At 28.7% G+C, this 57,671-nt stretch carries 47 protein-coding genes, 1 tRNA gene and 1 other annotated feature (1 of these 49 only partly in view); of the genes, 4 read left to right on the top strand and 44 right to left on the bottom strand.

Translation table 11 applies throughout. The annotated features are described in order from the left end of the window. The 10 genes from EJJ37_RS01055 to EJJ37_RS01100 form a co-directional block, all read right to left on the bottom strand. Window positions 1-345: the 5' end (the start) of a glycoside hydrolase family 130 protein gene (locus tag EJJ37_RS01055; RefSeq protein WP_133013739.1), read on the bottom strand. 834 nt of this gene lie to the left of the window's left edge; the window shows 345 of its 1,179 coding nt (coding positions 1-345); it begins with the start codon at window positions 343-345; its stop codon lies beyond the left edge, outside the window. Window positions 346-348: 3 nt separating this feature from the next. After that, window positions 349-1,521, bottom strand: coding sequence for an AGE family epimerase/isomerase (locus EJJ37_RS01060; protein ID WP_133013740.1), 1,173 nt, complete (start codon window positions 1,519-1,521; stop codon window positions 349-351). A 204-nt stretch (window positions 1,522-1,725) separates the two neighbouring features. After that, window positions 1,726-2,331: a hypothetical protein gene (locus EJJ37_RS01065; protein ID WP_133013741.1), complete on the bottom strand. Its 606-nt coding sequence runs from the start codon at window positions 2,329-2,331 to the stop codon at window positions 1,726-1,728. Between the two features lie 9 nt (window positions 2,332-2,340). Beyond that, window positions 2,341-3,231, bottom strand: coding sequence for a carbohydrate ABC transporter permease (locus EJJ37_RS01070; protein ID WP_243124819.1), 891 nt, complete (start codon window positions 3,229-3,231; stop codon window positions 2,341-2,343). Continuing rightward, window positions 3,221-4,105 (bottom strand): carbohydrate ABC transporter permease, encoded by an 885-nt coding sequence (locus tag EJJ37_RS01075; RefSeq protein ID WP_133013742.1) that lies wholly within the window; start codon window positions 4,103-4,105, stop codon window positions 3,221-3,223. Before EJJ37_RS01075 ends, EJJ37_RS01070 begins: the two co-directional genes overlap by 11 nt. A 139-nt stretch (window positions 4,106-4,244) precedes the next feature. Next, window positions 4,245-5,546 carry an ABC transporter substrate-binding protein gene (locus EJJ37_RS01080; protein ID WP_166484633.1) on the bottom strand — a complete coding sequence of 434 codons (1,302 nt, stop codon included), beginning with the start codon at window positions 5,544-5,546 and terminating at the stop codon, window positions 4,245-4,247. A gap of 232 nt (window positions 5,547-5,778) precedes the next feature. Further along, entirely contained in the window at window positions 5,779-7,176 is a 1,398-nt protein-coding gene (locus tag EJJ37_RS01085) for a glycoside hydrolase family 1 protein (RefSeq protein ID WP_133013744.1), read from the bottom strand. A gap of 202 nt (window positions 7,177-7,378) precedes the next feature. Next, entirely contained in the window at window positions 7,379-8,296 is a 918-nt protein-coding gene (locus EJJ37_RS01090) for an ROK family protein (RefSeq protein ID WP_133013745.1), read from the bottom strand. 111 nt (window positions 8,297-8,407) lie between these two features. After that, window positions 8,408-9,694, bottom strand: coding sequence for an ABC transporter substrate-binding protein (locus EJJ37_RS01095; RefSeq protein ID WP_133013746.1), 1,287 nt, complete (start codon window positions 9,692-9,694; stop codon window positions 8,408-8,410). A 24-nt stretch (window positions 9,695-9,718) separates the two neighbouring features. Continuing rightward, window positions 9,719-10,975, bottom strand: coding sequence for a response regulator transcription factor (locus tag EJJ37_RS01100; RefSeq protein ID WP_133013747.1), 1,257 nt, complete (start codon window positions 10,973-10,975; stop codon window positions 9,719-9,721). A 100-nt stretch (window positions 10,976-11,075) separates the two neighbouring features. Between EJJ37_RS01100 and EJJ37_RS01105 the strand changes: the two genes are divergently transcribed. Continuing rightward, complete coding sequence (locus EJJ37_RS01105; protein ID WP_133013748.1) at window positions 11,076-12,842, top strand: sensor histidine kinase; 1,767 nt, start codon at window positions 11,076-11,078, stop codon at window positions 12,840-12,842. Window positions 12,843-12,913: 71 nt separating this feature from the next. Here the strand turns inward: EJJ37_RS01105 and EJJ37_RS01110 are convergent, their stop codons facing one another. The 21 genes from EJJ37_RS01110 to EJJ37_RS01210 form a co-directional block, all read right to left on the bottom strand. Further along, window positions 12,914-16,354 carry a CIA30 family protein gene (locus tag EJJ37_RS01110; protein WP_133013749.1) on the bottom strand — a complete coding sequence of 1,147 codons (3,441 nt, stop codon included), beginning with the start codon at window positions 16,352-16,354 and terminating at the stop codon, window positions 12,914-12,916. Between the two features lie 220 nt (window positions 16,355-16,574). After that, window positions 16,575-18,761, bottom strand: coding sequence for an alpha-galactosidase (locus tag EJJ37_RS01115; RefSeq protein ID WP_133013750.1), 2,187 nt, complete (start codon window positions 18,759-18,761; stop codon window positions 16,575-16,577). A gap of 248 nt (window positions 18,762-19,009) precedes the next feature. Beyond that, window positions 19,010-19,876, bottom strand: a complete 867-nt coding sequence (locus tag EJJ37_RS01120; protein ID WP_133013751.1) for a DegV family protein — start codon at window positions 19,874-19,876, stop codon at window positions 19,010-19,012. A 166-nt stretch (window positions 19,877-20,042) separates the two neighbouring features. Then, window positions 20,043-21,575, bottom strand: a complete 1,533-nt coding sequence (gene gpmI, locus EJJ37_RS01125) for a 2,3-bisphosphoglycerate-independent phosphoglycerate mutase (protein WP_133013752.1) — start codon at window positions 21,573-21,575, stop codon at window positions 20,043-20,045. A 358-nt stretch (window positions 21,576-21,933) separates the two neighbouring features. After that, window positions 21,934-22,680 carry a triose-phosphate isomerase gene (gene tpiA, locus EJJ37_RS01130; protein WP_133013753.1) on the bottom strand — a complete coding sequence of 249 codons (747 nt, stop codon included), beginning with the start codon at window positions 22,678-22,680 and terminating at the stop codon, window positions 21,934-21,936. A 179-nt stretch (window positions 22,681-22,859) separates the two neighbouring features. Next, window positions 22,860-24,038 carry a phosphoglycerate kinase gene (locus EJJ37_RS01135; protein WP_133013754.1) on the bottom strand — a complete coding sequence of 393 codons (1,179 nt, stop codon included), beginning with the start codon at window positions 24,036-24,038 and terminating at the stop codon, window positions 22,860-22,862. 152 nt (window positions 24,039-24,190) lie between these two features. Continuing rightward, a complete protein-coding gene (gap, locus tag EJJ37_RS01140) occupies window positions 24,191-25,204 on the bottom strand; it encodes a type I glyceraldehyde-3-phosphate dehydrogenase (RefSeq protein ID WP_133013755.1) in 1,014 nt (337 codons plus the stop codon). Window positions 25,205-25,289: 85 nt separating this feature from the next. Then, window positions 25,290-26,318, bottom strand: a complete 1,029-nt coding sequence (locus EJJ37_RS01145) for a sugar-binding transcriptional regulator (protein ID WP_133013756.1) — start codon at window positions 26,316-26,318, stop codon at window positions 25,290-25,292. Between the two features lie 368 nt (window positions 26,319-26,686). After that, complete coding sequence (locus EJJ37_RS01150) at window positions 26,687-27,523, bottom strand: DegV family protein (protein ID WP_133013757.1); 837 nt, start codon at window positions 27,521-27,523, stop codon at window positions 26,687-26,689. Window positions 27,524-27,543: 20 nt separating this feature from the next. Further along, window positions 27,544-28,005 carry a tRNA (cytidine(34)-2'-O)-methyltransferase gene (locus EJJ37_RS01155; RefSeq protein ID WP_133013758.1) on the bottom strand — a complete coding sequence of 154 codons (462 nt, stop codon included), beginning with the start codon at window positions 28,003-28,005 and terminating at the stop codon, window positions 27,544-27,546. A 113-nt stretch (window positions 28,006-28,118) separates the two neighbouring features. Continuing rightward, on the bottom strand, window positions 28,119-29,594 hold the full coding sequence (locus EJJ37_RS01160; protein ID WP_243124820.1) for a VanW family protein: 1,476 nt from the start codon (window positions 29,592-29,594) through the stop codon (window positions 28,119-28,121). Window positions 29,595-29,798: 204 nt separating this feature from the next. Continuing rightward, window positions 29,799-30,740 carry a glycoside hydrolase family 25 protein gene (locus EJJ37_RS01165; RefSeq protein WP_133013759.1) on the bottom strand — a complete coding sequence of 314 codons (942 nt, stop codon included), beginning with the start codon at window positions 30,738-30,740 and terminating at the stop codon, window positions 29,799-29,801. 203 nt (window positions 30,741-30,943) lie between these two features. Then, on the bottom strand, window positions 30,944-31,855 hold the full coding sequence (locus EJJ37_RS01170; RefSeq protein ID WP_133013760.1) for a D-alanine--D-alanine ligase: 912 nt from the start codon (window positions 31,853-31,855) through the stop codon (window positions 30,944-30,946). Window positions 31,856-31,963: 108 nt separating this feature from the next. Next, window positions 31,964-32,605, bottom strand: coding sequence for an endonuclease III (gene nth / locus EJJ37_RS01175; RefSeq protein WP_133013761.1), 642 nt, complete (start codon window positions 32,603-32,605; stop codon window positions 31,964-31,966). Window positions 32,606-32,671: 66 nt separating this feature from the next. Beyond that, window positions 32,672-33,376: a lysophospholipid acyltransferase family protein gene (locus EJJ37_RS01180; protein ID WP_133013762.1), complete on the bottom strand. Its 705-nt coding sequence runs from the start codon at window positions 33,374-33,376 to the stop codon at window positions 32,672-32,674. 70 nt (window positions 33,377-33,446) lie between these two features. Next, entirely contained in the window at window positions 33,447-34,421 is a 975-nt protein-coding gene (gene queG / locus EJJ37_RS01185; RefSeq protein ID WP_133013763.1) for a tRNA epoxyqueuosine(34) reductase QueG, read from the bottom strand. Between the two features lie 3 nt (window positions 34,422-34,424). Beyond that, window positions 34,425-35,018, bottom strand: a complete 594-nt coding sequence (epsC, locus tag EJJ37_RS01190; protein WP_133013764.1) for a serine O-acetyltransferase EpsC — start codon at window positions 35,016-35,018, stop codon at window positions 34,425-34,427. Between the two features lie 689 nt (window positions 35,019-35,707). After that, window positions 35,708-36,616 carry a cysteine synthase A gene (cysK, locus tag EJJ37_RS01195; RefSeq protein WP_133013765.1) on the bottom strand — a complete coding sequence of 303 codons (909 nt, stop codon included), beginning with the start codon at window positions 36,614-36,616 and terminating at the stop codon, window positions 35,708-35,710. A gap of 58 nt (window positions 36,617-36,674) precedes the next feature. Further along, window positions 36,675-36,917, bottom strand: a binding site (T-box leader). Between the two features lie 76 nt (window positions 36,918-36,993). Continuing rightward, the gene (locus tag EJJ37_RS01200) at window positions 36,994-38,247 is read right to left on the bottom strand and encodes a magnesium transporter MgtE N-terminal domain-containing protein (RefSeq protein ID WP_133013766.1); all 1,254 of its coding nucleotides are present in this window, start codon (window positions 38,245-38,247) and stop codon (window positions 36,994-36,996) included. Window positions 38,248-38,503: 256 nt separating this feature from the next. Beyond that, complete coding sequence (locus EJJ37_RS01205; RefSeq protein WP_133013767.1) at window positions 38,504-39,013, bottom strand: hypothetical protein; 510 nt, start codon at window positions 39,011-39,013, stop codon at window positions 38,504-38,506. A 212-nt stretch (window positions 39,014-39,225) separates the two neighbouring features. Further along, window positions 39,226-40,107 (bottom strand): YegS/Rv2252/BmrU family lipid kinase, encoded by an 882-nt coding sequence (locus EJJ37_RS01210; RefSeq protein WP_133013768.1) that lies wholly within the window; start codon window positions 40,105-40,107, stop codon window positions 39,226-39,228. 227 nt (window positions 40,108-40,334) lie between these two features. On the opposite strand from EJJ37_RS01210, the gene pssA reads away from it, so the two are divergent. Then, window positions 40,335-40,856: a CDP-diacylglycerol--serine O-phosphatidyltransferase gene (gene pssA / locus EJJ37_RS01215; RefSeq protein WP_133013769.1), complete on the top strand. Its 522-nt coding sequence runs from the start codon at window positions 40,335-40,337 to the stop codon at window positions 40,854-40,856. Window positions 40,857-40,909: 53 nt separating this feature from the next. Here pssA and EJJ37_RS01220 read toward each other — a convergent pair whose 3' ends face one another. The 7 genes from EJJ37_RS01220 to recQ all read right to left on the bottom strand — a co-directional run bounded on the left by EJJ37_RS01220 (window position 40,910) and on the right by recQ (window position 48,943). After that, window positions 40,910-41,308 carry a hypothetical protein gene (locus tag EJJ37_RS01220; RefSeq protein WP_133013770.1) on the bottom strand — a complete coding sequence of 133 codons (399 nt, stop codon included), beginning with the start codon at window positions 41,306-41,308 and terminating at the stop codon, window positions 40,910-40,912. A 35-nt stretch (window positions 41,309-41,343) separates the two neighbouring features. After that, complete coding sequence (locus tag EJJ37_RS01225; protein WP_133013771.1) at window positions 41,344-41,796, bottom strand: hypothetical protein; 453 nt, start codon at window positions 41,794-41,796, stop codon at window positions 41,344-41,346. A 13-nt stretch (window positions 41,797-41,809) separates the two neighbouring features. Next, window positions 41,810-42,352 carry a rubrerythrin family protein gene (locus EJJ37_RS01230; RefSeq protein WP_133013772.1) on the bottom strand — a complete coding sequence of 181 codons (543 nt, stop codon included), beginning with the start codon at window positions 42,350-42,352 and terminating at the stop codon, window positions 41,810-41,812. Between the two features lie 119 nt (window positions 42,353-42,471). Further along, window positions 42,472-43,842 (bottom strand): SpoVR family protein, encoded by a 1,371-nt coding sequence (locus EJJ37_RS01235; protein WP_133013773.1) that lies wholly within the window; start codon window positions 43,840-43,842, stop codon window positions 42,472-42,474. Continuing rightward, window positions 43,842-45,017 carry a sporulation protein YhbH gene (gene yhbH, locus EJJ37_RS01240; RefSeq protein ID WP_133013774.1) on the bottom strand — a complete coding sequence of 392 codons (1,176 nt, stop codon included), beginning with the start codon at window positions 45,015-45,017 and terminating at the stop codon, window positions 43,842-43,844. The genes EJJ37_RS01235 and yhbH overlap by 1 nt, the downstream gene beginning before the upstream one ends. A 5-nt stretch (window positions 45,018-45,022) precedes the next feature. Continuing rightward, entirely contained in the window at window positions 45,023-46,945 is a 1,923-nt protein-coding gene (locus tag EJJ37_RS01245) for a PrkA family serine protein kinase (protein WP_133013775.1), read from the bottom strand. A 243-nt stretch (window positions 46,946-47,188) separates the two neighbouring features. Then, a complete protein-coding gene (recQ, locus tag EJJ37_RS01250) occupies window positions 47,189-48,943 on the bottom strand; it encodes a DNA helicase RecQ (RefSeq protein WP_133013776.1) in 1,755 nt (584 codons plus the stop codon). Window positions 48,944-49,075: 132 nt separating this feature from the next. Here recQ and EJJ37_RS01255 point away from each other — a divergent pair. Next, a tRNA-Leu gene (locus EJJ37_RS01255) sits at window positions 49,076-49,162 on the top strand. A gap of 52 nt (window positions 49,163-49,214) precedes the next feature. Here EJJ37_RS01255 and EJJ37_RS01260 read toward each other — a convergent pair. Both EJJ37_RS01260 and EJJ37_RS01265 read right to left on the bottom strand, forming a co-directional pair. Beyond that, on the bottom strand, window positions 49,215-51,167 hold the full coding sequence (locus EJJ37_RS01260; protein ID WP_133013777.1) for a sensor histidine kinase: 1,953 nt from the start codon (window positions 51,165-51,167) through the stop codon (window positions 49,215-49,217). Window positions 51,168-51,319: 152 nt separating this feature from the next. After that, window positions 51,320-52,156 (bottom strand): PHP domain-containing protein, encoded by an 837-nt coding sequence (locus EJJ37_RS01265; protein WP_133013778.1) that lies wholly within the window; start codon window positions 52,154-52,156, stop codon window positions 51,320-51,322. A gap of 327 nt (window positions 52,157-52,483) precedes the next feature. Between EJJ37_RS01265 and fba the strand changes: the two genes are divergently transcribed. Further along, window positions 52,484-53,347 (top strand): class II fructose-1,6-bisphosphate aldolase, encoded by an 864-nt coding sequence (gene fba / locus EJJ37_RS01270; RefSeq protein WP_133013779.1) that lies wholly within the window; start codon window positions 52,484-52,486, stop codon window positions 53,345-53,347. A 43-nt stretch (window positions 53,348-53,390) separates the two neighbouring features. On the opposite strand, the gene EJJ37_RS01275 is transcribed toward fba, so the two are convergent. From EJJ37_RS01275 to EJJ37_RS01290, 4 genes are all read right to left on the bottom strand, one after another. Next, window positions 53,391-54,218, bottom strand: a complete 828-nt coding sequence (locus EJJ37_RS01275) for a carbohydrate kinase family protein (protein ID WP_133013780.1) — start codon at window positions 54,216-54,218, stop codon at window positions 53,391-53,393. An 86-nt stretch (window positions 54,219-54,304) separates the two neighbouring features. Beyond that, the gene (gene sdaAA, locus EJJ37_RS01280) at window positions 54,305-55,183 is read right to left on the bottom strand and encodes an L-serine ammonia-lyase, iron-sulfur-dependent, subunit alpha (protein WP_133013781.1); all 879 of its coding nucleotides are present in this window, start codon (window positions 55,181-55,183) and stop codon (window positions 54,305-54,307) included. Window position 55,184: 1 nt separating this feature from the next. After that, window positions 55,185-55,862 (bottom strand): L-serine ammonia-lyase, iron-sulfur-dependent subunit beta, encoded by a 678-nt coding sequence (gene sdaAB, locus EJJ37_RS01285; protein WP_133013782.1) that lies wholly within the window; start codon window positions 55,860-55,862, stop codon window positions 55,185-55,187. 246 nt (window positions 55,863-56,108) lie between these two features. After that, window positions 56,109-57,605: a nucleoside kinase gene (locus EJJ37_RS01290; RefSeq protein ID WP_133013783.1), complete on the bottom strand. Its 1,497-nt coding sequence runs from the start codon at window positions 57,603-57,605 to the stop codon at window positions 56,109-56,111. Between the last annotated feature and the right edge of the window lie 66 nt (window positions 57,606-57,671).

Consider the following 57,671-nt stretch of genomic DNA (forward strand, 5'->3'; position numbering starts at 1 on the left):
TATTAAAGATTCAAATCTAAAATTATCAATTCCATTTTCACTTGATGCTAAAGCAAAAATTGATTTTCTATCTAATCCTTCTGTTCTTACAACTAAATAGTATTTACCATTTAAATAAATAGCTCCAGCATTTAACGTTGCATTAATACCTAGTCTTTCCATAAAATATGGATTAGTTTCTTTATTTAAATCAAATCTCCATTCAATTGGAACATGATGTCTAGTTATTACTGGATATTTATATCTATCATAAACACCATTGTACCAAGTAGTGTCAACTTCATTTTTTCTTGTTATTAATTTTTCCTGTTCTTCTTTTAATGTATAATATCTTTCATGTATCATTTCTTATTCTCCTATTCTCTTCATAAACTCTAAACAAAATCTTCCATTATGATATGGTGCCTTCCACGGTTCAATAACACTTCTTTCTGTTGGTTTACCATCTGCTTCTATTGACCAATACCATTCTCCACCTTCTCTTGGGTCAACCATAGTTTCCATAGTATAAGTCATTAATTTATCTATTATTGTTAAAAGACTCTCATCATGAGTTCTTTCATATACATTTAAATATCCAATCATTGCTTCAACTTGTACCCACCATACACGAGTAAAATCTTTAACTCCATTTTCTGCTTCATTTATTAATGAACCATCTTCTTGAATTTGCTCTTTAATTTTATATGCAATATCAATAATCATCTTTTCAATATTTTCATCTTTTAGTCCCAATACCTTATAGGCATCATCAATAAGCCAACTTGCTTCTATATCATGGCCATATGATTTTACATCAATAATTGTATTCCACTTATTATCAAAGAATATCTTCAAATAATGCTCTTCTTTGTCATAAATTTTATTATAGAAAGTATATATTAACTCTTTTAACCTTTCTCCAACTCTAACATCCTTTGTTACCTCATAAAGAGTAGTATATCCTTCTAAAACATGTAAATGAGTATTAGTTGTTATTTCTGCAATAACACCATTTTCACTTAGCATTTCATTCGGAGTAATATTCCACTCTCTATCAAACTCTTCTAAATATGCTGAATTTTCTTTATTGAATCCTTTACTTTCAATTAATGAAAATAAATTCATTGCTAAGTCTAAGGCTTCTTTATCATCAGTAGCTTTATAATATTCACTTAATGCATATATAGCAAAAGCCTGACAATAAATATGCTTTCTTGTATCACTTGGATTCCCTTTATAATCTAACATCCAATATACACCATTAAACTCTTTATCAAATAACTTATCTCTTAAAAACTCATAAGTATGAGTTGCAGCCTTCTTATATTCTTCATTCTTTGTTGCACAATACGCTGCTGAAAAGAACCATAATATTCTTGAAGTTTGGATTCCACCCTTAACACTTTCCTTATTAATCTTCAAATCATAACTTACTTCGCCATAAAATCCACCATTTTCATTATCAATTAGCTTAAGCCAAAAAGGTGCTATATGATTTAATAATTCTTCTTCTGCTTTTTTTCTTAGCTCATAAACCATTTAAATATCCTCCACTCCATATAAATTCAAATCTAAACGTAAGTAATAGTCTATATAACTATGATATGGTAACATTTTCATTCATTCAATTAATTAACCCTAAAATCATATTTATTGCTAACTTTTAAGAATATTTGTATGTTTTTTATATTTTAAAATAAAAATCTCAAGTTGATTTTTATTCGATTCAACTTGAGATCTTATTTAACTAATATTTATCTTTACTGCTTCAATTGTACTTCTATTTATTTTTACAAATACAGCTGAAATTATTGCAATTGCTAATATTACTAAAAATTCCTTTCTAAATATGGCCAAAACCATAAATAGTATAAAAAATCCAATGGTAGTTAATAGCTTTTTAGGATACATACACATTATTGCCAATGCATCTATATATCTTATTGGTTTTTCTTTAATTATTACATATAAAGAATAATATCCCCAATATATAGATATAACTATATATAAATATGCAAAGAAATAATTTAACACACTAGCTATGGGTAAATCAATTCTTCTTAGCATTAACATTGCCACAACTAATGTTAATGCATAAAATCCAGTTAAAAAAGTTGATTTTTTATTTTCAATAAAATACATTTTCATTCGAGAATTAAATATCTGTAAAACTCCTGAATATCCATCAATTTCATCATTAAATAACATTGTTGAAATTTCTATATTAGTGAATATTACTGGAACTAATGTTATTGAAAATAATCCTAATAATAAATATAAAATTGATAATATGTTTGTTATTAATAAAACATATAAAATGTGAACGAACCTAAATGTCTTTTCTCTCATTTCATCACCTTATTTTACGGCTCCTGCTGTGAATCCGTTATAAATATATTTTTGTAATGCTAAGAATACTATTAATGTTGGAATCATTATTAATATAACCCCTGCACATATAACATTCCATTGTCCCCCATATGGCCCCATAAACTTATAAAGTGATGTTGCTAATGTTCCCATCTCTTCTCCAGGAGCATAAAGAAATGGTGTATAGAAATCATTATAAATTCCAACTCCACGTATTATTATAATTGTTGCTATAGCTGGTTTTAATAGTGGAATAATTAACTTTCTAAATATATAGAAATATGATGCACCCTCAAGCATTGCAGCTTCATCATTTGAATATGGAATAGAATCCATAAACTGCATCATTATGAATATACTCATAACATCTGCCCCTAAATAAAGAACTATTGGAGCCCATAAACTATTATACAACCCAAGTCTACTCATGATTTGGAATGTAGCAACTTGAGTAGTTACCATTGGTAAGAACATTGGTACCATATATAACAGTAATATCGCTTTCTTTAATTTAAAATCAAATCTGTGTAATACATAAGCAACCATTGCTCCCATTAAAATTGTACCAGATAATGATATCACCATTATAAATGCTGTATTAAAGAACCCTCTCAACATTCCACCTTGAATAAATGCTGTCTTGAAATTATCTAAATTTAAGAAACTTGCTGGTAATGATAATTTATTACTTGAGTAAAACTCATTATATTCCTTAAATGATGCTAAAAATATTGTTAGTATAGGAAGAATAAAAACTATTGCTGCTAATATTAATGCTGAGTATTTGAGCACTTTAAAAAATATACTTTTAGCTCGTAATACAAATAATTCTTTATCCATTTTGACTTTTGCTACATTTACTTCAGTATTACTTTGCATATTCCTTCTCCTCCTTAAAGAATATATTTTGAATTAATGCCACTGCTGCAACAATAAGCATTACTACAACAGCCATTGCAGAAGCTTTACCAACCTTATTATAAGTAAAGGCAGTTTTAATTGTTTCTATTACGAATGTAGAACTTCCATTTGATCCACCTGTCATTATATATGGTATTTCAAATACTGAAATTGCTCCTGAAATATTTAATATTAAATTTAATTGAATTATTCTCTTAACAGAAGGTATATAAATATATCTAATCTTATGCCAATCACCAGCTCCATCTAAATCTGCTGCTTCTAAAACCTCATCAGAAATTGATTGAAGAGCTCCTAAGAAAATAATAAAGTTATATCCAAAAAATCTCCAAATTGATGTAAATGCTAAAGAGAAATTTACATATTGTGCATCTCCAAGCCATTGTCTAATTAAACTATCTAACCCTAACATACTTAATACAGTATCAAATGTTCCACTTGGTTGGAAGAAGAATAAAAACATTAATGATATTGCAACCCCATTTATTAAATAAGGGAAAAAGAATAATGATTTAAAGAAACTTTTACCTTTTATTTTAGAATTAATTATTACTGCAAATACAAATGCTAAAGCTAACTGTATTAACCCACCAACAAAATAATATAAACTATTTTTTAATACAGAAAAAACTTCTGGATCACTAAATATATTTATATAGTTTTCAAGACCAACGAATGTCTTAGGCCCATACCCCTTCCAATCAGTGAAACTGTAAGATATCATATTTATTGCTGGTAAATATGTAAATACAAACAGTAATGTAAGTGGAATTAGTAAGAATAGTGCTATTATAAATTTCCTTTGTGTTTTATAACTTACATTTTTAAACACATTTTTTCCCCCTTTACGACTTCTTTCCTTTAATATTACTCTGCTCTATTTACATTAATTTAGAGACTTTTATCCTTAAAATACATACTTTTATAATTAGGGGAGTTTTAATGCTCCCCTTAATTATTTATATAAATTATTATTCAGATAATTTTTCTTTGTTACTATTCCATTTGTTATTGTAATCTTCAATAACTTTTTCAAAGTCTGCTCTGCTCTTCTTAGCAGCAATTACAGCATTTTGAATATATTCACCAACCCAGAACTTAGTTCCTGATTCGTTAGCTATTTCAGTTGTTAAGTCACTAGCCTTTTGATCTGCTTCTGCTGGATCGCCAAACATTAATTCAACGCCTGACTCTTGGTATTCTTTAACAACTGGATTTCCAGAAGTAAGATTTTTATTAGATGGAATAAAACCACAAGCATCTAAGTAATCTAAACAATTAGCAAAGTAAATAGCAAAATCTTTAGCTTCTTCTTTATGCTTAGAATATTTACTTACACCTAAGTAGTTATCTGGTCCTGCACCAGCCTTTAATTCACCTGAATTAGTTGCTGGGAATGGAGCAATAGCAATATCATCAGCATTAGCTTCATTAGCTTCTTGAATTTGAGAAACGGCCCACATACCTAAAGTCATCATACCAATTTTACCGTTAGCCATATCAACTTTTGATTGTTCCCAGTTAGTTGTAGCTAAATCTTCTTCAACCCAACCTTCACTAACAAACTTATAAAGAATTTCTAACATATCTCCTGTAGGCTTTCCAGCTGAGAATGGACTTTCCATAGATCCCATATCTCTATAGTAATATGGATTTCCATATATCACTGAAGAAACAGCATCATATTGGCTTAATGGCCACATATCAGCAGAGTTGATAGCTACTGGAACTACACCTTCTTGTCCTTCTTTAATTTTTGCTAATGCGTCATATAATTCATCTAAAGTTTTAGGAAACTCATCATAACCTGCAGCAGCAAACACTTTTTTGTTATAAACAACACCGTCTGCTCCTAATCCATTTGGAATACCATATACAGTATCAGTATTTAAATCAGCTCTTTCTGTTACTCCAACGTAATCGCTATAATCCTCTACTGAGCCTAGTGGTTCAAAGAACTCTCCTAATTCCTCAGCCTTAAATGCTGGTAATATATTTAATACATCACCGTAATCTTGAGTGTTCATTCTTGTTTGAACTATACTTTCATAATCAGTAATTGCTTCCCACTCTATTTTTACACCTTTTTCTTCATAGTACTTGTCTGCAACTGTTTTTAACACTGTATCCTTTATATCTGTTCTATGTGTTAAAACTTTTAAAGTAACTTCACCTTTACTATCAGAACCATTACTACCTGTTGATGAACAACCTGCGAAAAGTGATGTTGCTATTGCACTAGCACAAATAACACTTAGTAATCTTTTTTTCATTTCAATTCTCCCCCTTGAAATATACATTTTATCTTTGTTAGCAAACGTTTTCCCGTTTACAAGTTAATTTTACAAACTTTTAAATAACTATTCTACGCTTTTAAATACACAGCATAATTTTGATTTATAAATCGTATAATTTATTTATAATTACAGTTCCATTAATTAATTTTTTTATTTTTATAAATAAAAAAATAGAGAGAACCTAGCGGCTCCCTCCTTAATATACTAATTAAAATCCATTATTTGATGAAACTTCTTTAATCCAAGTACCTGATTTCTTTATTGTTTTCTTTTGCGTAGCTAAATCTACTGCAATATAACCATATCTATTTTTATATGCATTACACCAAGACCAGCAATCTATTGGTGTCCATGAATGATATCCAAAACAATTTGATCCTTCTTCTATTCCCTTGTGTAAATATTGTAAATGTTCTTCAAGGAATTCAATTCTATAATCATCCTGTATTGAACCATCTTCACCTATATATTTTTCTTCACCTTCAACACCCATTCCATTTTCAGAAATATACCATGGAATATTATTGTAATTATCTCTAATATTTATTGCAATATCATACATTGCTTCAGGATATATCTCCCATCCTCTATATGGATTCATTCTTTTTCCTGGCATATCATAATAATCAAAATACTTTTCAGGCATCCATCCTTTAGTATTATCAATTTCTGATTCTTTTACTTTCACTCTTCTTGGTTGATAATAATTAACTCCTAAGAAATCTATAGTATTATCTTTTATGATTTGCAATTCTTCTTCTGTACTTTCCCATAAAATATTATCTTCTTTTAAAAGATTAATTAAAAGACTTGGGAATTCTCCCTTTACTGCTGGATCTAAGAATGAGTAGTTGAAGATTGTATCAGCAACTTTTGAAGCATATAAATCATCTTTATTATTACTTCTTGGATAAGCTGGAGTTAAATTAAGTACTATACCTATTTTTCCACCATCTTCTGTGCACCCTAATTCTCTAAACCTCTTAATAGCTTTAGCTGATGCTAAATTTATATTATACATAGCCTGTACAGCCTTTTCTCCATCTACTAATTTCGGATAATGGAATTCATATAAATATTGTCCTTCTACAACTACCATTGGCTCATTAAAGGTTGTCCAATGCTTTACTCTATCTCCAAATAATTTAAATGCTGTTTCTGCAAACTTCACAAATAATTCAACAACATGTTTAGATGTCCACCCACCATATTTATTATATAGCTCAACAGGTAAATCAAAATGGTGTAAATTCATTACTGGAATCATACCATTTTTTATAGTTTCATCTATAACATCATTATAAAATCTTACTCCATCTTCATCAGGTTCTCCTGTTTCTAAATCCTTAATAAGTCTTGTCCATTGTATTGATGTTCTAAAACTATTTAAGCCAATTTCTTTTAGCATAGCTAAATCTTCTTTATAGCTATTATAAAAATTAGAAGTTATTTCTGGCCCTACTTTATCAAAAAAAGCCTCTGGCTCTACTTCATACCAATAATCAAATACACTTTTATGTGGTTTATTAAATGTTCCTTCACTTTGTGGTCCTGATGTAGCTGAACCCCACCAAAAATTTTCTGGGAATATATATTTTTTATTCATAATTTCCTCCTAAATTTTCAAATTCCTTTTACGCTTAAATTATATATATTCTTCTAAAACATATCTATACTTTTGTTTATAATATCATTGATTTTGCATATTTTTATGAATTTATCCATATAAACTAGAAAATTTACAACTAAAAATAAGTCATTAAACCCCAAAAAAATTAACTTTGATTTAATGACTTATTCCATTTATTCTAATCTATACATATTTCAAGTTTTTGTTTTTGTAAAAAATTATATAATGCTCCTAATTTATTTGCATCATTTCCATAGATACATTTTTTTATTTGTGGAATTACTTCAGCATATTCATCCTTTGACAATATTTCTATAACTCTTTTTCTAATATCTTCTATAATACCTTCTCTTTCAGATATAGCACCACCAATAACTATAGCCTCTGGATCATAAGTATATTGAATATTAATAATCCCAATTGCCATATAAGTAAAAAACTTATTAACTTCTTCTATAGCAATTTCATCTCCACTATCATATAATTCAAATGCTTTTTTTCCATCAAACTTGTTAATATCTATATTTTTTCTTTTTGCAATAGCCTTTACTAATGCAAATGTTGATCCTACATCACTCCAAGTTAGTAACTTATTATTTTTTATATCACAATCAACTATGCAGAATCCAAATTCTCCACCATGCATATTAGCACCAGTATGAATTTTCTTATTCTTTACAATAGCTCCTCCAATTCCTGTTCCACATACTATAAAAGCTGAATCACTATTATCCTTTGTAGCTCCTAACCAACATTCTCCTAAAGCTGCGCAGTTTGCATCATTTTCTATCTCTATTGGTAGGCCTATTTTCTCACCAAGTATTTCTTTAAAGTTCATTCCGTAAATATATGGGATAGCACTTTTACTTTTAATTTCACCTGTTTGTGAATCTACAGCTCCTGGTGCACTTATAGCAATTCCTTGTAATGAAAACTCATTCCTATATATATTAAATAAATTTGTTAATTCTTCAAAAAATTCTTCAACTGTTGATGCTATTTCAATCTTACCACTTTTTAATATATCGCCCTTATTTGTTATTACTGACCATTTAACAGATGATCCTCCTATATCATATACCATATAATTTGTCATATATATTTCTCCCCTCAAAATAAAATAACATATATTTTTCAAAATATCTTAACACTAGTATATATTTACCACATTAACTTGTCTATGCTTTTAATAAACATATTATATATACTATTTTTGTATTGATTCTTTCCATTTATTTTCTGTTTCATTAATTAAATTATCAATATTATCTTCTGTTATGTATTTTTGAACAAAGCTCCCATCTAATCCATTTATATTTTTTAATCTTAAATATTCTTCTTCTAATTTAGCATCATATACAGATTGTTTTCTCACAAAATCAGCATAAAATTCCACAGGTATACCATACTCTTTCATAGACTCAAAATTATCTTTGCTATCGATTTCTTCCTTTAATGGAGATATATTGTTTACTGCCTTAGCATATCTACTTTCTTCAAAAATATATTTTAAAAATTCTTTTGCAACTTCTGGATTATCACTTTTTTTAGAAACTGCAAATTTATAGTCACCATATATTTTTATAATTTTTGTTTCTGGTATTGGAAACATTCCTATATCATCTTTATCCATTCCCATATCTTCTAATTGATTAATAAAATCTGAATTCCAAACTGTCATAGCAATTTTTCCATCATTCATATCATTCTTAAATTGTTGCCAATCATAATTTAATAAATCTTCTTCACAATATCCTCTTTTAACTATTTCTCTAGCTAAATTTAATGACTTATACATTCCTGAATCACTATTTAATATAGTTTTATTTGCTTGTACTGTATCCCTTGAGAAATTATTATCAAATAAATGTGGAATAATATCTACCCATAAATTCATAGTCCATGATTGTCTATAATTTATAGCTATAGGGGTTACTCCTAAAGCCTTAATTTTTTCGCATGCCTGAAACAGCTCTTCTATAGTAGTAGGTAGTTTTTCTATATTAGCCTTTTGGAAAATCTCTTTGTTATAAATTATTCCTTGCCATGTTATAGAACTATTTAAGCAATAAAGTCTACTATCAGATCCTAACCCCATATCATAATTATAAATATTATTATCATTAAATCCCAAATCATCAATTGTAAGAAAATAATTTGCATATTCATTCTTAGATATATTGGAAGGAACTAATGTTACATCTGGTAACTCTCCTACAGATGCCTTTCTTTGAAGTATAGTTTCTGCATCTCCAATCAACTCTAACTCTACATTTACTTTAGGATTTAATTCCTCAAATTCATTTATTAATGCTTCAATTTCATCTCTTTTATCTGTTCTATTACTTACAAATGTAATATCCCCTTTAAGTTCCTCTTCATCATTTGTACCCAAATTTATTTCTTTTAAGAAAAGTTTTGCTCCTACAACTGGGACTGCTAACAACAATAATATTAATGAAAATATATAGAACCTTTTACTAAAGTATCTCATAAAGACTCTCCTTACCCTTAAAATTTAAAGCTTAACTTTATTATTTCTAAAACTATTTGGTGTCGTTCCTGTTATCTTCTTAAAAGCACGTCCAAATGTTATTGAATCATTATATCCTACACTTTCTGCAACTTCATATATTTTTAAATTTGTTGTAATTAACATTTCCTTTGCTCGTTTTATTCTATAATTTGATAAAAATTCATAAAATCCCTCTCCAGTTTCCTTTTTAAATAACTCAGATAAATAATTTTGGCTCAAAAACACCTCATCTGCTACATCCTTTAAAGTAATATTTTTATTAAAGTTATTTGTTATAAACTGTATAGCTAACTTAATAGATGTTGCACTATATACATTTTTATCATCATCTAATATTTCTGATAATTCATTTAAATCCTCTATAAAATATTTTTTTATCTTTTTTGTGTACATCATGTTTTCTTTAACTTTTTTTACTATCTTTGAATATTCTCTAAGCTCCCATACTTTTTCTGTGCACTTTAAAATAAATACACTCATATTGTTCTTGATAAATATATCTGTTTCATCATCTATTTCTTTTATTACTAAATTAATATCAACAATTTCATTTATATTAAAGTAAAAAACAATATAAACGTTATCATCAAAATAAAAATGTAGATATTCAATCTTATCATTAAATTTAGTTATTTCTTTTATGTATTCCCCTAGTAACTTAGTGCCTAGATGCTTGACATCTTTATTTATAGGTAATACCACCATTTTATAGTAATAGTTTTCATCTAATTGTATATTCTCTAATAAAGCTTTATCTGTCTTTAAATTTACTTCTGAACTTGAAAATAACAAATGCTTAAAGAAATCTTTTTTTATAAGCTCTATAGATTTATTCATAATTTTATCTTTTTTCTTCAACTCTTGTAACTTTATTTCAACTTCTTCAATAACTCTTTTTAACTCATCTTTTTTTATTGGCTTTAATAGATAATTAAATGCACCATACTTCATTGTATCTCTAACATAAGTAAATTCATCATATCCACTTAAAACTAAGAAAATTGGTGGTGATTTTAACTCATTTATTGAACTTTTTACAAGTTCTATTCCTGTCATTACTGGCATCTTTATATCAGTTATTACCAAATCAACTTGTCCTTCATTTTTCTTTAAATAATCAAGTGCTAAGGCTCCATTTTGAAAATCTCCAACAACTTCATGATCTTGAAATAATTTATTCAATATTTTTATCAAGCCCATTCTAATTATCTTATCATCATCCACAACTATTATTCTCATATGCCCTCCCTATATTGAATATTGTAAAATTATGCTATATATTTAAATTAACATAATTTTAATAATAATAAAATATATTTTTAAAGAAGTAGGAGAATTTATGATTTTAAAAAATGATATATCAATAAAGCGTACCACAATACTAGTATTTATTATTATGTATGCTTTGTTTTTCTTAATGACAAGTATTAACCTTTACTCTTATTCTCAATATGAATTTAGTAAAACTAATAAAGTTATAAAGAATTTTAATACTACCTTAAGTCAACAAATTTATGAAAAGTTTAATAATTTATCAGATGTTTCTAAATATCCATTAATAATTCCTGATATTGATAAACTTCATTCAATATTAACTTCAAATGAAAAATATGAAATAAATGATTATAATTATTTACTTTATCTTTGTGAAATGATGCTTATTCAGAGTGAATCAATTAATGGTGCATTTATATATAATTTATCAGGAAATGGAGTTTTTAGTTCTAGAAATACCCCTAACTCCATTATTAAAAATTCACTATCTGAAACCTGGTTTAAAACTTTTTTAGAAAATGATGATACTATTTCATTTATACCATTTATTAAGTCTACCGATATATTTGAATATACTTCAAGTAATAGTGAAAGTTTAATTGGTATAGCCAGAAAAATAATTGATCTTAAAACACAAGAGGTTACAGGAGTTTTATTAATTACTATTCCAATAAGTGATTTGTTAAAAATACTAACTAAGGATTTACCATATAATAATCAAATTCTTTCTGTTTTTGATTCTACGGGTAACTTAATAGTGTCATCTAATTACGATATAGATTTTTCTCCATTTTTTGATGAGTTAAATACTACAAGTACTGAACCTAGTGTAAAAACAATTACTAATATCGATCCTTATTTCACTACTTCAAATAAAATTCCATTAACTAATTGGATATTAATTAGCGCTATTCCTAATGCTGATGTATATAGTATAAATAGCTTGTATATTTTTTCTTTTATTACAAACATAATATTTTGTTCTATATTGCTTATAGTCTTATATAACCTATTTATTAATAGAATATTTAATCCTATTAATTACTTAATTGACAATATGGAAAAAAGTCATATTGAAAAAAATCTTACTTCTAATTTAACTTATAATAAAAATGATGAAATAGGTATATTAGTTAACTCTTATAATGAAATGAAAGGTAGAATTAATGACTTAATAAATATTAATTATAAAAATAAAATTGAACAAAAGGATTTAGAATTAAAACAACTTCAAAATCAAATAAATCCTCATTTTATATATAACACCTTAGAGTCAATTCATATGATGGCAGAATTAAATGATGATGAAGAAACTTCTATAATGGCTGAGTATTTTGGTTCAATAATTAGATATAGCATGAATAGAAAAATAAATACTGTTAAACTTAAAGAAGAAATAAATATAATTGATAATTATATTTATCTTCAAAAAATTCGTTTTGATCAATTATTTATTATTGAAAATTTAATTACTGAAGATGTCTTAGAATGTGAAATAATAAAAATGATTATTCAACCTTTAATTGAAAATGCTATATATCATGGTTTAAGTGAATGTAGTAGTAATGGTAAAATTATAATACAAGGTCAAAAAATAGGTAATGAATTACTTCTAACTATCTCTGATAATGGGATTGGAATCCAGGCTGAAGCTCTAAAAGATTTAAATGACTATATAAATGATAAGAATAATAAATTCAAAGGAATTGCCTTAAGAAATATAAATAGACGACTAAAACTTAATTACGGTGAGCAATATGGACTTGAGATATTCAGTGTCTTTGGTCATGGTACCTCTATGGTATTAACATTACCTTATATTATTAAATAATATAAATAAGCTGAGAAGGCTAATTCTCAGCTTATTTTAATTTATTGTTTTCTCTTAATATATCTTTTATATTAATTGTCCTTTTTTCTTCTTTTACCTATAAATAAAGAGCCAGAGCCTATTAATGAGATAGCAGTTGCTACAACAACCATACTATTAACTCCACCAGTTTGAGGTAACTTATTGTTATTATTATTTTGCTTATCTGCACTTGGTTTCACAACTACATCACTATTTATATTATTATCTTCTTCTGGCTTTCCTTGATTACTTCCTGAATTATCTTCTTCCTCTGATGGATTATTATCATCTCCAGGTTTCTCCATATCTGATGTATTTACAGCTTTTATATCATCAAAATACATTGTAGATTCAACTGTCCATTCACCAGTATTGCCTTCTTCAGGTATTGTATTACACCAAATACCGATGCTAGTAATATTAGAGGGATCAAACTCTCCTTTATTTTTACCTACAAATTCATCAAATTTTAATGTTAAAAGTTGTGCTTCTGTAGTAGCTGCAAATTCTGGTAAAAACACTTCAAAATCCTCACCATTACTTGTAATTTGAATAACTAATTTTTGTCCATTTCCATCCGGTTTAACCCATAATTGTAATGCATCATATTCTGACCAATCTACATTTTTAGCTGTAGTCATTCCAGCCCAACCTTCTGAAGTTTTAGCATTTGAAATTTTATAATTAAATGCTAATCCATAATTTCCACTATTAAAATTACCTGTTTCACTTGTGAGTTGAGGATTTAAACTGCATCCTGGCCCAACATTTGTTGCCCATTCATTTAATAATAATGCACTTTCTCCTGAATAACTTTCAAAATTATCTACAACATTCTTTAATTTTTCAGGAACTTCTATGTTAAATATTATATCATTAGTGCTTATTACTTCTTCATCTACTACTAATTCTATTACTCCAATAGTTTCACCTATCTCTTTTAGAATTTCATTAGTTAAATCAGCTTTATATATACCATTTTCATTTTTAGTCTTTAAGCTTTTAATTTCATTACCTGCTCCATCTCTAATTACAAAAGAAACATCGCCTTCTAAATTCTTAACTACAGCAGATATAGTTGTTTCTTCTAACACTCTAGTACCTGATATTGGATTTATTATATATCCATACTTATAAGCTTCATCGTCAACATCTACATTTAAACTTAAAAATTCTCCTGCTTCCTTAGCAAATATAGATCTTTCATCATTATAAAAATCAATGAATTCATTAATCATTTCATGACCTGTAGTTTCTGTCATCCTATAAGGAATAAAGAAATTATCTTTATCATCAAAATTAGCCCAAACCATAAAATATGGCATATTTGAATTAGATACAACATCTAAAACTTCATTATACCAATCTTTTCTATTATTTCCTACTTGGGCTATACCTCCATTACCAACTCTCATTCCAACTTCTGATACTGCTGAAAGCTTGCCTCTTTTTTCTGCTAACCCTTGTACTAGTTCAATAGTTTCTTCTAGAACATCTATCCACTTATCATCTTCTGTTGGATTATCATGATACATATCAAATGCTAATACATCAACAAACTCATCACCTGGATAACGTGATAAATAATCCGCCTCATCTTCAAATGGACCTCCTGGTGAATATACATATAAAAAGTTATGAACGCCTTTAACATCTTTTAAATACTCAACTGTGTATGCAAATAAATTCTTATAGGCTTGTTCATCACAGAATGCTTTTCCCCACCAGAACCAACTTCCGTTGTTTTCATGGAATGGTCTAAATAATACTGGTATTCCTTCTTCTTGTAGTTGTAATCCATAATCAGCAATCATATCTAAATATCCTAAGAATACTTCATTTAAATCACCATTTGGCATTATCCTTTGAACTATATCTCCTTTTGTAACACCTGGAGTATATCCTGAATAATCATAATTTCCATTATCATCTACACCTTTATTTTTAACTACTTCAAAGTTTGGCATATGAGATGATAATGTTATTATTCCTCCTTCTTTCGCTGCTTGACTTGCAACCTTAACTGCTGCATCTACTCCACCATCTAATTCATCACCAGTAAATGATAATGTATCCATACCAACTAATCCTGCTATGGATCCTGTAATATCTAGAGTATCAGACTTTATACCACTTGTATCTCCTGGTATTTCGTACTTACCACCTTTATGATGCGTATCATTTTGATGTCCAAATATAACTTTATCAGTTTTTCCAACTCCTATTAAATATGAATATAAAGATGCAGTTTCACTTATAGCCTTCTCATCAACTAATTTAACTTTATTAAGAACATCTAAATTATTAACATCTATTGAAGTCTGAGGCTTAATTTCTTCAGTTATATCTACATAAATGCTTTCATTCTTTTCTTGATATAATTGAATATTATCAATATAAATATCTCCGTTATAATTACTATTAACACCTATTATTGATAAAGTTAAACTTTCTATCTCTTTATTAACTGAAGGAAATTTAACCTTTACCCTTGCTTTCTTTAAGCCACCTTCTATATCTTCTAACTCTAATAATTTAATATCTTCATAGCTATCAATTGCTCCATCTGAGTATAACTTAGTTTTAAATGATCCCATAGTCATTGATTGTGGATTATATATGAAGTCATATGTTAATACATTATAGCCATTAATATTAATCTTTTCTTTAAAATCATTTTGTAACTTTACTTCACTCCAAGATACTTCAGTATCCTTAGTAAAATCAAGCTTTAACTTTAATGCACCATTACCAATGCTTGAGCTATACGATATTTCTGGATTGCCTTGGTGCGACCATACTCCACCAAAATTCCATCCACCCATCCCTTGTTCTTCATCATCAAAGCTCCAAGTTAATGTATTAACTTCAACTGAAGGACCTTCTTCATTATTAGATTCTTCTTCTGTAACGGTTAAATTATCTATATAAATGGAACCAGTATAATTTGTTCCTGCTCCTATTATCTGTACTATTGCTGAATTTACTCCATTTATTTCTCCACTAACAGTTGAAGTAGCAGTGACCTTTGAATATCCATTTCCTAAATCCTCAAAGTCTGAAGCTTGAAATTTTCCAAAAGATCCATCTTTCCATTCCCAATTGCTATCTTTTATAGCTCCTTTAAATTGTATTTCTCCCTGAAAGTTAACCTTTTCTGTTGGAATTATAATATCAAATTTCACTACAGCTCCTGAATTTAAATTATCTTCATAATTAGTAAAGAAGTTCAACTCATGCTTATTTTTATCCCAATCCCATGAACCATCAAAATGTGTTTGAAATTTTAACATTTCATCTTCTAAGGATATATCATCTGCTAGTAATGCTCCACCAAATTCATCTGGCAATTTTGTTTCTTCCCCGAAATCATTACTATAAACAGTATTTGCTACAACAGAAGTAGCAAATACTGTTGTTGGTAATTGTGAAAATATTACTGTACATGTCATAACTAATGCAACTAACCTTTTACTCATTCTACTTATCATATATCTCTCCCCCTATATGTTCATCAATATTTTTAAACGTTTTCTAATTTATCAAAACTTTTCACCTCCTAGTTAATTTTAATTTTTAGGAAATTTATTTACAATTAATCTATATAGTCAAAGTAATTTTCGCTAATATATAGTAATTATTGTTAATTAAATATAAAAAAGCATTGACCTATAATTAAAATTAATCATAAATCAATGCTAATTATTTTTTCTATACGGCAGTTAAATGTATTATTTTACTTGAATAATCTCCATATAAAGAAACATTTATTCCTGCATACATTAATGCTCCACCAGAAATAATTTCATCTGATTCTTCTATCTTGTACATTTTATCTTCAACTAATCCTTTTAATTTAATTCTTCTGCTATGATAGTTTGGTCTACCTAGCACTTGTACACAAGTTACTAATACCTCATTTTTATCTTTAGATACAACTGTCCAAGCATCAAAGCCATGATTTTCTGAAAAGTTTTCTATTCTATAATAATCTCCTCTTCTTATTAAATCATTATATTTATGATACATCTCTATTTGTGTTGGTATCATGTCTCTATCTTCTTCTGGTATTCTAGTTACATCTAGCTCATATCCAAATGTTCCTGCTAATGCTACATGACCTCTAGTTTCAAAAGGTGTAGTTCTTCCCACAGTATGATTAGGACAATCACTAACATGTGCTCCTATTGTTGAAAGTGGATAAACCATTGCCGTTCCTTCTTGAATTTTTAACCTTTCAATAGCATCAGTATCATCTGAACACCAAATTTGTGGACTATAGTATAACATACCTGGATCAAATCTAGCTCCACCACCTGAGCAATTTTCTAATAATATATGTGGAAAATCTGTAGTTAATCTATCCATCATCTCATAAACTGCTAACATATATCTATGGAATAGCTCACCTTGTCTTTCTGGTGATAATGCTATACTTCCTAAATCAGTTAATTGCCTATTCATATCCCATTTTACATAAGTAATATTTGCACTTGAAAGTACTTTTTTAACACTTTCATATATATAATCTACTACTTCTTTTCTAGATAAATCTAATACATACTGTTCTCTACATAAGGCTGGTTCACGTCCTTCAATATGAATACACCAATCTGGATGTGCCCTAAATAAATCTGAATTTGGTGATATCATTTCTGGTTCAAACCATATTCCAAATTCCATGCCTAATTTATTAACTTCATCTACAAGATTTTTTAATCCACCTTGGATTTTTTCTTCATTAACAATCCAATCTCCTAATGAAGAGTTATCACTATTTCTCTTTCCAAACCATCCATCATCCATAACAAGCATTTCTATTCCTAATTTTGATGCCTCTTTAGCTATAGATAATAATTTTTCTGTATTAAAATCAAAGTAAGTTGCTTCCCAGTTATTTATAAGTATAGGCCTCTTCTTATCTTTAAATTCACCTCTTATTAAATTATTCCTATATAAATCATGGAAAGTTCTTGTCATCTTTCCTATACCCTTATTTGAATATACCATTACAACTTCTGGCGCTATAAATTCTTCTCCTTGTTGTAAAACCCATTCAAAATCTTCTGGATTTATTCCCATAACTACTCTTGTTGTGTCAAATTGACATCCTTCAATTTGAGTAAAGAAATTTCCTGAGTAAACAAAATTAAATCCATAAACATTTCCACTTTCATCAGTCGCATTATTATCTAAAAGAGCTATAAATGGATTATCTTGATGACTTGATTCTCCTCTTATTGATGAAACAGCTTGTCTTCCATATCCTATTTTCTTTCTAGAAATATGTCTTTCTCTTGCCCATGACCCATGAAGAGAAATCATATCATAGTTAACTCCATCAAAATCTATACAAGTTGATAATACTTTAGTAAGAGTTATTGAATCCTTTGAACAGTTTTTTACTCTTACACTTCTAGTTATTACATCTAAATTTTCAAATGTTGTATATACTAACACTACTTCTAAATTTAAATCTTTATCTAAACAAGTTATCTCCAATGTTGTACATTCATTTTCATCTCCAAAAGTTGCTGGAAGCCCTTGTAGCTTTTTCTTGCCTTTGAATATCTCATGAGATACATATTGTAGCTTACAAGCAGTATGTCCTTTACTATCCCTTACTTGTAAAGATGATTCTCTAAAATCACCTATCCCATGAGTTGAGTATTCCATTGGAAAACTATCGTAAAATGATACTCTATCTCTATTATTCTTTGATGGAACATATGGTGCTTCATCTATACGTAATAAATAATTAACGTTTTCATCAACTATCTTTTTTCCGAAATAAACATGTCCAACAAATTGCTCTTCATCTACTATTGCAATAATATATGATGTATCCTTTGAATCTAATTTAAATACTTTATTATTCTCTATAAATCTTATACCCATATATATATCCTCCTAATATGCTATATAAATAATGTACTCTTACAATTATAAATTATTATAGTTAAGTATATTTATCAACCTTATTAAGAAATATCCTAAAATTAATCACTATTACTGATTTTTTATCAGTTCATATATTAATTACTAATATAATTTTCACCTTAGCTTTAATAGAAAATAAAATTTTATAAAAAATAAACTGTATGACTGATATATTACTATATCTACCATACAGTTTAATTTTTTATTTATCTATTTTTACCTAAAAATAATACAGCTAGAACTCCTGGACCGGCATGTGCACCTATAACATTTCCAACATAGTTAATAACTATATTTTTAAACTTAACTTCTTCTAATATCATACTCTTTAAAGTTTCTGCATCCTCTAAACAATCTCCATGACATATATATAAAGTTTCATTCTCACTATTTATTGCTTTCTCTTTTACTTCATTAGCTAAAAATTTTAAAACTTTCTTTTTTCCCTTGATTTTTTCACCTTGCATTACTTTTCCATCATCATCTATATATAATGCTGGTTTAATATTTAAAAGTCCTCCAATTGCAGCTGTCGTAGCTGAAATACGTCCACCTCTTTTTAGATGATTTAAACTATCTACTACAAATGAATGTATAACTTTCTTTTTATTTTCCTCAAGCCAAGTAACTATTTCTTCTGCACTTAATCCCCTATCTCTCATTTCACAAGCTTTCATTACTAATAAACCTTGTCCACTAGTAACACTAAGAGAGTCAACCAATAAAATATTTGCATCTGGATATTCTTCCAATATATTATTTCTTGCTATATTTGCACTATTAAAAGTACCACTTAGTGCTGAAGATAATGTTATACAAATTATAGAATCTCCATTTTTTACATACTTTATGAACTCTTCTTCAAATTCATGTGCATTAACTTGAGATGTTGTAGGTGTTGCTCCTTCTCTCATTTGTCCATAAAAATCTTTATAACTTAAGGTTTTTCCTAAATCATCTTTTATTAATTGTTCATTTAAGTTTAATACTAAGGAAAGTAATCCTATATTATTATTATCTATATATTCTCTTGATAAATCACAAGCTGAATCCGTTATTATTTTTATTCCCATATCTTTTCATCCTCCACTAACCTTATAATAGTTGTGTTTTTGTTTTGTAAGGAAATTATATATAGAAATATTAATATTGTCAAATCCTTTGATTTTCAAATATTATTTGTTCCAAATTTTACTTATATGAATAAAAAAAGAGAGGGTACTCCCTCTCCTTATAATACTATTTTATTAAAGATTCACCTGTCATTTCAGCAGGAACATCTAATCCCATTACTGTTAACATTGTTGGTGCTATATCAGCTAACTTACCATCTTTTAAAGATTTACCTTCTGTGTGGTTAGATACCCATACAAATGGAACTGGATCAGTTGTGTGAGCTGTAAATGGATTTCCAGTTTCAGCATCAATCATAGTTTCAGCATTTCCGTGGTCAGCAGTAATAAATACTGTTCCATCTAATTCTAAAACTTTATCAACTACTCTTCCTAAGCATGTATCTACAGCTTCAACAGCAGCTTTAGCAGCTTCTAAAACTCCAGTATGTCCAACCATATCTGGGTTAGCATAGTTTAATATAACCATGTCATATTTTCCAGAATCTAATCTGTTTATTAATTCATCAGTTAATTCTGGTGCGCTCATTTCTGGTTTTAAGTCATAAGTTGCAACCTTTGGAGATGCAATAAGAGCTCTATCTTCACCTTCGTTTTCTTTTTCAACACCACCGTTAAAGAAGAATGTAACGTGAGCGTATTTTTCTGTTTCTGCTATTCTTAATTGGTTTAATCCCTTAGAAGCAACATATTCACCTAAAGTATTAGTTATAGCTTCTGGTCTGTAAGCAACTTCAACACCTTCTAAAGTCTTATCATATTGAGTCATTGTTACAAATACTAAATCTAAAGTTTCTCTTTCAAATCCTGCAAATTCTTTATCGTTTATAGCTCTAGTTATTTCTCTAGCTCTATCAGGTCTGAAGTTAAAGAATACTACTGAATCTCCATTCTTTATTGTTCCAGTCGGAGCTCCATTTTCTTCAATAACGCATGGTAATACGAACTCATCTGATTTATTATCAGCATAAGATTTTTCCATACATTCAACAGCAGATGTAGCAGTTTCACCTTTTCCAAGTACCATTGCATCATAAGCTAATTGTACTCTTTCCCATCTGTTATCTCTATCCATTGCATAATATCTTCCTGAAATAGTAGCAATCTTACCTACTCCGATCTCAGCCATGTAGTTTTCTAATTCAACTACGAAATCTTTACCTGAACCTGGAGCAACGTCTCTACCATCCATGAAGCAGTGAACATATACGTTCTTAACATCTTGCTCTTTAGCTAATTTTAATAATCCTTTTAAATGATCTATATGAGAGTGAACTCCACCGTTAGATAATAATCCCATTAAGTGTAATGCTGAATTATCTTTCTTAGCATTTTCGATAGCTTTTAATAAAGCTTCGTTCTTAAAGAATCCACCTTCGTTTATTTCTTTAGTTATTCTAGTTAATTCTTGATATATAATTCTTCCTGCACCAATATTTAAATGTCCAACTTCTGAGTTACCCATTTGTCCATCTGGTAATCCAACAAACATACCACTTGCTTGTAATTGTGAGTGAGGATAGTTTGCAACTAATCTATCATAATTTGGTTTATTTGCAGCAGCAACTGCATTTCCAGCGCTCTCTGGAGCTATTCCAAATCCATCTAATATCATTAACATTACAGGTTTTTTCGCCATAATTCCCTCCAAATATATATACATACTTTCTTAGTTTCAAAAAGAGTGATAACTTTGTGAGTTTCATTATGCAATTAAAGTGTATTGAATCTCACTCGTCATTAGTGTCTTTAATTGAACCATGTTTATTATACTATAATTATTATTACTAAACAATATAGTTACCTTTTTGTAAACGATTGTCTAAAAAATTTTCTGATAATTTATTTTTTGCTAAATAAACCAAAAATATTTAATTATTTATGTAAGATTAAAAACATTAGTAGATTTACTCATATACTAAATAAAAATATTAATTTTCAATAATTTTATAAAAAAAGAAATCCCTAGCAGAGGATTTCTTTTTTTATATTAAATTTTAGTAGTTTACTATTTGAGCAAAATCAGTAGCAACTAAGCTAGCTCCACCAACTAAAGCACCATCGATATCAGATTGAGCCATTTGAGCTTTTATAGTTCCTGGCTTAACTGATCCACCGTATTGGATTCTTACTTTGTTAGCAACTTCTTGACCGAACATTTCAGCAACAACGCTTCTTACAGCCATAATTGTTTCGTTAGCTTGTTCATCAGTAGCAGTTTTACCAGTTCCGATAGCCCAGATTGGTTCGTAAGCTATAACAACTTTTTCTGCTAATTCTGGTGCTAAGCCTTCTAAATCAGCTTTGATTTGAGCTCCAACAACTTCGTTAGTTGTTCCGTTTTCTCTTTGTTCTAAAGTTTCTCCACAGCAAAGGATTGGAGTTAAGTTGTGAGCGAAAGCAGCCTTAACTTTTTTGTTTAAAGCTTCATCAGTTTCATTGAAGTATTCTCTTCTTTCACTGTGTCCTAAAACAACATAACTAACACCCATAGCTTCTAACATTCCTGGAGCAACTTCACCAGTGAAAGCTCCTTTTTCTTCAAAGTGCATGTTTTGAGCAGCAACTTTGATGTTTGATCCTTCAACTGCTTTTAATACAGCATCTAAGCAAACAAAAGTAGGACAAACTACTACATCACAAGTAGCATCCTTTACTAATGGTTTTAATTCGTTTATAACTTTAACAGCTTCTTCTGGAGTGTAGTGCATTTTCCAGTTTCCAGCGATAATAGCTTTTCTCATTTAATTCACCTCTATAAAAATTTTTTCAAAATTTTTAGTGACAAGTTTACAGGGACAAATGACAAGTTAAGGTAGAAACTCCTTAAGGAGTTTCTAAAAATATATATTTTTTTCTAAATTCAGCTCTACTGAATTTATTCCTCAACTTACCACTTGCCACTTGTCACTCTTAACTGTTTCTACTTGTCGTTTAAAGCAGCAATTCCTGGTAAAGTTTTACCTTCTAAGAATTCTAATGAAGCTCCACCACCTGTAGAGATGTGAGTCATCTTATCTCCGAATCCTAAGATATTAACAGCAGCAGCTGAATCTCCTCCACCGATAACTGTTGTAGCATCTGCATCAGCCATAGCTTTAGCAACTGCAATTGTTCCTTTGTTGAAGTTTTCGAATTCGAATACTCCCATTGGTCCGTTCCAGATAACAGTCTTAGCATCTTTAATTGCATCAGCATATAAAGCTTCTGTCTTAGGTCCGATATCTAATCCCATGAATCCAGCTGGAATGTTTTGATCTTCAGTAACTGTAGCTTCAACATCCTTGAATCCATCAGCGATTCTGTGGTCTACTGGTAATAAGAATTTAACACCGTTAGCTTCAGCTTTAGCGATCATTTCCTTAGCGTAGTCCATTCTATCATCTTCACATAAAGAAGTTCCGATTTCATATCCTTGAGCTTTTAAGAATGTATAGGCCATTCCTCCACCAATGATGATTGTATCAACTTTTTCTAATAAGTTGTTGATAACAGCAATCTTATCTGAAACCTTAGATCCACCTAATATAGCAACGAAAGGTCTAACTGGATTGTTTACAGCTTCTCCTAAGAATTTTAATTCTTTTTGAATTAAGTATCCGCATACAGCTGTATCTACGAATTTAGTAACACCTTCAGTTGAAGAGTGAGCTCTGTGAGCAGTTCCGAATGCATCATTAACGTAGATATCACATAAAGAAGCTAATTCTTTAGATAATTCTTCTCCGTTCTTAGTTTCTTCTTTTCTGCATCTAGTGTTTTCTAATAATACAACGTCTCCGTCCTTCATATCAGCAACAGCTTTTCTAGCGTTTTCTCCAACAACTTCTTCATCTCTAGCGAAAACAACTTCTTTACCTAACATTTCGCTTAATCTTACAGCAACTGGTGCTAAAGTCTTAGAAGCATCTTTTCCTAAGTGTGAGCAAAGTATAACTTTAGCTCCGTTTTCAACTAAGTATTTGATTGTTGGAAGAGCTCCTACTAATCTATTTTCATCAGTGATAACTCCATCTTTTAATGGAACGTTAAAGTCACATCTTACTAAAACTCTTTTACCGTTAACTTGAATATCTTCAATTGTCTTCTTATTAAAGCTCATTCTTTTCACCTCATAAATTTATTCATAGTTTTCTTTATAATTTTAAAATAGGCCCGGTCTTATAAGTATGCCTTAGAGACCGGACCCTTTTTAGGATCTTATAAGAGTGCTTTTATAAGCATCTAAATCCATATATAATTATCTATTAAAAATTAAGCTAATTCAGCGAAGTATTTAATAGTTCTAACCATTTGGCTAGTGTATGAGTTTTCGTTGTCATACCATGCAACAACTTGAACTTGGTATAATCCTTCTCCGATTTCAGATACCATAGTTTGAGTTGCATCGAATAATGAACCGTAAGTGATTCCTACGATGTCTGAAGAAACTAATTCTTCTTCAGTGTAACCGAATGATTCGTTAGAAGCAGCTTTCATAGCAGCGTTTATAGCTTCTTTAGTTACATTTTCACCCTTAACTACTGCAGTTAAGATTGTAGTTGATCCAGTTGGAACTGGTACTCTTTGTGCAGAACCGATTAATTTTCCGTTTAATTCTGGAATAACTAATCCGATAGCTTTAGCAGCTCCTGTTGAGTTAGGAACGATGTTTACAGCTGCAGCTCTAGCTCTTCTGAAGTCACCTTTTCTGTGTGGTCCATCTAATACCATTTGGTCTCCAGTGTAAGCGTGGATTGTTGACATTATACCAGATTGAATTGGTGCAAAGTCATTTAATGCTTTAGCCATTGGAGCTAAGCAGTTTGTAGTACAAGATGCAGCAGAAATTATGTTATCTTCAGCTGTTAATATGTCTTGGTTTACGTTGAATACAACTGTTGGAAGGTCGTTTCCAGCTGGAGCTGATATAACAACTTTCTTAGCACCTGCTTCAATGTGAGCTTGAGATTTAGCTTTTGATACGTAGAATCCAGTACATTCTAATACTACGTCAACACCGATTTCTCCCCATGGTAATTTAGAAGCATCAGCTTCAGCATAAATTCTGATTTCTTTTCCATCAACAGTGATAGAATTTTCACCAGCAACAACTGTATCACCTAAAGCGTATCTTCCTTGTGCTGAATCATATTTTAATAAATGAGCTAACATTGATGGGCTAGTTAAATCGTTGATAGCAACTATTTCATACCCTTCTGCTCCAAACATTTGTCTAAATGCAAGACGTCCTATACGTCCAAAACCGTTTATTGCAACTCTTACCATTACAATTACCTCCTAAAAATAGATATTATATATTTAAAATTAAATTTTAAATCAAATTAATTAATATGAAACTATTGTTTCACCTTTAAACTTTAATTAATTCTGCAATTTTCCTTCCTGCAGATTCATCAGTTACTAAAACAGCATTAGAATTATTCATTTCTGTTGCAATTATAGCTTCTACTTTATTTTCCCCTGCAGCCACAGCAATATGTGTGTTAATTTTTTTTGCATCATTAATATTAATTCCAATTGGAGTATTTTCTAAAACAACTTGAGAATGTTTATTAAAATAACATCCAAATGCTTCTCCTACTGCTCCTAGGCTTTCAAGTCTACTTATATATTCCTCTGATAATCCACGCTTTTGAGCCATATGGATTGCATTTCCTATTCCATAAATTAAAATATCAGCATTATGAATATTATCTATAACTTCTTTTATTTGCTTTTCTTTAAGAAGTCCCTCTAACACTTCATAACTAACATTCTCTGGAATATGTAACAATTTATAAGTACCATTAACTTTATTAGCTAATGATGCTGCTAAATAATTAGCTTGACTTTCGACCCTTCTTCCCATTCCGCCTCTAGCTGGAATAACAAGAACATTGGAAATATTACTTACTTTTGGGAATGCCTCAACAACTTCTTTTATTGTGCTTCCTCCCGTAATAGCTATTATATCACTATCTTTTATTATATTTTTTACATAGTTAGCTGCTGCTTTTCCTAATTCCTTAAGTGTTGCTGGGTTTTCCTCAACATTCCCCGGAACTATAACAACATCTTTTAATCCTAAGAATGATTTAATTTTCTTCTCAATATCATTTAATCCCTTTATTTGATGTATCAAATCTTTTAACCCTTCTAAAACATGTTGTCCATCTTTAGTAACGGTCATACCAGGGGTATTAATCTCTATTAAGTTTTGTGATTTTAATAAATCAATCTCATTTCTAACTACTCTTTCGCCAAGATTAAGTTCACTTGCAAGCATTCTTCTTCCAATAGGTTGGTTATAAAAGATTGTCCTCAAAACATTATATCGTTTTTCTAGGACTTCCACCAGCTCAGGAACTATCTTTCTTTGCAATTCTAATATTTCCTGCACTACAGACCCTCCTTTGGACTAAAAATGTCCCAGCAATGACTTTTATGTCCCACATCTATTATTATAAAACAGATATCTAAATTTTGAAAGTCTTTCTAGTAATTTTTTTAATATTTTTTTATTTTGCTACTTTTTTCATTTATATGCATAACAAAATTAAGTTGTTTTGGGTAAATTTGAATAGATTCTCTTTATTTTATCATTTATATTGAAAATCTTTTTTAAATTTTTCTATAATATTTTATACTATTTTCATATATCTATTCAAAAAGCAATTCTATTTTTTATTCCAACAAGTACTATTTAATACTTTAAAGTAAAAAAATAGCAAGTAACACTCTCAAAATTGTTACTTGCTATTTAAAACTTTATTTTTCAATAAAGAAAATTCCACAGGCTCTAGTTCCTGAATGTATTCCTACTGTACATCCAACAATACCATGAACATATTCTATATTTTTTTCCTCAAAATACTTTTTAAGTCCTTCAAATATTTCCTCATTTAATATTTCATCTATGACTATCGGTGAATCAAAATCTACATTTGCACTTTCGAAATCAGAAATTACTTTCTTTAAAGCTTTTTTGCTTCCTCTTACCTTATCTTTAACCGCCATTTGGCCATCTTTAACTTCTAAAATAAGTCTTAATCCTAAAACACTTCCTATTGCACCAGCTGCCTTAGAAAGTCTTCCACCTCTTACTAGGTTTTCTAATGATTCAAAACTTAATGAGCTTTTAACTTTAGGAATAATATTCTTAATTTTTTCTTCAATTTCAAATATATTATCGCCATTATCTCTAAATTCACAAGCCTTTAACACTAAAACTCCTAAACCAGATGTTACATTTCTAGAATCAATAACTATTATATCATCAGTATCTAACATATTTTTAGCTATACATGCTGATTGGTATGTTCCACTCATTTCTGATGATAAAACTAAAGTTACGATTTTATATCCTTCATCTAGATATTTCTTAAATACTTCCTCAAATCTATTTGGTGTTACTTGAGCTGTAGTTGGTAGTATATTTTCCTTCGCTATTCTATCCAACATTTCTCTAGTATTTATCTCCACCCCATCTAAATAACTTTCTTCTCCAAAGTTAATTAATAACGGTAAAACTTCTATATCCTTCTCTTTTATAAGATCTGACGGCAAATCTAAAGTACTATCAGTAATAATCTTAATTTTTTCCATACAAGTACCCCCTATATTTTTTATTTCATATTTGGAAAGTCTATTTGCTTTAATGCCTCATAGGCTATAATCGCTACTGTATTTGATAAATTTAAACTTCTTGTACTTGTTTGTACCATCGGAACTCTTATTCCCTTATGTGCATTATGTACATCTTCAGGAACTCCTGATGATTCTCTTCCAAACATTATAAAGTCTCCATTTTGAAACTTTTCATCTGAATATATATTTCCACCATGTGTAGTAGATAAAAATATTCTTCTATCTCCATACTTAGCCATAAAATCTTCATAAGATTCATGAACTTCTAATTTTAAATCCTTCCAATAATCTAAACCTGATCTTCTAACGGCTTTATCATCAATACTAAATCCTAAAGGCTTTATTAAATGAAGAGTTGAGTCAGTTAAAACGCAAGTTCTTGCTATATTTCCAGTATTTTGTGGTATCTCTGGTTGATATAAAACTATATTTAAATTCAATGAATTCACCCTCCAAAATAAAAAGTAAGATGTTATAACATCTTACTTTACACTATTTATATATCTTCAATGATACTATATAGTTTTTTAATAGTCAAAGAATTTTAATATATTTAAGCTGCCGGTGCTTCTTCCGTAGCATTTTCTGTTGGGGTTGTTTCTTCTTGAGTAGGAGTAGCTGGTGTTTCTACCTTTTTAGTTCCTACACTAACAACTTCATTTCTAGTTGAATATACATCAGTTGATATAAGTTCTTTATTTACTTGAACACCATTTTCATAAGTAATTAAATATCCACTTGCTTTACATCCATTAGCCCCTGATGATGTTACAACTCTTGTTCCCTCTGGTAAAGTAGGATCTTGTACTTCCTCTGTACCATAAGTATAAGTTTCTAATATTTCATTAACAAGCTCATAAGTTTTTCCACCCATAGCTTCCTTATTTCCCCAAACATTAAATACTACCTGATTACCAGATAAATATCCTTGAATATATATTGGGAAGTCATATGTATTTACAAACTTATAATCTATGTATCCAGCAGCAACTGTTGCATCTAATCCTGGTTTTGCATAACCAACAGTCATTGAGTGATTACGTCTTTCAGTAGATCTTATGTTAGCTTGTATAACAGCTCTATATAGAGTACTTGAAACTTGACATACTCCTCCACCATATCCTGGTACTATTTTAGAACCAACATATGTATTTGCTTCTTTATAACCTCTTTCTGGAGTTGTTGGACCAATTGTATTATTATAACTGAATTCATCTCCTGGCATTAATAACGTACCATTAATGTATCCAGTTGCAATTCTTAAGTTTTCAACTCTTCCTGTATCAGAAGTACCAAAAGTACTTGAATAAGATGACATTACTCCAGTAATCTTATTTAAATCTGCTGAAGTTACTCTTGGTGAATAATCTTGTAAATCTATAGTTACAGTTTCAACTTTTTCTGGATCTGGATCTATGCTATCTTTTATTTTATTACATAAATCATCTATATCTATATGTTTTCCTGTAACCTCTGGAGTGATAGAAACATTACTACCATTAACTGATATTTTTGCATCTACAGCATCAACTTTAACTTGATCATTTACACTATTAGCAAACTCTTTAACTTTTTCTTCATCATAACTTAATACAGTATCAACTTTATAATCAACACCATTTTCTATTATCTTTTTCTTTTCAAGCATTTTATTATCTTTTCCATAATTAAACGCTTCCTCTACTGTTTCATCAGCACTTACTGATGGACTAATATCAGAATACTTAAGCTCAAAAGTTTTATCTCCAACAGTTACAGTTATAATTTTATTTCCAATTAAAGAAATTAACTGATCATTTAATATGTTTACTGCTTCTTCTTTAGTTTTACCACCTAAGTCTATACCATAAGCTTGTACCCCAGGATATATTTTATCTGCCCATGAATCAACTTTATTTTTTACATTCATAAAATATCCAAAAGTTATTCCTGCAATTAACACTATAATAGTTGATATTATAATGATTAATCTCTTATTTTTAGACATAGTTTTTTTAAGTTTACCATCATTTGCTTTTTCGTTACTCACAGTTCCACTCCTCCCAAAAATTTATATATAATTACTATAATTGCATTATGTTCTAATTATATTCTATTATTTAATTTAATACAATTAATAAAATTATTTGAATTTCATAAAGTTAAATTTAATAGTTTCAAGAATAGCTTTACTTTAAATTATAAGTAATTTTATCTTAATATTATAAAGCTATTCTTATACTACTATCTTATTTTATACTGTAAAACTACTTCTATTCTTAGATGTTTCACCATCTTTATCAAATGCTTCTATACTTATTCTTATAGGCCCTTTAACAGTAAACGGTAATTGATTTATATTTATTGAAAAACTAGTATCATCAGCATCTACTGTACCTATCCAGTAATTATTAGCAAAGATATTATATCCTAATAAATCTGTGTCAGTATTTTTCCTCCAAGTAATATGCAAAACATTTCCTTTTCTATTAACTGTAAGTCCTGTTACATTTCTAGGTTGAGTTAATAAATCTATACTATCTGGGCCCCAGTTTGCATCAACAGGATTTCCAACGCCTCCAACATTTGCACTCTCACTATATTGCCATACTCTCCATCTAGTCCATCCACCTACATCTGGTGGAACTGGTGCATTTCCTGGAATCGCTGTATAATGAGCAATCCATAAAATCATATTTTTTAAAGGATATCCTTGATTAGGAATAAAGAAGTTATTATACATCTCTACAAAGAATGCTCCTGTATAAAGCATTAGTCTTCTTCTTGTTTTTCTTTCAAACCTTTTTCTAAACCTATCTATCCAATTAATTAATGTAGAAGTAGAAATTGAATTATCTGTAGGGGTTTCAACATCTAAAACTGGAAATAAGTCTCCATAATCTTTTTCACCAAAACCCTCTTGAAGTATATTAATAAAATCATCACATTGTGAATCTGCAGTAGTTAAATCTGCACTTGGAACTCCAAAATGATATGCACCAACAGGTATTCCGAAATCTCTTGCCTTTTTAGCAAACTCTAAAAATTTTTTATCTACTCTGAATCTACCTGTAGCCGATCCTGAAGATCTTAGGTATAAAAAGTCTATAGTAGTTGCAAGAACTGTAAAGTCTACATTTTGTGTATATTCATTAATATCTATACCAAAAAGACTTTTATCACTTCTATTTTGCATAAAGCCCTCCAATAAAAAATTCTCCTTACTACATATAATATTTAAAAATTTAGTTATGGTTACATCAAAAAAATATTTGCAATCAATATTTAAAATCACTTTATAAATATTAGACAATTTCCCCCCCTAAAAAGTTCTATCTAAATAAAATAATTTTAACTATATAAAAAACTCAGCCTACGCTGAGTTTTAAAATACATATATTAAATACTTCTTTTAACTTTTAAAGATGTCTCTATTATCTTATCTAAAAGACCAGCATAGCTAATTTCTATTGCAGCTGCACTCTTAGGGAAAAGACTTGCTGGTGTCATTCCAGGCAATGTATTTACTTCTAATATATATGGAACTCCATTTTTATCAATAATCATATCAACTCTAGCGTATACTTGACACTTTAAAGCCTTATAAGTTTCTAAAGCCATTTTTTCAACTTCCTTATGAAGCCCTTCTTCTAATTCAATAACTATTTCATCAGCTCCATCAGCTGCATATTTTTGAGTATAATCAAAGAAATCAGACTTTGGTTTAATAGCTATAACTGGCCACATTTCACCATCAAATACTGGACAAGTTATTTCATCACCTTCAACAAATTCCTCAATCATTACTTCTGTATCCCATTTTAATCCTTCTTCAACAGCTGCTTGAATATCCTCTTTATTCTTTATTTTAAATGTAGCAACACTTGAACCACCGTTTGTTGGCTTAACGAAAACAGGATATCCCATTTCATCTATTTTATCATAATCTATTTCTTCTACAGATGAAACATTAATCCATCTGGCAGTTCTAATATCATTTGCTTTTAATATTCTTTTTGTAAAGTCTTTATCCATACATAAACCTGAACTTATAGGTCCACATCCTGAATAAGGTATATCTAAAGTTTGAAGTACTGATTGAACAGTTCCATCCTCACCAAATTTTCCATGAAGTGCTAATAATGCAAAATCTATATCTTTAACCTTATTTACTATATCTTCTTTATTATCAATAACTATAGGCACTACTTCATATTTATTTTTATCTATTTTTTCAACTATTGAATTACCACTTTTAAGTGAAATTTCTCTTTCTGAAGAAATTCCCCCCATTATTACTCCAACTTTCATATACATCCTCCTAAAACTTTAGTAATTATGTAGATATTGCTACATTTTTTCATATCAATTATATCATAAATGAATCTCCAAATCTTTGATTTGATTAGATGAGCTAACTTATTTCCTTTTAGCTTTTTGCTCCTTAAAATATTTACATCTATTAGTAAGTGGACATTCACTACACTTAGGATTTCTTGCTATACAACATCTTCTACCGTGAAATATTAATAAATGGTGTGTCAAACTCCATTCTTTTTTAGGCAGTTCTGCTTGAAGTTGCTTTTCAACTTCTAAAACATTATCTGAATCTGCTAATCCAAGTCTATTAGAAACTCTAAAAACATGTGTATCAACTGCAATAGACGGAACTCCAAAAGCATTTGATAATACTACATTTGCAGTTTTTCTTCCTGCACCTGCTAAGCTTGTTATCTCTTCCATAGTTTTAGGAACTTCTCCGTTAAACTTACTCTTTAATTGATTACACATAATTAATATATTCTTAGCTTTACTTCTATATAATCCTATTTGTTTTATTCTTTCTTCAAGCTCATCTATAGATAATGTTAGAAATGCATCAACATCTGGATAATCTCTAAATAAACTCTCAGTTACTTCATTAACCTTTTTATCTGTAGTTTGTGCAGATAAAATAGTTGCAACTAATAATTGAAAAGGAGTTTCATGATTTAATTCACATTTAGCATCCGGATATAATCTTTTTAACTCCTCTAATATTATCTTAGTCCTTTGTTTCATTTAACTTTCCTCCTAAATTTTTTAAGATTGTCACTCCACTAATATCCTAATCTCTTAATTCCTTAACTATTTATAAACGCCTCTATATTCCTCCGGCAACCCCTTAGCTATTGATTTCATTATGTAAGTTAGGCACCTATCATCATATTCATGCTTAGATTCATCTTTATCTTTTTTAGGAAGTTCTATATACTCTCCTATATTTACATTTACCTCTGCTTCATTCCACTCTTCACCAGCCATATCACCATTTTTGTTAATAGGTAGTAGTTTTTCAGTTCCATATAATGAAAGTGGTACTATCTTTGCTTTGCTCATTCTAGCAACTAATAATACGCCCTTCTTCCCCTCTATCATACTTCCACTTCTACTTCTTGTCCCTTCTGGAAAAAGAACAAGATTTTCTCCATCTTTTAAAACCTTTATCATAGCCATAATAGCTTCTTTATCAGCACTATTAGGTTTAATAGAAATATTTTTAACTACTTTAGTTCCTAAATTAGTAACTGGGTCATTTGAAAGTTTAACTCCAGCAACAAAGGTAGGATCGTATTCATCCTTTAATACTTTTTCTATAATAAATCCATCTGAATTACTTAAATGATTACTAATAAATATTTTAGGTCCATCTGCCTTTTTTATATTTTCATATCCACTTACATTAATTTTTGCATATTTTTTTAAATACCCATTTATCTTATTTCTCGCTATTTTTATAACTAATTTTTCTGGCAAAAGCTCTATAAGCCTTGCAGTACTTTTAGACATCATATTCAATCCCCCCTTAAATTAAATATATACATAAACATTATATTTTATATATTTTCTCAAAACAATTAACTTATTTCACTCTTTCTATATATTCATTTATATAAGGTGAGTCTCCTTTATATCTTTCTATATTTTCACCTTCATTATGTAATTTTATTATAGCATTTCTCTTAATAACATTTTTTCCTCTCCATCCACAAGATGTCCTTGATATATTCTCCTTAAAAAATTTATTATTCATATCAGCATAAATATCACTTTTTAAATTACACATAAATTCCAAAGGTTTAAACTCTTCAAATTTTGAAAAATGTATATCACTATTATATGGACATCTATTTTGACACATATCACAACCAAATATCTTACCTTTTAAGAGCTTTATATCAATATCTGTTAATTCCTTTTTTTGTGTAATATACGAGGAGCATATATTAGGATTAATCTTATTTATATTTATAGATTTTGTAGGACATTCTTTATAACATATATTACATTCTCCACATTCTTTATATTCTTTTATATTTTCAAAACTTCTTACTTCATCACTATTTAATTCTAAGTCAGTTATTATTTCTCCTAAAAATACATAAGAACCATATTTTTCAGTTATAATCATATTATTTCTGCCTATAAATCCAATATTGGCTAAATAAGCAATATATCTTTCAGGTAATGTATTACTATCTACGAAAGAAATAGCCTCACCACCTTTAGACTTAATGAACTCACAAACCTTATCTAAATATTTTTTTACAACTCTGTGGTAATCTAAACCTTTAGTATATTTAGAAAATCCATTTTCTAAGTTATTTTCAACCCAAAGATAGGGGAAAGCTATTGAAATAATAGTTTTTCCCCTTTCCATATACCACATGGGATTTATCCTCTTTTCTATATCAGCTTCTTCAAATTCATTTTCTAAACCCATATCTTTTCTATACTTATAAAGCTCTTTTAATTCATCAAATCTTCTACATTTTATAAATCCAATAGTATCTAAATTTAATGAATTACAATATTCTTTTAGCTCTTCTTTAATCATAAATTAAATCACCATATCATTATAAATTTCTTTACTATTACCTCTATAGTCTTTTATCTCTATTATTACTTGCATTTTTTCTTGTGCCTTTATTATATTCTTAGCTGGAATTCCAACAGCTGTAGATCCTTCTGGGACATCTTTTAAAACTACAGAATTAGCTCCTATCTTAGAATTACTTCCAATATATATAGGTCCAAGCACCTTAGCCCCAGCTCCTATTATAACATTATCTCCCAAAGTCGGATGTCTCTTTCCTTTATCTTTCCCAGTTCCTCCTAATGTTACTCCATGATATAAAAGTACATTATCTCCTATTTCCGCTGTTTCTCCAATTACTACACCCATTCCATGATCTATAACTAACCCTTTACCAATCTTGGCTCCTGGATGTATCTCTATTCCAGTAAAAAATCTAGATATTTGTGATACAAGCCTAGCTAAAAAGAATAATTTTTTAGTATAAAGAAAATGAGCTATTCTATACGCAATCATGGCATGAATTGTAGGATAAAGTAAAAACACTTCAATCTTACTTCTAGCAGCAGGATCATTTTCCATAACTCTATTTAAATCATATCTTAAATTCCTAAACATAAACCTACCTCCTTTAACTAAATTGTTCATTAAGGCTTGAATGCCGTGATGACGAAAATTAATAATATTACCTCCAGGAATTAGTGTAATTTTCGTTAAGAATTTATATTGTTTTTTCCAGAAAAAGTCCTAAAGCTTCGAAGTTCACTATCGTTTACCTCAGCTTCTTAACGGACTTTTTCTTCCAAAAACAATTAAATTCTAAAACTTAATTACAATATTCCTTCCGATAATATTATTAATTTTTCTCTATCACTAGCTTTTAAGCTAAAAGATACAATTTTCTACGTAACCACCTTAAAAGTTAACGACTTCTGCTACATTTTATATAATAAATTCTCAACTTTTAAATATATATTTTTAAATAAACTAAGAATATTAATATACCAATTAACTTTAATATAACAAAAATTTGTAGCACAAAACATTAACTATAAAGGATTGCGTTATAAGCATATACATGAGAAAAGAAAAAATGAAATATTAATTTGGAGGGAACATTGAAATTGAACCATAGAATTTAATAATTGATGAAGTAAAGTTGCGTTAATAAGTTTTTACTGTTTGAGCGAAGTGAGTTTAAAAACTTTAGCAAACTTTACGGAATCAATTATATAAATTCTCGGTGAAAATTTCACGTTTCCCGGAAAATAAATATTTCATTTTTTCGATCCATGTGGTGCGCAATATTATTCGTAGATTCCCATGGAAATGTATTTTTCTCCGCCGTCTGGAGCTATTGCTAATACTTTTTTTCCTTTTCCAAGTTTTTTTGCTATTTCTATAGCTGCATAAACTGCTGCTCCTGATGATATACCTACTAATATTCCTTCACTCTTAGCAAAATCTACTGAAGTTTTAATTGCATCTTCATCACTAACAGCTACTACCTTATCAACATACTCTTGTTTATAATTTTGTGGTACAAAACCAGCGCCAATTCCTTGAATTTTATGTGGACCTGGATTTTTTCCAGAAATAACTTGTGAATTGCTTGGTTCAACTGCAACAATTTCTATATCCTTTATTTTTTCTTTTAAATTTTTCCCTATACCTGTTATAGTTCCTCCTGTTCCAACTCCAGCTACAAGTACATCCAAATCATTTATATCCTCATATATTTCTTCAGCTGTTGTAGCATAATGTTTTTCTGGGTTAGCTACATTTTCAAATTGTTGAGGCATAAAATATCCATGTTCATTTACCATTTCAGTGGCTTTTTCTATAGCTCCCTTCATTCCTCTATTTCCCTCTGTTAATACTAATTCTGCTCCATAGGCCTTTATTAAATCTCTTCTTTCCTTACTCATAGTTTCAGGCATAACTATTATAACCTTATATCCTTTTAATCTTCCTATCATAGCTAATGCAATTCCTGTGTTTCCACTTGTAGGCTCAACAATTACTGATCCCTCTTTCAAAAGTCCTTCCTGCTCTGCTCTTTCAATCATTCCAAGTGCAGCTCTATCCTTTACACTTCCACCTGGATTTAACTTTTCTAACTTTACATACACATCTGCACTATTTTCATCTATCATATTTGTTACTCTTAATATAGGTGTTTTTCCTATTAATTCAATGGCTCCATTGTAAATCATATATATATACCTCCAAAAACTTTTATTATATTTTTATATAAAAAAACTTCGTCTCTATGCTAGAGACGAAGTATATTCGCGGTTCCACTCTAATTAAACCATCATAATAATAATGATTTCACTCATTCTACGGTACAATATAATACCTGAGCACTATAACGGGTGCTACCGTAAAACCTTACTATTACTTCAGGCATAAACTCCAAAGGGCACTTCATATAAATTATCAGTGAAAAGTTCTCAGCACTCTTTTCTCTCTGTAACCTTCCTTTATACTACTTTCCTTTTTCATAGTTTTAATTCCGAGTATTTAACTAAACTTTATACTATAATTATATGCTTCTTAAATAAAAAGTCAACAATGAATTTCAAAAATTTTACTTATTTTTCTTTTTCCAAATTGGATATAAGACTTCATCAATTAAATCGTGAGTATTTACAACTCCTATTAAAACATCATTATTATCAACTACTGGTATAGCTAATAAATCATATTTAGCCGCTATTTCAACTGCTTCATCTATATCCCCATTATGCTTAAGTATATTTATATTTTCATCCATTATTTCTTTTACTTTAACTTTACTATCATTTAAAATTAAATCTTTTAATTCTATTACTCCAATTACTTTTTCTTCTTCATCCTTTATAAATATTGAGTTTAACTCTTCATCTTCAGGATTACTTTCTCTTAAAATATCTATTATCTCTCCAACAGTAATATCTAAATTAAAGGAAATAAAATCTGTACTCATTATACTTCCAACTGTTTCATCTCCATATTTAAGAAGTTCTTTTACTTCTTCAGCATCTTCAGTTTCTAAGTTAACAAGTATCTTTTCTCTTTCATCATCATCTAATTCATCTAGTATATCTGCAATTTCATCATTAGGCATATTTTCTAATACTTCTACTGCTTTAGCTTCACTTAACCCTTTTATGATACTACTCTTGTACTCTGGTTCTATTTCCTCTAAAGTATCTGCTGCTAAATCTTCGTCTAAAGATTCAAAAATTTGTTTTCGAGAGCTTGCATCAAGATTTTCTAATATATCCGCTAAATCGGCAGGATGTAGTGTTGATAGCTTTTTATATGGAACTGCTATTTGTAGATTTTTATTAACCATCTCTAAAGATTCAACATCATCCCACATAATAACCTTATCTTCAAAGTCCTTGTTCAAAACTTTATAAAAAAGCTTTCCTAAACCTTGACAATTCATTCTTCTAAATTTAGCAAGAGGACCTGTTTCAACGGCAATTACTCTATATTCACCTGCAATTTCTGCAATTCTTAAATCATCAACTCTAACCACTTGCTTGCCATTGATATCTACAATTTTTTTATCCAATAAATTTCTTGATAATAAATAAGAATAAGTTCTTGGAAGTATCTCTTTGCTTCCACGAGTCATTATCTTAACCTTATTATCATCATTATAGAATAATATGCTTCTAAATTCATAATGGAAAGTTACTCCATCACGCTTAACCTTATATCCAATAACTCTTGGATATCCTTGCTCAGTAGTTACATATATATCTTTTAATTCACCAAGCACATCATCAAATTCATCATATATCTTTCTTCCTAATATGCTGGTAAATAAAAAAACAGATAATCTTTGCATAAAAAATTCCTCCTCGATTAATAGAGGAGATGTTTGATTTAAATCTGAGTTTCCCCTCTATTATTTCTTATATTCAATTTTCTTAAATTAATACTCTGAGGGACACCCTCCATTTAATCTCACCACCATTATTTTCAAAAATTACCTACTGCAAATTTAACCTTAAATCCGCAATAAAAATGCCCTTTATTGGGCATCATATATTAATATTATATTAACAACCCGCTAAAAGGCAATACTATAAAAACAATATTTATTATTTTTTAATTTTAAATGTAGCTATTGCCTTATATGAACATCCTAAAATGCACATTTCTCCAATTAATGGATATGGAAAAACTCTAGCTCCACCTAAAAATATTATAAATTCTACCACAGCAATTATCAACGATATCAAAAGCAATCTCATTCCACTAGTATTACTATAAGGCTTATCAACGAATAATAAAGTAACAACTACAAATGAAGAAATTATTATTAAATAAATTAAACTAGGAATCAGAACTTCTCTATAATTTACTATAAAACCAAATACACTATCTACCTTTATATCTAACTTATAAAATATATTTATTACAAAGTATCCTAAAAGTAATATAACCATAAAAGTATAATTATAATCAAAGCTTCTTTTTTCATCCCTTAAAAATATATAAATAGCTGCCAATACTAAAAGTGGAATAGCCATAAAACTTAATTGAGTTAACGCCTTAATAAAGTAAATTATTCTCTGTCTTTGTATTAACCATAAAGAAAGTAATGACAAGTACCTCACTACTATAATTGATAAGCTTACTAAATAAAAGTTTCTTATCTTTATTGGACATTTATTATAACTTAAATAAATTAGGTATAAAGAAAAAATAATTATAAATAACAATATACATAAATAAATAAAGGCAACCACTTTTTATCTCCTTTACAAAAGTACTATTATTTATAATTATTAGATTATTAATTTATTTATTCTCTTTTTTTCTATTTAACACCTAAAATTTTCAATCCACCTTTTATACATTTTATATCTAATGGAAAATCTGGTCCTTTTTCTCCATCTATATCTGTAACTATACCTTCACTACATTCTATATGAAGTTTGTCAGTTTTAAAATATATAACTTTATCTGAATCTAAATGTTCACCTTTAAGCACCTTTATAAATAGAGGAATTAGTTCATATATTTGAACAGCTTTAAAAACTATTACATCTAGCATTCCATCTGTTGCATCAGCTCTAGTAGCTAAATTGAAATTTCCTGCAGTTTTACCATTAAAAATTAACATAAGATACATAGTACCATCAAAATTCACTTGTTCTGATGTTATTTTCACCTTTAAAGGTCTAAAATTAGGCAATTCTTCTAAGCCTTTTAAATAATATGCTAGCTTTCCAATTGTATTTTTTAAGTTTACATCTGTTTTTTGAGATACATCTGTAAAAAGTCCTGTGCTAGCAACATTTACAAAATATTTATCATTAATACTTCCTAAATCTACTGTAGTTGCCGTTGAACCAATTATTTGCTTACAAGCTGCTTCTATATCAAACGGTATTCCTAAAAACTTAGAAAAATCATTTGCTGTACCTACTGGCAAAATACCTATAGGTAATGAAATTCCTTGCTTAGCCATAGCATTTACTACTGAATCAACAGTTCCATCACCGCCAGCAACTAATATATATTCATATTCACCTGGCTTTATATCTTGAAATGCACTTTCTATTCCACATTCTTTTCTTATTCTATATGGCACTATAGTAAGACCAGCTTGTTGATGGATGTTAATTATATCATCTAATTTAGACAAAATAATATTTTCTCCCGAATATGGATTATAAATTAACTTTACCTTTTTCATTATACCCCTCCTATTATATATATAGAATTATACCACATATATTTTATTACGCTATATCTCGAATATATTAAAAAAATTCTATATATAATAGATATATATCTATAAAACTATGTATTTTCATGCTTAACAAATTTTTAATCATTGCATTTTTGGAAATATTAATTTTTTTTAAAATTTATGTTATAATTATCTTTATCTTTATGTAAGATAGAATTAGGAGTGATTATATGAGGAAAAGCAGTATTCCTAACATCTTTACTTTTATTAATTTATCATTTGGAATATTATCATTACTTTCTACCTTTGATGATAACTATGCACTAGCATGTATTTTTATATTACTTGCTGCGTTAGTAGATCGATACGATGGTAGAATAGCGCGTTATTTACAGGTTACCAGTGATTTAGGAAAAGAGCTAGATTCATTAGCTGATTTAGTTTCTTTTGGTGTTGCTCCATCTATACTAGTATTCCTATTATTTGATTTCTATAAACTGGGTCCTTCTGGTATATTAGGAGTAATTCCACTTTTATTATTCCCAATATGCGGTGCCTTTAGATTAGCTAGATATAATGCAAGTGAATTTAATGGAGTTTTTACAGGTGTTCCTATTACTGTCACAGGTAGTGTTTTAGCACTATTTTGCTTATTTACCATTAATAAGTCAATTTCCGCACTTATTCCATTTTTATTGTTATTATTAGGTTCTTATTTAATGGTAAGCACTTTTAAATTAAAAAAATTCTAAAAAAAGCTATATCAAAGTTACATTACTAATTTATACTTTGATATAGCTCCTTTTTAACTCTTTAACTTTTCTTCTTGCTCCTTTTTATAAGCCTTTAACATTTCAAATTCTTCTCTAACCGAAGAATCTTGGAAAAATAATTCATCATCTACTTCAGTTAAAATCACTTTATTATCACTTTTCTTTAAAATATATTCTCCCACTACAGCGCAATACTTAAAATAAGTCTCTCCACATTCTTCGAGTAAATCAATTACATTATCTATTGTATCACCTAATTTATTTGCCCTATGAACAGCATCTTTAACATAACTGCTTTTTGCCTCATATATATTATTTAATTCTGCTGCTCCTCCTATTAATAACCTATAAGAGTCTACCATTGTTTTTAATAACTGGTTTAAATTATTAATATCAACATAATATTCCTTCATTAATTGTTGATATTTCATCTAAATACCTCCAAATTATAATTATTTTAAATTAATTAGTCGCAACTTTTATTACATCCCTTAAGCTTAATACTAATATTTTCTATAAATTCATTATCTAATTCTTCAAATATTTTTCCTTCATCACTACAGAATTTTTCATAGTCTTCTTTTTCTTTTAAAGACATATACATTGTTGTTCCCTTATCTTTTTCACTCTTAACAGTACTTTCCTCTACTTTTGCTTTATTTCCACATTGCTTTTCATCCATATTTACTTCTATATTAACAATATCTTGCTTTTCTTTTGAAGCCTTACTACCTTCTAAATACTTCTTATTACTTTCTAAATACTCCTTATTAATTTCTAAATTGGCATTACTTTTTTTACCTGTACTTTCTCTATACATATTTAAATCTAATTCTAAATTATTATTTTCTTCATTTAATGTAAATCCCTCTCCAAAAACGACAGGAACAAAAAATTCTCTTGGTATTGATATAAACATTATTTATAACTCCTTATACATTTTTAATTTCACAATATGGCTTAAAATAAGCCTTTGGATATCCACATAACGGACATTTATCAGGTGCTTCTGCTCCTTCATGTATATAACCACAATTCATACAAACCCATTTAGAATCCTGCGGACCTGAAAACATTACTCCATTATTTAATTTATCGTATAACTTCTTAAATCTTTCAGAATGAGCTTCTTCTACCTCTCTAAGTTCTTTATAAAAGTCAGCAATTTCTTTAAATCCCTCTTCTTCTGCCTCTCTTTCAAACTTAGCATATAGATCTTTATACTCTGATGTTTCACCACATATTGCATCAACTAAGTTTTCCTTAGTATTACAAACTAATTTTAAAAGCTCAAGATAAACTCTTCTTGCATGAGCTAATTCATTTATTGCAGTAGTATCAAAAACTTCAGCTACCCACTCATATCCTTCAGCCCTTGCTTTTTCTGCATACAAATTATATTTATTTCTTGCCCTACTTTCTCCAGCAAAGGTTCTATATAGATTTTTCTCCGTTTTACTTCCCTTTAAATCCATTTTTATCCCCTCTAAAATATTCCTAATATTAAACTATTCAAAACATATAAAAATGATGAATCATAAATGATAGTAAACATCTTACTTCTCATTTTTAATTCATCATTTTCTCCCTAATATTAATTTACTGTTACTCTTCTATCATTATCACATACTATTTCTATACTTCTACCTTCCTTAGTATGTGTATTCAATATAACTTTATGTCCCCAAAGGTCAAACAAATATTTTATTGTTTCTTTTGCATAAAGTAATTCAAGTTCTCTACCATCAAAAACATGTTCTAATGTTAAAGTACCATCACGTTTATTTAAATCAACAATTCGTATATAAGGAATTGATCCAACTCCACAGGAATCTGACATAGTATCTCTTATGCTCTTCCATCCTTCTTCATCAGAAACCTCATCTACTACAAACTCAAAACTCTTCTTAGCATATTGGAATAATCCTAAATCCTTACACAAATCTTGAGTTAAATACTTACGTAAAAATGAATTGTCTCTTTCTATATATCTAACTTCAAATAATTTATCTCTTCCATATCTTCTTTCAATATCTTCAAACACTTTAAACCCAACATAATAAGGATTTAAACCACCTAATATAGGTGCTATAACATCATTATGACGTTTGATAAACTCAAAATGTAATCCTTCTGGTAAATCTAAACTCTTCAAAATGTTATAATGACAATAGCTTGCCCATCCTTCATTCATTATCTTAGTTTCAATTTGTGGTATAAAATATTGAGTTTCTCTTTTAACTATTTTAAGAATTGATTTTTCCCACTCCTCTAGAGAACCATATTTCATTATGAATCCTATAATGTCATCACAAGGCTCTATAGGTGTCTTACTTAAATCTGGCAATTCAATTTCTTCATCACTGTTTAATATATCTCTACCTTGAATCTTCATATTATATTCTTCTATTAGATTAGCTTTTATTTCTTCATCACTTAATTCTTTCATACCAACTACTCTTGGTATTTGATATCTAAGCGCATGTGCTGCATCTAAAATCTTTTCAACCTTACTATATCCTATATTAGGATCATTTATATAACCTCTAATTATATCAGCATCTAGCTTAAACATCTCTAAAGTGTAGTAAGCCTTAGTTCCTTCTCTAAATAATCTATTATTTTTAAAGAAATCATTATGACCATAAACATGTGCCATAGTTAGAATTTGTAACAGCAACGTATTTTCCTTCATTAAATATGCAAGAGATGGATTCGAATTTATTACCATTTCATAAGGTAAACCAGTTAAATTTAATGAATATAATGTTTTGTTTTTTTCATATGCCTTACCATAGCTCCAATGAGGATATTTAGATGGCATACCAACATAAGCTTCATAAGCCAACATTTCATTAAATCCAACTATTTCAAACTCTTGAGGATAATAATCAAGTCCAAATTCAGTTGCTTTTTTCTCAATCTTTACATTCCACTCTTCTAATTCTTTTAATGTGTACTCCATTATTCATCCTCCTTTAGCTCCTTGCTTAACATTAACTTAAGAGCATCCCATAAATTCTTTTTCTCTTTAACAATAACAGAGACAAATTTCTTATCTGAAATTTCCTTATTAAATCTATAGTACATTGTGGTTGAATAAGTTGATGGTAAAAGTTCAGCATATCCAAACATATTACTTACTTCACAAATCTTCTTTACAGATTCAATTGCTCTTTCATTATCTTCAGACCAGTTATCACCATCACTAGCATACACAGGATATATATTCCAAACATCAGGAGAATACTTTTCTTCAATAAGCTTTAAAGCTAAATTTAAACCACTAGAAATATATGTTCCTCCTGATTCTGCTTTATGGAAAAATTCATACTCATTAACTTGCTTTGCAACTGTTGTATGAGAAATAAACTCAAATGCAATATTATTATATTTCCTCTTTATAAAAGTAGATAATACAAAGAAAAATGATCTTGCTAAATACTTTTTAGTACTATCCATGGATCCAGAAACGTCCATTATAAAAATCATTACAGCATTACTTTCCTTTTTAGGTTTTGTTTTTACTCTATAATATCTAATATCATCTTCTCTAAAAGGAAATCTATCTAGCTCAGTATCTAATCCAGCCTCTTTAAGAGCACGTTTTTTCCCTTGCTTTCTAGCTGTCTTGGCCATAACTGTCTTTTTCTTTGCTAGTCTTGGATTAATTCCATGCCTTTGATATCCTCTTTTTCTACTAGCACTTTCAGTAATAACTTCTGAATATTTCTTTTTATCTAAGTTAGGCAAATCCAAATCCTCAACAATATAATCCATTAACTCTTCTAAAGTTATTTCAGTTTCATATATATCATCACCTTCAGAGTTGCCTGCTCCTTTATTACCTTTTTTCCCACCGGAATCTGCTGATCCCAATTTATCTCCTCGTTTTTCTTCACCTGTACCGGTAGCAACACCTTTATTGTTGCTACCATATACAAATTGATATTCTTTTATTCCTCTAATAGGAATTTTAAACTTCTTATTTTTAGTTTCTCCAACTATACTTTCTTCTGATAGTATATCTCCTAAATTTTCTTTAATAGATTTTTCCACTAACTGCCTATGTCTTCTTCTATCTTCAATACTTCTATCATGCTCAACAGGATTTATAGTATTGTCTCTAAATATAGCCATGCTTATCAATCCTTCCACAAGTTGTTAGCGGCATATTTAAGAATTACATCACAGCAGTGTTGGCAATATCCGTTTCTTTGCATTTCTTCAACCATAGCATTATATTTTTCTGTTTGCTCTTTATCTCTAACTCTTGACTTAGTAATTATTCTAGATAAATCTCTTACAGATGCTATAAGTTTCTTTTCTATAGCCTCCTTTAATGGTTCATAAGACTTGTAATCTATCTTTGATCCATTTCTAACTAGATAGAACATATAAGATGTTACATCAGCTCTAAATCCTTTGCTTGAAGCTTCAGATACTCCTATTTGCTCTTCTATACTTCTCATAAACTCTTCATCTGGTTTTAATTCTTCACCAGTTTGAGCATCCTTAATTCTAGTCTTATTAACAAAAGCCTCAGCATTGTCTATATAATTATTGAAAAGACTTTCTGCTTGTTCCCTAAATGAATGAATAAATGCTTTTGTTATTTCTTTCTCTAAAGTCTTATTATATTCTTTACGAATAGTATCTTGGATAAATGCTAAATATTTTTTCTTATCATCAGCAGCTATATCCATATCCTTAATAGACTTAATTATACTTTCCATTATACTCAAAGGATTTATACAGTCATATTCAGAATTTGAAAGTGCATTATCAATTGCTTTTATAATAAATCTTGTACTAATACCCTTCATTCCTTCATAAGGACCTGCTTCTTCTCTAAGCTCTGTAATATCAATTTTCTTAGTTGTTCCCTTTTCAACTAAATCCTCACCATTATAAATCTTAAGCTTAGTCATAGGGTCAACCTTTGCAGATGGTGTTAACCTTGAAAGTATAGCAAACATAGCTGCAACTTCAATTGTATGAGGTGCTATATGAGCCTTAAAATTACTCTTTCTTAATATTTTTTCATAAATTTTAATTTCTTCTTCAAGTTCTAAGCAATAAGGAACTTCAATTTTTACAATTCTATCTAAAATTGCTTCATTAGTATGATCTGATTTAAACTTATTCCATTCAGCTTCATTAGAGTGAGCTATTATTAATCCATCAAAATAAATCATTGACCCCTTACCTGGTGATGGTATAGATTTTTCTTGTGTTGCTGTTATAATTGTGTGTAAATATTCAACATCATTTTTGAATACTTCTATAAACTCTACTAATCCTCTATTACCTACATTAAATGCACCATTTAATGAGAATATTCTTGGATCATCTTCTGGATACATATCCATCTTAGAGATATCAATAGAACCTGTTAATATTGAAGTATCTTGGTTATTAGGGTCAACTGGTGGAACAACACCAATTCCTTTTCTTGATCTTATAGAGAACCCTTTTCTTTCAACTGGGAAGTTTTCATATTCTCCATTAAATTCATGAAGTAATCTATACTTACAAACTGGGCATAAATCTCCTTCTATTTGAACACCTAACATTTCATTGAATTTAGCTCTTAAGTGATTTGGAACTAGATGTAAAGGTTCCTCATGCATAGGACAACCTTTTAAAGAATATATTGGTTCACATTGAACTAATGCACTCTTTAAAGCTTCTACTAATGATGATTTACCTGCTCCAACAGGTCCTACTAAGTATAAAACTTGTCTAGATTCCTCACCTTTCATAGATGCTGAGTGTAAATAATTAACAAGTTTCATTAGAATTTTATCAATTCCAAAGAAATCCTCTTTAAAATACCCATATTCTCTAATTGTTTCGTTACCATATATTTTTCTTATTCTTGGGTGTTCATCACCTTTTAAAACCTCTACCCCCTTACTCATAATAAAGTCATACAACCTCTTATGCGCAAGCTTTGCTACATCTGGATTTTGTTTTACAATCTCTAAATAATCTAAAAATGTTCCTTCAAACTTTTCACTATTTCTACTTTCTCTATCTGTAGTTATAAATTCCTTGAAATTCATAGACTCATCCCTCCCCTTTAATTTAATATATTATTGTATTAAATAGTTATATTCCTATTTTTTTATTTACACTTCTCTATATTTTATATGTTTAAATTTACCAATTATTATTAATTACCCATATTTTTTTTATTTATTATATTTCCATCCTAATATGCCTTATTAATAATAAAAATTCCCTATAAGAAAATTATATTAGCTACAATTTTACTCATAAGGAATTTATATTTACTTTATTAAGTTTTAACTTTTTAATCTTTTTAAAAGCTCTTCTCCGTATTTATTAAATTTCTTTTCTCCCATACCTCTAATTTGTAAAAGTTCTTCCTCAGTTTTAGGTAATTTATTACATAGTTCAATTAAGGTTGCATCAGAAAAAATTATATATGGTTTTACTCCTTCTTTAATTGCAGTATCTCTTCTCCAAATTCTTAGCTTATTAAATAAATCACTATTAATAACTTTTTCCTCATTTTCATAATTTAACTTTAACATCACTCTTTGCTTTGACTTTAAAATACTATAAGATTTTTCATTCAATTGTAGCATTGAATAAGTTCCCTCTTTTAAATTAACATATCCAAAATCAATTAATGCTTTTATTAAATCTCGTATGAACTTACTGCTATATTCTTTCATTATTCCATATGTAGTTAATTCATTTAATTTATCATTGATTATCTTAGGCCCAATCATCCCTCTAAGTACATCAATAAGAACTGCAACTCCATAACGTTCTCTAGTTCTATATACACAAGATAATATCTTCTGAGCTTCTATAGTATAATCTCTAAGTTCATCACTATTTAAGCAATTACTACAATTATTACAATACTCCCTAACATTCTCTTCTCCAAAGTATTTTAAAATAAAGCCTCTTAAACAATCCTTACTCTCACAAAAATCTATCATACTTTGAAGCTTCTTTATTTCTAATTCTTTTCTATCTATCTGAACTGTTGTGTATATTAAATATTCTAATGTTCTAATATCACTTCTATTGAATAAAATATGACACTCAGATATAGCTCCATCCCTACCTGCTCTACCAATTTCTTGATAGTAACTTTCTATATTTTTAGGCATAGTAAAATGAACTATATATCTTACATTTGATTTATCTATTCCCATTCCAAAAGCATTAGTCGCAATCATAACATTAGAATTTTCATTTAAAAATTCATCTTGGTAATACTCTTTTTCTTCATCCTTTAATCCACCATGATATTTTAATACATCATATCCTAAATCCTTAAGATAAAAATATAATCCATCTACTTCTTTCCTTGTAGCACAATAAATTATACCTGCCTCATTTTCTTTATCTTTAATTATATCTTTTACTAATTCTAACTTATCTTCTTCAATATGTACTCTTATAGATAAGTTATCCCTATCAAAACTACCTATGTATATGTAAGGTTTCCTTAATCCTAGAAGCTTAACTACATCTTTTCTTACAACTTCTGTTGCTGTAGCAGTAAATGCAGTTACTACAGGTCTAATACTTAAGGAATTTATAAAATCATTAATTAATCCATAACTTCTTCTAAAATCATGTCCCCACATTGATACACAATGAGCTTCATCTATTGCTAATTGACTTATATTAAGTCTTCTAAGCTTTCTTTTAAAAAATTCATTTTCTAATCTTTCAGGTGCAATATAAAGTAGTTTTACTCCACCATTTCTGCACATTTCCATAATATTATCTATACTCTCTAAACTTTGAGTGCTATTTATATATTCAGCTTTTATTCCATTTCCTCTTAAATTATCTACCTGATCTTTCATTAAAGCAATTAATGGCGAAATAACTATAGTAACTCCATTAAATAAGAGAGCTGGAATTTGATAACAAATCGATTTACCTCCTCCTGTTGGTAAAATACAAAATGTATCTCTTTTACTCAATATATTATTTATAATTTCATACTGTCCTTTTCTAAAGGAATTATATCCATAATACTTATGAAGTACTTCAAATACCTTATTCATAATATCTCACCAATTTCCATAAATATATTTCTTTTATATTATCACCTTTTTCACTACTATTACATATTTTTTATTATTTTTTTAATTTTCTATTGACTTATCCTTAATCTCATATTAAAATAAATCTTGCCTGCTGAAGTGGCGGAACAGGCAGACGCACAGGACTTAAAATCCTGCGGTAGCGATACCGTACCGGTTCGATTCCGGTCTTCAGCACCAAAAAGACTGTATAAATTATACAGTCTTTTTTTAATATATAAATATATTTATATTATTTTTTATCAATATCAGAAAACTCCATTTTAAACATATATTCCAAAGATGAATATCCCATTAAATTTTCTTTCTCTCCATCTTCTACAATTCTTATTGGTAATTTGATTATAAATGTAGTTCCTTCATTAAGTTTGCTTTTTATATCTATTTTACCATTATGTAAGTCTATTAATCCTTTTACAATAAATAGCCCTAAACCACTTCCTTCATTTTCTCTATTAAGACCGTGATTAAAATCTGCTCTTTTGAACTTTTCAAAGACATGTTCTTTTATTTCCTCTTCCATTCCAATACCATCATCACTAATTTCTATAACAACATTATTAGTTTCTCTTTTTACTAAAACCATTATATTTCCACCATCATTAGTAAACTTTATAGCATTAGATAATAAATTTAATATAATTCGTTCTATTTTCCCTTTATCTATAGCCGTAATTATTTCTTCTTCTTCAGTATCAAAAATTACATTTAAATTATATGTTTTAGCTAAATCTACAATAGTTAATGTTATATCTTCAATTACTGCTACTATATTCTCATTTGTAAAATTAGCATCCATATATCCCATTTCTAATTTACTAACATCAATTAAGTTATTAATATATCTACGCAATCTATTAGCATTTTTCATTATATAATTTAATCTTTCACTGAAAAAATCCTTATTTAACTGCTCTTTTTCTAATTTTATCATTAATAAATTAGTAGCATTTATTATTATATTTAATGGTGTTCTAAGTTCATGAGATATTGTAACAATAAAATCAGTCTTTATTTTTTCCCTCTCCATTGATTCTATTAATAATAATTTATTTTCTCTGGCTCTTTTTCTATTTTCAATAAATAAATAAATTAGAATTATAATTCCAACTATCGCCAATAAAACTAAGGACCATACAATTATAAGCAAATATTTAGGAAGTAATAAATCAAAGGGATTTTTGTTAATAAATTTACTTTCCTGTGGTAACTTAAGTGGATTAATATTATACTCTAATATAGCATCATAATTAAAAATAGGTATACTAAATGTGTTATGTACTGGGATTATAGTGTGTTTATAAGTTTCTGAAGCAATATTATTTAGGAATGTATATGTAATTTCACCTAGCTTATAGCCATCATTAACTATTCCCCCTATTGCTCCAGCATAAATATACTCTTCTAATTTTGTATAAATAGGAGCCTTAGTTATTTTCTTAATTTCATTTATAATCTCATCTGATTGAATAATACTCTCTCCATCAAAATCCTTAAATGTACCACATAAATATATTGCACAACCCTCATCTCCAATCTCCTCACATCCTTTTTTTATTTCATCAAAATATGGAGATTGGATAATATGATATTTAAATGACTTTTTTGCTCTATTCACAATTTTTGAAAATTCATCTTTAACTGTATTACAATAAATACTATTATCTAAAATTAAATATATATCTGAAATATTTTTTCCTGCATTTAAAATTGTATTTACTATAGGTAAATTATCTTGATATTCTAATATTCCTGTAATATATTCATTTTCATCTTTGGTTAAATATATATTTTCATTTACTCCCACAAAAATAACTTTTTTCTTATATGTAAATAATTCCTTGTTAAATAATTTACTTCTAACTAATTGAAAGGCTTCATCATCTAAAGTAATTATATAATCAATTTTAGTTTCCTTATATTTAATATTTAAAAAATTAATAAAACTTTCACCATACTCTTTAGACTCTGAAATTTTACTATCTAAAAACTCATATTTAACTACATATTTATCATTTTGATCATCAAATCCCTTTAAAATCGTTTTTTCCCATTCATTCCCTGGACAATAAGATCCTATTATAAGTACAGCCTTATCACTATCACAATAACACCTATAATAATCCATAAATATATAAATACATAAAATAGTAACTAGACAAACTAGCACTCTTTTTTTAATCATAAAGATCTCTCCTAAATTTTATCATCTAATTTATGTTATGTATTTATTAAAAATTTATTTAGTTTTAATTATTTATTTATATAAATATAAAAATGTAGGATATATCAATATTAAAATTAATATTGATACCCTACATTTAAGCTTTCTATGAATTAAAGTAATTTTTCGATATTTAATAAACTGCTATCCTTATTAATTGCACCTATATAGTATTCTACACCTTTACTTACAGCTCCAAAATCTCCATGCCCATCTGATCCAGCTGTTATTATCATATTATTTTCTTTACAAAATTCTAAACATGTTTCTGTCATTAAATCACTATTTGCAGGATAATAACACTCAACTCCATCAATACCTAATTCCTTTAGTATTTCAAGTTTCGCTAATATTTCTTCTCTAGTTTTATCTTTATAATAATTACATGGATGTGCTAATACTACATATCCTCCAGCTTCATGTGTAATATCACAAACTTCTTTTACACTTGGAAAATCAAATTTCTCATGTCCACATTCATATTTTCCATAAAATTTCATTCCATCAAAAAGCCCTTCCGTAATACCTTTATCAAATAAATAATGTATTCCCTTCCATCCGCCTTTTCTTCTATTATATTCATAAGAATTATAGTCATCTAAAGATATATTTTCATAATCTTTTTCCATTCTTCTTATAAGTTCTACACTTGTTTCTAATAAATTTTCTTTGGCCTTATTTACTAAATTAAAAAAATTGTCATTATCATTAAACTTATATGCTAATAAATGTACCAAGTGCCCCTCAAATATTGAATCTATTTCCACCCCTCTTATTGCAATAATTCCTTCTTTTTCTGCTTCCATTCTTACTTCTTCGTATGAATCTAAAACATCATGATCTGTTACTGAAATAATGCCTACATTTTTATTTTTAGCATCCCTCACTATTTCTTGTGGTGACATTGTTCCATCAGAATAATAACTATGTATATGTAAGTCTGTTAACATATTTTCCTCCTTAGTTTTAAAATATTTATTAAGTTAGATTATATATTTTAATTGATTAAATTTATTCATTTTCATCTAAAAAAAGCCTCTTCCTTAATACTATATTATATCACATTTTTAAAATTTATTTTTATTTAATAATAAATAAATTAACTTATCATTACTATGTTTAAAGTTAATTTACTTATTTTTTTGTTTTCATTCTTATTAATTTAAGGTATAATAACCAATGGAGAATAAATTGATATACATAATTGTTAATTTTATAACGTTAAGTAAGATTTAACAAATTCTCTATAATATTTTAAAATATACGGAGGTATTGCCATGTTAGTTTCAGCTAAAGAAATGTTAAACAAAGCAAGAGAAGGAAAATATGCTGTTGGTCAATTCAACATCAACAACTTAGAATGGACTAAAGCTATTTTATTAACTGCACAAGAAAATAACTCACCAGTAATCTTAGGAGTATCTGAAGGTGCTGGAAAATATATGTGCGGATACAAGACTATCGTAGGAATGGTTAACGGTATGTTAGAAGAATTAAACATCACTGTACCAGTTGCTCTACACTTAGACCACGGTAGCTACGAAGGATGCTACAAAGCTATGGAAGCTGGATTCTCATCAGTTATGTTTGATGGATCTCACTACCCAATCGCTGAAAACATCGAAAAGACTACTGAATTAGTTAAAGTTACTTCTGAAAAAGGATTATCTTTAGAAGCAGAAGTTGGATCAATCGGTGGAGAAGAAGACGGAGTTGTTGGTAAAGGTGAAGTTGCTGATGCTCAAGAATGTAAATCAATCGCTGATTTAGGAGTTACTATGTTAGCTGCTGGTATCGGAAACATCCACGGAAAATACCCAGCAAACTGGCAAGGACTTGCTTTCGATGCTTTAGAAGAAATCAACACAGCTTGTGGAAATATGCCATTAGTATTACATGGTGGAACTGGAATCCCAGAAGATATGATCAAAAAAGCTATATCTTTAGGAGTTTCTAAAATCAATGTTAACACTGAATGTCAATTAGCATTCCAAGAAGCTACAAGAGCTTACATTGAAGCTGGAAAAGATAAAGAAGGAAAAGGATTTGACCCAAGAAAGTTATTAAATCCTGGATTCGAAGCTATCAAAGCTACAGTTAAAGAAAAAATGGAATTATTCGGATCAATCAACAAAGCTTAATTCCTTTAAATATAAAAAGAGCACTTTCGTGCTCTTTTTATATTTAGCATCTTTTAAAAGAATAATATATATCTCCATATGACTTTATTTTATCTATATCAATTTTATATACTTCATTTAACAGATGATTTTCTATTTCTTTATTATCTATAATTTTATTATTTACAAAGTAATTTAAAGTTCTTTTTTCTCCAATGTAAAAGGCTATTGTTGCAATTAATATAGCCTGAACTATTTCACTTTTGTTTTTGCATACTCCAATACTAACAGCTATCATTCCTATATATATATTATCTAATATACATTTATCATATAACTCATCCTCATTGTTTTTTATGATAAATTCGCTGTATCCATCGGTTATATAATATTTATCATCTTTTATAATTAATACACTGTTATTTCTCTTTGAAAAATTTCTAAATTTGCAGTTATCATCTTCATAATCTATTTTGCTTTCTTCATTATTCTCTTGAAAATTTATCAAAGTCTCTATTTCACTCTTTGTTCCTTTAATAACATTAATATCATATCTATTTATAATGCTTAATGCTAAATTTCTTTTGTTAATTAACGAATCTATTCCATTGGCTTCTAATAATACTATCTCTCTTTTATTCATAGCTATTAAAGATTTTTCTATATCCAATACACCATCTGAATTTATTTCATCTAAAAAAATTAGCAGTGTATTTATCGGATTAAACTCTTTATATTGATAGCTATCTTTATAAGTTAATCTGCCATTATAATGATTAACTATAGATTCTAAACTACGTAATCTTTCATTATTAGCACAACAATAAATAAGAGGTAGCACACTCTTTTGCAAGTCTAATATATATTTTATAGACTCTTCATTAAGCCTCATAGCTCTTCCTCACTTTATTATCTATAGTGCAATCTTTGCCTACCAATATAATATTCGACAAAATCTACAATGTGCGTAATATTTTTCTATTCTTCGCCAAAGACCTTTTTGCGTAATTCAAGTCCTGATTTTGTTACAGCAACTCCACCCATAGCTGTTTCTCTAAGTGCTGATGGAAGACTCTTTCCAACCTTATACATAGCTGATACAGTATCATCAAATGGTATTTTACTAGATACTCCAGCCATAACCATATCTGCTGTACAAAGTGCACTTATAGCTCCTGCTGCATTTCTTTTTGCACATGGGATTTCAACTAGCCCTGCTACCGGGTCACAAACAAGACCAAGTACATTTTTAATAACTATAGCCGCTGCATCTAAACTCATTCTAGGTGTACCACCCATCATTTCAACAACTGCTGCTGAGCCCATAGCTGCTGCAGAACCACATTCAGCTTGACATCCACCTTCTGCTCCAGAAAGAGTTGCATTCATTCCAATTATCATTCCAACTGCAGCTGAAGTAAATAATGCATCTATAAGTTCTTCATCTGTTTTCCCTAACTTCTCACCTGCTGATAAAATTACAGCTGGTAATATTCCACAAGATCCCGCCGTTGGACATGCTACTATTCTTCCCATACCTGCATTAACCTCTGATGATGATAATGCCATTGCCATAGCTTTTACAGTTACATCTCCAGTTAAAGTATCTCCTTTTTCTAAATACTTTTGAATCTTATATCCATCTCCTCCAATAAGACCACTTAATGAATATACTTCTTTTTCTCTACCTTCGGTAGCTCCATCTTTCATTACCTTTAAATTTTTAGCCATCTTTTCATACACTTCTTCTCTAGATAGCCCTTTATCTTCCATTTCAACTCTTATTGCATATTCACTTAATGATATATTTTCCTCTTCACATATTCTTAATAATTCTTTACCTGATCTTGCTAGCATACTATTCACCGTCCTTAATTGGATTAATCATTATTACTTTATTTATACCTTCAATAGCTTTAACATTACCTATTATTTCTGATGTAACTTCATGGTCAACTTCAAATACCATTGTCGCATCTCTACCCTTTTGATTTCTAAATACTTTCATAAAAGCAATATTTATATCATTATCATAAAGTATTGATGCTACTTTAGATAATACCCCTGGAACATCCTTATTTGAAACAATAATAGTAGGATAAGCTCCTGTGAAATTAACTGAATTTCCATTAACAGAAGTAACCTCTATACTTCCTCCTCCAATAGATGAACCTATAAGCTCATATGTACCTTCTTTTCCCTTTATAACAAATTTAACAGTATTAGGATGAACATCACCTAAATCTGCTTCTCTAAATCTTATTTTAAGCCCCATTTCTTTAGCTATATCTAAAGAATCTCTAAGTCTTAAATCACTTGGTTCCATCCCTAAAATTCCAGCAACTAATGCTCTATCAGTTCCGTGTCCTTTATATGTTTTAGCAAATGATCCATGCAAATAAAATGTTACATCTTCTATATCTGCTCCAGCAACAGCTCTTGCGACCTTTCCAAGTCTTGCAGCACCTGCTGTATGTGATGATGATGGCCCAACCATTATAGGCCCTAATATATCAAAAACTCCTACACTTTTCATTATGTAACCTCCAAGTTTATTATGTTAAGTAACTAAATTACTCCTTATAGCTTATATGCTATGATGCCAAAAAATTGATCATATATATTTTTTTAATAACCTAACAATATTAATATAAAAACTAACTATTCTCTCTTAATAATTTATAGCACAAAACATTAACTATAAGGGTAATGTTATAAGCAGATACATGGAGAAAGAAAAAATGAAATATTTATTCTTTCTCCCCATGTAATGCTAAGTGTTTTAATATTTATAAAAAATGCTTCCTCCAATAAATTCTCTTAAAATTGAGTTTTGTGGAACTATATCTTTATCAATTTCTCTAAAGAATCCTAATAACCCTTTTAGTCTTTTAGCTTCATCATAAACAATACTATCTTCTTTAATTTTATTAAGCTCTTGAATTGCATATTTTTTTAATACACATAACTCATAAACTAAAGTAGAATTGAACATTACATCTGCTTCTTCTTGATAAACAAAAATATTCTTTTTTTCACCTCTTTTTATCTTATGCCACATCTTTAAAGTATCTTCTGCTCCATGACCTCTTGATAATTGATCTCTTACAATTCTTCTAATTTTTCTTACATCAGTAGTAGTTATTCTATTATGATTATCTAAATTTAATTGAGTTAATGCTGAAATATAAATTCTAAATTTATATTTTTCATCAATATGAGAAGTTAATATAGGATTTAATCCATGAATTCCTTCAACTATAATAACACCATTTGAAGGTAACTTAACTTTTTTACCTACCCATTCTCGCTCTCCTTTTATAAAGTTAAACTCTGGTATTTCAACTTCTTCACCTTGTAATATTAAATTTAAATGTTTATTAAATAATTCTGTATCTACTGAACCAATAGTTTCAAAATCATACTCTCCATTTTCGTCTAATGGGGTTTGATCTCTATTTACAAAATAATCATCTAAAGATATTGGAATTGGTGTGATACCATTAACTCTTAATTGAACACCTAGTCTATTAGCAAATGTTGTTTTTCCTGAAGAACTTGGCCCCGATATTAATATTAATTTAACCTCATCTTTCAAATTAATTTTATCAGCAATTTCTGCAATTTTCTTTTCATGTAAAGCTTCAGAAATCATTACTAAGTTAATTAATTCTCCTTTATCAATCTTATCATTTAGAGCCCCAACATTTCCTACATCTAAAATATCCAACCACTTTTCAGTTTCTCTAAATATTTTTGTAATTTTTCTTTGTTCTACAAACTCTGGTAATGTAAAAGTTTGATAATCATTAGGTCTTCTTAAAATAAATCCATTTTCATAATAAATTAGATCAAAAGCTTTTATATCACTTGTTCTCTTTGTCATATGACCATAAAAATAATCATATCTTCCATCTAATTCATATAAATTAACTGTTTTAAAGTCTACTTGTTCTAATAAAAGCACTTTATCATCCATATTATAAGATTTAAAAATATTAATTGCTTCTTTTTTAGCCACCTTAATTTTATTAATAGGTAAATCCCTATCTATCAATTCTTGCATTTTTACTTTTATATCTTCTATATCTTTTTCATTAAGATTGATTTCTTTAGATATTTCTCCAAATATCCCTTTACCAACACTATGTTGAATTGTTATTTTAGCACCTGGAAATAAATCCAATGCGGCTTTAATAAAGATAAATTGTAATGTCCTAGTATAATCATTTTCAATAGAGTCATTTTTATTATTTACTAAATTAATATTTTCTTTCATCCTTACTCCACCCTTCTAAACCCTTATAATACCATTGCTTAATTTAAAAATTATATTATAAAATTT

Origin of the sequence: Clostridium cuniculi (assembly GCF_004353185.1) — a bacterium.
GTDB classification, from domain to species: domain Bacteria; phylum Bacillota; class Clostridia; order Clostridiales; family Clostridiaceae; genus Clostridium; species Clostridium cuniculi.

Excerpts from the sequence above, each read along its gene's own strand:
- EJJ37_RS01090 (WP_133013745.1), bottom strand. The coding sequence starts at position 8,296 with ATGACAAATTATATGGTATATGATATAGGAGGATCATCTGTTAAATGG.
- EJJ37_RS01060 (WP_133013740.1), bottom strand. The coding sequence starts at position 1,521 with ATGGTTTATGAGCTAAGAAAAAAAGCAGAAGAAGAATTATTAAATCAT.
- EJJ37_RS01085 (WP_133013744.1), bottom strand. The coding sequence starts at position 7,176 with ATGAATAAAAAATATATATTCCCAGAAAATTTTTGGTGGGGTTCAGCT.
- gap (WP_133013755.1), bottom strand. The coding sequence starts at position 25,204 with ATGGTAAGAGTTGCAATAAACGGTTTTGGACGTATAGGACGTCTTGCA.
- EJJ37_RS01150 (WP_133013757.1), bottom strand. The coding sequence starts at position 27,523 with ATGGAAAAAATTAAGATTATTACTGATAGTACTTTAGATTTGCCGTCA.
- sdaAA (WP_133013781.1), bottom strand. The coding sequence starts at position 55,183 with ATGCTAGCAAGATCAGGTAAAGAATTATTAAGAATATGTGAAGAGGAA.
- recQ (WP_133013776.1), bottom strand. The coding sequence starts at position 48,943 with ATGAATAAGGTATTTGAAGTACTTCATAAGTATTATGGATATAATTCC.
- EJJ37_RS01065 (WP_133013741.1), bottom strand. The coding sequence starts at position 2,331 with ATGAGAGAAAAGACATTTAGGTTCGTTCACATTTTATATGTTTTATTA.
- EJJ37_RS01245 (WP_133013775.1), bottom strand. The coding sequence starts at position 46,945 with ATGAATTTCAAGGAATTTATAACTACAGATAGAGAAAGTAGAAATAGT.
- EJJ37_RS01120 (WP_133013751.1), bottom strand. The coding sequence starts at position 19,876 with ATGGGAATAAAAATAATAACGGATTCAGCTTGTGATTTATCAAGAGAA.
- EJJ37_RS01225 (WP_133013771.1), bottom strand. The coding sequence starts at position 41,796 with ATGTTTATATCAATACCAAGAGAATTTTTTGTTCCTGTCGTTTTTGGA.
- EJJ37_RS01070 (WP_243124819.1), bottom strand. The coding sequence starts at position 3,231 with ATGCAAAGTAATACTGAAGTAAATGTAGCAAAAGTCAAAATGGATAAA.
- EJJ37_RS01220 (WP_133013770.1), bottom strand. The coding sequence starts at position 41,308 with ATGAAATATCAACAATTAATGAAGGAATATTATGTTGATATTAATAAT.
- EJJ37_RS01265 (WP_133013778.1), bottom strand. The coding sequence starts at position 52,156 with ATGTTAACAGACTTACATATACATAGTTATTATTCTGATGGAACAATG.
- EJJ37_RS01095 (WP_133013746.1), bottom strand. The coding sequence starts at position 9,694 with ATGAGATACTTTAGTAAAAGGTTCTATATATTTTCATTAATATTATTG.
- EJJ37_RS01230 (WP_133013772.1), bottom strand. The coding sequence starts at position 42,352 with ATGGATTTAAAGGGAAGTAAAACGGAGAAAAATCTATATAGAACCTTT.
- yhbH (WP_133013774.1), bottom strand. The coding sequence starts at position 45,017 with ATGGCTATATTTAGAGACAATACTATAAATCCTGTTGAGCATGATAGA.
- EJJ37_RS01080 (WP_166484633.1), bottom strand. The coding sequence starts at position 5,546 with ATGAAAAAAAGATTACTAAGTGTTATTTGTGCTAGTGCAATAGCAACA.
- fba (WP_133013779.1), top strand. The coding sequence starts at position 52,484 with ATGTTAGTTTCAGCTAAAGAAATGTTAAACAAAGCAAGAGAAGGAAAA.
- EJJ37_RS01210 (WP_133013768.1), bottom strand. The coding sequence starts at position 40,107 with ATGAAAAAGGTAAAGTTAATTTATAATCCATATTCGGGAGAAAATATT.
- epsC (WP_133013764.1), bottom strand. The coding sequence starts at position 35,018 with ATGTTTAGGAATTTAAGATATGATTTAAATAGAGTTATGGAAAATGAT.
- EJJ37_RS01200 (WP_133013766.1), bottom strand. The coding sequence starts at position 38,247 with ATGCAAAGATTATCTGTTTTTTTATTTACCAGCATATTAGGAAGAAAG.
- queG (WP_133013763.1), bottom strand. The coding sequence starts at position 34,421 with ATGATTAAAGAAGAGCTAAAAGAATATTGTAATTCATTAAATTTAGAT.
- EJJ37_RS01275 (WP_133013780.1), bottom strand. The coding sequence starts at position 54,218 with ATGAGGCTTAATGAAGAGTCTATAAAATATATATTAGACTTGCAAAAG.
- tpiA (WP_133013753.1), bottom strand. The coding sequence starts at position 22,680 with ATGAGAAAAGCTATTATCGCTGGAAACTGGAAAATGCACTACACTCCA.
- EJJ37_RS01100 (WP_133013747.1), bottom strand. The coding sequence starts at position 10,975 with ATGAGAATAATAGTTGTGGATGATGATAAGATAATTAGAATGGGCTTG.
- EJJ37_RS01165 (WP_133013759.1), bottom strand. The coding sequence starts at position 30,740 with ATGCAAAATAGAAGTGATAAAAGTCTTTTTGGTATAGATATTAATGAA.
- pssA (WP_133013769.1), top strand. The coding sequence starts at position 40,335 with ATGAGGAAAAGCAGTATTCCTAACATCTTTACTTTTATTAATTTATCA.
- sdaAB (WP_133013782.1), bottom strand. The coding sequence starts at position 55,862 with ATGAAAAGTGTAGGAGTTTTTGATATATTAGGGCCTATAATGGTTGGG.
- EJJ37_RS01235 (WP_133013773.1), bottom strand. The coding sequence starts at position 43,842 with ATGGAGTACACATTAAAAGAATTAGAAGAGTGGAATGTAAAGATTGAG.
- cysK (WP_133013765.1), bottom strand. The coding sequence starts at position 36,616 with ATGATTTACAATGGAGCCATTGAATTAATAGGAAAAACACCTATATTA.
- EJJ37_RS01290 (WP_133013783.1), bottom strand. The coding sequence starts at position 57,605 with ATGAAAGAAAATATTAATTTAGTAAATAATAAAAATGACTCTATTGAA.
- EJJ37_RS01135 (WP_133013754.1), bottom strand. The coding sequence starts at position 24,038 with ATGAGCTTTAATAAGAAGACAATTGAAGATATTCAAGTTAACGGTAAA.
- EJJ37_RS01260 (WP_133013777.1), bottom strand. The coding sequence starts at position 51,167 with ATGATTAAAAAAAGAGTGCTAGTTTGTCTAGTTACTATTTTATGTATT.
- EJJ37_RS01115 (WP_133013750.1), bottom strand. The coding sequence starts at position 18,761 with ATGGGTATAAGATTTATAGAGAATAATAAAGTATTTAAATTAGATTCA.
- EJJ37_RS01180 (WP_133013762.1), bottom strand. The coding sequence starts at position 33,376 with ATGATGTCTAAAAGTACTGCAAGGCTTATAGAGCTTTTGCCAGAAAAA.
- gpmI (WP_133013752.1), bottom strand. The coding sequence starts at position 21,575 with ATGGCGAAAAAACCTGTAATGTTAATGATATTAGATGGATTTGGAATA.
- EJJ37_RS01110 (WP_133013749.1), bottom strand. The coding sequence starts at position 16,354 with ATGATAAGTAGAATGAGTAAAAGGTTAGTTGCATTAGTTATGACATGT.
- EJJ37_RS01105 (WP_133013748.1), top strand. The coding sequence starts at position 11,076 with ATGATTTTAAAAAATGATATATCAATAAAGCGTACCACAATACTAGTA.
- EJJ37_RS01170 (WP_133013760.1), bottom strand. The coding sequence starts at position 31,855 with ATGAAAGTTGGAGTAATAATGGGGGGAATTTCTTCAGAAAGAGAAATT.
- nth (WP_133013761.1), bottom strand. The coding sequence starts at position 32,605 with ATGAAACAAAGGACTAAGATAATATTAGAGGAGTTAAAAAGATTATAT.